This window comes from Anabaena sp. EIM26, assembly GCF_057568715.1.
Genome location: NZ_CM172472.1, coordinates 4,235,343 through 4,293,013, shown reverse-complemented (window position 1 = coordinate 4,293,013; position 57,671 = coordinate 4,235,343). Strand labels below are relative to the sequence as shown.

Genomic DNA, 57,671 nt, shown 5'->3' with positions numbered 1-57,671 from the left:
AGGCTGTAATTACAATTACCCTTCCGGATACAATTACAGATGATCCTCGTTGGCAGCAATTTGCTGATACTGGTTTAATAGAAGCCCGTTGGCAGGGGGAGGAAATAGTATTGCGGGGGTTGTCACAACGAGAACTACTCAACCAGAATAGCGTTGATGCAGACCGTCGTAAGCATCGCTATGCTTTGTCTGATCTAGAATGTTGTGGAACTTGCCGATACCAAAGAGGGCAACGGTGTTGGAATCCCGCCGCCCCGTTATATAACTTCAAAGTTACCCTTGAAGGTTACTGCCCTGCCTTTGAGAGCCTATCTGAATCATGAATCCTGAATCAATCTAAATTATTGATATTCCCCTGACTCTGGATTTAAGTCAGTGTAATGGTTACGGATACGTTCCGCTTCAGGACAATCTTCTGTTGTGAGAGGTTCCACATTACCCCGTGGTACGGAAGCTAATTTTTGCGTTACAGCGCCAATGCTTTCTAGCCGAACCATCTCTTCCCAAGAACAAACTTCGTCTTCTTCGTCTGTTTCATAGCGTAGAGTCACTAAATCACCCTCTATATCGATGATGCGGGCCCGCTCTATCCAGCGTTGCTGATCCCGCAAAAAAACACATACCTCCCGCCCGTCGCAACACAGTTGATAAATCTTGCGGTGTAGCATGTACTGCTTCTGCCTTTTTAAACAACGTAGTTAAACTTTTCAAAATCTGGGTCTTACCCCAGTTACAATACACCCTCAAGAGGTCAATTTCACGGTTCAGAATTATTGTGTTTATTAACCCAATCCAACGACTCGGTTGTAGTAGTTTGGATATAGGGAAATCTTGGGTCATAAACTAATAGTTACTGCATTTAGTTGAACTCAATCTCTTTTGGGCTTATTTTAGACAATGTCTACTTCATAGAAGTCAAACATTTCTGGAGTTGTCCTAACCAGGTGAATATGTGGTGGTGATTCCTTACTACCATCATGTAATAAATAGTACTGCAAAACAAGCGATGATTGCGGTTGTTTGAGTTGCCTACTTGTAGTCATTGGCATTTCTAGGAAGTCTGGGGACTTGGCTTTAGTTTTAACCCTAATGTACTTGATCTTAACTCATTCTCAGGCTGACCTTCATGGTTTTAAACAACAATCACCGAATAGTTTTAAGTTTTTATTTGTAACCTGAAATATTACAGGTGTATTTGGCTTGATAATAACCACTTACAGGGATAAAAAACGATAAATTATTCTGTAGAATAGGCAACCTGTCGGGGCAAAAATATTTGGAATTGGGAGATTTTTTGATTTTTAGATAGCACTAGTCAGTAATTTTAGACTGAATTAACTAGTAAAAATTTTTTCTGACTATACTCAGCAGGAAGTTTCTCACTTTTACAAATAGTCCTACTGCATACTTGTGCATATACGGAAATAGGTGACAATATTGTCACTGTTTAAAAACTTATAGATTTTTATATTAGTAGCTCTCAGGCAGGATTCACGCTTACCCGACACGAAGGGGATTTTCAAATGTTCTATCTGAGTAATAAAGGTCAAAATTTGAGCAAGGAGCAAAACTGGCGTTATGTCCAGTTTGATCGGACATTTACTTAGTTAGATTTGTTGAGAGCGGGCAATTCGATCAGGTTCTTAGAGCAAGCTTCTCGCTTTATTTGACCTGTGTGGATTGCTTCGTATAGGGCAGCAAGAGCTTTTAAATCATCTGACTGATAGCACCTAGTTACCAGCACTTGATGGAGTAAACCCTCTGATTCAACACTAAGATATCCAGTTTGGAAGGCAGATGCGATAAGTGTACGAATCATAAGTAAATAGGGCATAACAAATAATTTGTCATTTATAGTCTGTGACACTTGCTCTCTAAAAGCATTGATATGGGACAGCTTTATTAGTGATTATAGTTACATTTTTATTGTGATCTGAATCACAAATAAAAAACATAAATCTTGTTATGTATGGGTTTCAAACTAAGCACTTAATACAGCAATGTACTTATTAATACGAAACTTATCCAACAAATCAAATATTGGCTTTGTATTTAATAATACTTTAATTGGGTCGTATTTTTTTAAAATCAGTATTTAAAAGCACAAAGTGCTAAAAGATTTAATCAAGGTAAAAACTGGCGAAAATCTTCGTCTTTTTGACTCAATTGCACCCAATCTAAGTTGAGTAACTGGAATTTTTGTACCAAGCGATCGCACGCCGGGCGTTCAGTGGCATAATGCCCAGCATCAATTAAAATCAGTTCCCTATCTCTACTTTCTTGGAATTGATGGAATTTACAATCAGCAGTGAGATATGCCTGGGCCTTGGTTTTCACCACTGCGGAAATAAAACCAGCCCCCGAACCACCCAAAACAGCAACTCGTGAAATCTGCTGTTGCAAGTCAGCCGTAGGGGAAAAAATCAACTTTGGGGGGTGAAGTTGAACTTGAATAGTGCTGAGTAATGCCTGCAATGTTAAAGATGGTTCTAGCATTCCCACACGTCCATATCCTAATCCTGCTTGGGTGGGAACTATGGGAGATACTGCGTGCAGGTGTAGCATTTGTGCTAAAACATCCGCTGTGCCATCATTTACCTGATCAAAATTTGTATGGGCGCTGTAGATACCGATATTGTGAATAAAAGCTAACCTTGCCATTTCTGTCAACCCTTCCCCACTGCGTAGAGATTTAGGGGGATTAAAAATGAGGGGATGATGGGCAAAAATCAGATTAGCATTGCTAGATATTGCCTCTTGCATTACTGCTAAAGTTGGCGTTAAACACACCAACACTCTTGCTTCTTCCTTTAACACACCAGGCTCAATCTGCCAACCACAATTATCCCAATTTTCACACCAAGCAGGATTTGCCCATTCTTCAAACCAGGTGATTAAATCAGCGATTTTCATAGGTATTCTCAGTATTTCTATCAGTAATTATACATAAATTTGATTATATCCTAATTCCTGCCCTTGAAAATACGATGATTAAACCCCGTCCTTGCTGATTAGGTGAGATGATTGTTAATCTTGCGTTGAAATACTTAAAAGCAACTATTTAATACTTTTAATCAATTCTTGTTTAAACTCATCCGCTGTTTGAAAAGTAATTTGCGGCTTCTCCACCAAGGCTAAATCTATTACTTTCGCTAACTTTTGAGGGATACTGTTATTGCGCTTATGAATAGGTACAGGATCATTTTGCAATACTGCCAACCAAGGATCACCAGTAAAATCCCTGGGGAAATAACCTGTTAACATATTATACAAACAAGCAGCTGTTGCCCAAACATCAACTTCTGGTAAGGCGTGCTTAAAATCTAGTACCTGCTGACGTGGTATAAACGCGGGTGTACCCATTTGAGATCCTGTCAAAGTTTGACCACTTAACCCAGCTAAGTCAAAAGCTTTAGCTAAACCATAATCCCCTATTTTTGCTACTATTTTGTCATTGATATTGGTGATCAAAATATTGTTGGGATTTAAATCACGGTGAACCAAACCTTTGCCTTTTACTAGTTTGCCATCAGCTGATTCAACATAAGGAATTTCCGCTTGATGAGCATATATTAAACCATCAAGAACTTGGAGAATTATGTCTACAGCAATATTAACAGGTAAACGCCATCCTAACTTTTGCATGAAATCCCAAATATTCCCACTTTCACAATATTCCATTGTAAAAAAGAAAGTTTGTTCAGCAAAGCCATAATCTAACAATTGTACCACATGGGAATTTTGTAAAAATTTGGTATTTTCTACTTCCTGTAGAAACTTCTGTACACCTCGTTCTTGACTATTAACCGCAGGTAACATTACCTTTAGCGCTACAAATTTTCTAGCCTGGCTATGTTGTGCTAAAAATACTTCACCAAACCGACCTTTACCAAGAGACCTAACTAACTGATAACCGGATATTGCTTGCAGGGTTTGATCACCACTTGCGGCTAATCCTAGTAAGCGTTGAACAATATTTAAATAATTAGGTTTTACTTCTTCTTCAAGTATTTTGGGTGTTTTCGTGATTTCTGATGCTTCTACTTCTACACCGACTTTAAAAAGAGTATCACCCAATTTAATTTCATCACCATCTTGTAAATCATATTCTGGAAAATTTAACGTTAAACCTTCTTGTGCAGTTTGATTACGTTTTCTTTGACCGATTTTTTCATTATTAACAAAAGTGCCATTTAAACTCCCCAAGTCTCGTAATCGAATATCTGGAGGGTTAATATCTAGTAAGCAGTGATAACGGGAAATAGTCATATCAATTTCCTTGGCTAATTGCAGGTTGCAATCATGATTTCTGCCAATGATACAAGTACTGCGAGATTCAAAAATATATTGCTTTCCAGAAAATTTACCTTGGGTGATAGTGAGAGTAACTTTAGGTGACATGGGAAAGATTAGAAATTATGGTTAAATAAATGTGAAGTAACAGTTTTGTTTGTAGTCAGCTATTTATTGCTCTACTGGTATAATCATTGTACGATATGTAGCCAGCAATGAGCTTTTATTAAGTTTAATGAATTAAGGTAAGTGCATAAATATTATAAGTTTATGAGTTTTAAAATGGCCTCTAGTCAGAAATGTGTACTACCAATTCTCTGGTATGATTATGCTGGCGGTGTTCCCAAATATAAATACCTTGCCATGTTCCCAATACTAAATAACCATTATTAATAGGAATGGTTTCAGAAGTATGAGTTAATACTGTGCGGATATGTCCTGGCATATCATCTTTACCTTCGGCATCATGGATATAATGATTGTCTTCTGGTACTAATTTAGTCATGAAATTTGCTAAGTCTATTAGTACATCAGGATCTGCATTTTCTTGAATGACTAAACTGGCTGAAGTGTGACGTAAAAACAATGTGCAGAGTCCAATTTTTACCCCAGATTCTGCAACTATGGCAGCAACTTTTGAGGTAATATTTTGAAAAGATTTGCCAGTTGTGGAAACCCTTAGTAATTTTTGGTGATGTGTCATTGGTAATTGGTAATTAGTAACTGGGTGAGAACATATAGTATACTGCAAACGGGTAGAATCTGGATTTATGTGATGCAGGGCATAAGGTCAGCACAGCGCCGCGCTGTACTCAATTTAAGCACAATCATCAAACCTAGACACCAAAATACTTTCAAATATATTCCCTGTTCCCTGCTATTTAAATTGACTGAAAATAATTAATTACGGCTTTGGCTATAGTTTCATTGCCATCTTTGGCTATTGGTTGCGGTTGCTTTGGTGCTTGGGGTGAGTCATGGAGAAAGTCCCAATTTCCTTTAAAAAACTCTGTTGGTGTGAGAATTTGATGATGGTTATAATTCTTTATTCCTGCTAATAACAAATCAGCTTCTGCAAAATCATCACGGGGTATGGTAACTATAGGTAGTTCTAAACGGGTAGCTTCTGCAAAAGTGCTATAACCAGGTTTAGAAACAACTCGTCCACAAATTGGCATAAAATCTACAGGACGATATTGACGATCTTGAACTTTAATTAAGTTAGGTAAATCTGGTGCTGCGGCATCAAAGGTGATAAATTGCCAATCAGGAAATTGACTGACATTATGATAAGGAATTGCTTGTAAACCCAAACCCCCAAAGGTGAGTAATATAGTTTTTTCTGGTGGTGCAGTTATTCCCCAAGGGGTGCGTATTTCATTGGTAGAGAAGTGGGGAGAACCACCTGTTAAACCTACATCTATTATATTGGGGAATGCTGACATATTTTCATGAAAGGGAAGGCGAAACAAGCGATCGCTTTTAGTATACCAATCGCTAATCCAATCGGCAATTTCTATAAATTCTCCTCCCCAGTCTCGATAAATAAAATCCCAACTAAAGTTACTTGTCATCCAACAGGGGATATTTGCAGCTTTGGCAAACCCAGCAGCGAGAAAAGGAATATCTGCCAAGATGAGATTAACGCGATTTTGACGGATAAAATTAACTTCAGATGCAATTAAAGAATTTTGCTTTTTTTGAATTTCCTGTAATTTTGCTAAGGTTGCTAGTTTATCCATTGTCAAGCTATCAGTTTGCACTACACCTAAGTCAAATGCGCGTTGACGGAGGATAAAATCACCTTTTATATAAGATTCTAATAGCCATCGAGGTGCTGTTGTGACAAGAATTAGTAGCACTTCTGGACATAATTTTTGAATTGTTGCGGCTATTGATGCGGTGCGGGTAGTATGACCAAAGCCGTGATTGGTGATTGGTATATATAAAATTGGGCGTTTCATGGTTTTTTAGATTTCGTTTATCTCACGCAAATGAGTAAGGAAGAGAGGTATTTTATTTGTATTTCTATTACTCCCTTCTAAGAAGAATATGGATTAAATGTACCGCAAAGAACGCAAAGAACGCGTTCGCGTTCGCGTTGCGTAGCAAAGGAAGAAGAAAGAAGAAAGAAGGAAGATTTGTAATTTTACACTTAGAGGGTGTTTGAAAAGTCTCCTTCCATGTCATGCTGAGGAACGAAGCATCTCAGTATGTGGGCTAAACTCCAGATTCTTCGTTGCGTAAGACTCCACATGGCTAACACCACGCTATGCCTACGGCACACTACGTGAACGCGAACAGAATGACAAATTATACGTCCTTAAACTTTTCAAACATGCTCTTACTTGTATGGGAGTCGAAATCTATAGACGTGAAAACATTTCGATAACTTTGATTAATTGGTCAATTTCTGATTCTAAGGTTAAGTAATGAACGCTGACGCGGATACAATTAGGATTGGCAATTACTCTAGTTAATATTTTTTGCGATTCTAAAAATTGCACTAAATTTGCATGAGGCTGATTATTGGTAAGTTGAAAAGACACTAAACCGCTTTCGGGTGGAGTATTTTTTAAACATTTGACATCAGGTAATGCTGTTAAATGTTGCCAAAGATATTCACTATTTCTGCAAATTTGGTGATATCGTTCTTCTGCTGTTCCCCATTCTTGATGAGTTGCGATCGCACTCCTTAAACCCACATACAATGGTGTAGCTAGGGTTGACACTTCATATCTTCTCCCATCTGGTTGCCAATTTATCGGTTGTGCTTGATTATTGGTAATTACCCCATTTAACCCGATAAAGGTCGGTTGTAACCTTTCCCTGGCTTCCTCTCTGACATATAAACCACCAACACCCGCAGGGCCGCATAACCACTTGTGACCAGTGAATGCATAGAAATCTACACCCAATTCTGTTAAATTTAAAGGGAGTACGCCCACTGATTGAGCCGCATCTACCAATAACAGAGAATTGTTATTTCTACATATTTCTGTAATTTTGTCAATAGGTAAAACTTGACCTGTATTCCACAAAACATGACTTAAAACGACAAGCTTTGTATTGGGGCGCAGGTTTTGGGCAATAATACTGGCAGGATCTCCCTCATTTAAAGTTGCCATGAGGGGACAAGTGCTAACTTCTACCGCAAATCTACGGCTAATTTCTTTAGCAGTGGCAATAACTCCAGGGTGTTCGCAGTCTGAAAGCAGCAAATGATCGCCAGCTTGCCAGTCAATTCCCCACATTCCGATATTACAGCCAATTGTGACATTACCTGTGAGGGTTATTGTGTGGTTTGGTACATTTAATAGGGATGCGATCGCTTCTTTGGCAGCATCCATTTGGGGAGAAATCCAGCGATAAGCCTCAGTTCCAAAAGGCCCAATATCCTGAATGTGCGCTTGACTTTGGGTAATAGCATCCATAGCCCCTTGAGGCATTGGCCCTTGTCCGCCATAATTAAAATAAACCTTATTCGCTAAAGCTGGAAATTGTGCGCGATGGTGATGCAACATATCAATTTTGGATTTTGGATTTTAGATTATGTAGCAGAAGTCAAAAGAGTTGTGAGTACCAAGTACCGAGTACCGAGTGCTTGACCCTCCTTCTTACTCGTTACTCATCGCTCTGTACTGGCTTAGGTATGACTTTAAATTTAGATTCTATACCTCATTTATCTGCAATCTGCTGTAAATCCACCATTTAACTTAAAACCCCATATTAATTCTATTCCTATTAATTCTATTCCCCTCTGCTCCCTGCTTCTTGCCCCCTGCCTCTTCTTTTTTGTCCTAAAATCCCCTAATTATTGTTAATTTAAAAGGATGTTAATTAATGCCGAACTCCTATTACAATACCAACGCTGTAAACGACGACCATATTTAGACACTCATGGGGACTATAAGCAGCGAGACGTTCCCCATGAATTGCTGGTGAAGGTGCAACAAGACAAAATCAGCCATCAGCAAAGTGTGCTAGAAAACGTACCTTATCACCAACCAGAGTATCCTCCCAGAGACTGGCCAGCAGGTGCATCTACTACCATAGAATTGATGCAGCAAGGGGTAGATTCCATTTATCGTGGAGTTTTATTAGCTACTTATGCTGACAAATATACCCTGCTGAGTCGTCCAGATTTACTGATCAAACAGCGAGGAAAATCTTGTTTTGGAGACTGGTTTTATGTACCGGTGGATATCCAACTAGGTAAACGTCCTAAACAAGAATATCAAGTTGTTGCTGCTTTTCATGCTGAAATTGCGGGGACAGTACAGGAAGTCCTACTTGAAGAAGCTTGGTTGATATTGCGAAATAAAGACTCAAATTATGTGGTGGACTTAGATAAATGGACACCGCAAATGTTGGAGATTTTGGCGGAATATATTCAAGTAATTGAGTCACCAGAAGCACCAGAAGTATTTATTGCTCGGCAAAAATGCAATCTCTGTCACTGGTATAATCATTGTTATGCGATCGCACAATCTCAGCAACACCTCTCACTCTTACCAGGTGTCACACCCATCCGCTACACTCAACTGCAAGCACTATCTACCACCACCTTAGAAGCACTTGTTAACACCAGTCCCAGCACCTTAGAAAACCTGGTGGGATTTGATGCCGAAGTCGCAGCTAAACTCATAGTCCAAGCAAAATCAGTATTCACAAAACAGCCTTTAATCTTACCCTACACCCTACCCCAAGAAAAACTCACACTTACAGCCCCCATCGAGCTATATTTTGATATTGAGGCACAACCAGACTTAAACTTAAATTACCTGTTAGGGGTTTTGGTCGTTGATAGAGAAACTAATACACAACAGTTTTATTCATTTTTAGCAGAAACACCAGCCCAAGAAGCGCAGATTTGGCAACAATTTTTGGATTTAGTTTGGCAATATCCCCAAGCGCCAATTTATCATTTTTGTGCTTACGAATTTGATACAGTGAAAAAACTAGGGAAACTTTACCGCACACCCTACTCTTCAGTCGGGCCAGTACTAGATCGCTTTGTTGATATTTATGAACAACTCACCCAAAATGTGGCGTTACCAATAGAGAGTTATGCTTTAAAAGCGATCGCACGTTGGCTAGGATTTGAGTGGCGTGATCAAGATGCTAGTGGGGCAAAATGTATTTACTGGTATGATCAATGGTTAGAAACGAGCGATCGTACCTTACTAGAACTAATCCAACGCTACAACGAAGACGACTGTCGTGCCACCCATAAAGTGAAAGATTGGCTAGTCAACTTTATCCAGAACGAATATGTCAAACTATTAACAAGCCAGGAGGAATCACCAACCTAATTACGTATCCCTAACGGGAACCGTAGCCTCAATAATTACAAATTACGAATTATTTTAATTCATGCAACTTATTAAAAAACTTTGCAAACCATCACAAATTATTTACTTGATCATTTCCGTCATCATTATCACACTATTTTTCAGTAATTTTGCCACCGCAGCCGTCAAAATCAAAAATATAGACTTTATTGGTGAAGCCATCTTACCCACAGGATTATCTTTCCAAAATACCGAATTGGGAGGATTATCAGCAATTACTTACGACGCTAAAAATGACCTCTATTATGCCATCTCTGATGATAGAGGACAAAAAGCTCCTGCTCGATTTTATACACTAAAAATCGACCTCAGCCAAGGTAAATTAACAAAAAACGGCGTAGTTCCCGTCAAGATTACCACCCTATTAGATGCTAATAATCAAACATTTAAACCTAATACTACTGACACAGAAGGTATCGCTTTAACTAATCAAGCGGCTCTATTCATCTCATCAGAAGGTGATGTTCAGCGATCAATTAATCCCTTTATTCAAAAATTCTCCCTAGCTTCCGGCCAGATTATTAGCACCCTCCCCATACCAAATAAATTTTTACCAAATCAAAAAGGTCTACAAGGTATACGTAATAACTTAGCTTTTGAAAGTCTCACCATTACACCCGATAACAAAACCCTATTTACAGCCACCGAAAACGCTTTAATTCAAGATGGTGCCGCAGCTAAACCTAGCCTTGGTACTAATTGCCGGATTTTGCAGTACAACCTTGCCAACAACCAACCAGAACAAGAATTCCTCTACCAGACCGAACCAGTCACACCCCTATTCAATTTTACAGGTAGGTTCGACAGCGGATTACCTGATTTACTCTCCCTAGATAATCAAGGACACTTCCTGAGTCTAGAAAGGTCTTTTACCGGCTTGGGACTAGCTATTTCTCTGTTTCAGGTTTCCTTAGAAAATGCTGACAACATTCACAAAATTGATAGTTTGTCAACCATTGACATCACAAAAATAAAACCAGTAAAGAAAAAACTACTCCTAGATTTACAAACCCTAGATGTAGCATTAGACAACATTGAAGGTTTAACCCTTGGTGCTAAATTACCTGACGGACAAACCTCATTAATTCTCGTCAGTGATAATAACTTCAATAAACTACAACGCACCCAAATCCTAGCCTTTAAACTCAAACTCGAATCACCACTGGACAGGTTATTAGACCTGCTGCAAATTCCCAGGAATCAATAGCTGCCAATAAGTATAATTACTGATAAAATTTAATAGCCATTTCAACGTAATTTAAGTACTATTTAAGTAACACAATTATTGCTAAAATATGTTACATAAGATTAGGTAACTAACAAAATTGAAAAAAAGTGAAGTTACAGCATTTTTCAAGTAAATGGAGTAAACGGCTAGGAAGTGAACTCCGCTCGCTGCCAAGATAATTTGTACCTCACTCAGTGACAATCTGCTGTATGTTAATTTTACTGGATTCAATAAATACCCTCTCACAGGATTAAGGCTATTATTGAGATTTATATAGATACAGAGAAACAATAGCTGTAATAATTTTGATAAAGTATCCTGTAGTAAATACCCATACTTATTTTGTGTGTAACATAATAGCCAGGATATGAATGAATACAAAACACCATCAGACATCTATATTGGCAAATTATTAAACAATCGTTATTTAATCAGAGACTTACTTGGTAAAGGGGGAATGGGTAGAGTTTACCTAGCCGAAGATGTTACCAAAGGCTGTATGTTAGTTGCAGTTAAAATGCTCTCCTTAAATATAGTTAACCAGGAATTAGCTGACCGTTTTGGCAGAGAAATTTTTATTGGCTCTCAATTAGGTAAAAAAAGTCCACATATTAGCCGTGTATTGACCTATGGCATTACTAATGAAAGAGTGCCATTTTACGTCATGGAATATCTACAAGGAAGAACCATCAAACAGATTCTTAAAGTCGAAAGTTTAAATACATCAAAATTTATAGAAATCTGTCAACAAATTTGTTTAGGATTACATTGCGCTCACCAAGGTGTCACCCTTCAAGGTAAAATTTATCCAATTCTTCATAGAGATATTAAACCAGAAAACATATTCATTCATAACTATGACAACAGACTAGAAATAGTCAAAATTCTTGACTTTGGTATTGCCAAATTTTTAAGTGAGACAGGTGGGATGACAATGACTGAATCATTTATAGGTAGTTTACCTTACTCATCTCCAGAACATATGCAAGGATACAAAATCTTGGATGTGCGCTCAGATATTTATAGTTTGGGCGTTGTGATGTATGAAATGCTGACAGGTAAACATCCATTTCATACAAAAAGTCACTCTTTTAGTACTTGGTGTAAACTTCATTGTATCCAAGCACCACCTACATTTGAAGAAGTTAATCCCAATGTAAAAATTCCTCAAGAATTGCAGCAATTAGTCATGCATTGTTTAGCAAAAGATGTGAATGATAGACCCGATAGTGCCAGTAAGATATTAGAAGATTTAGCTAAAATTAAGGCACAACTTAACAATACGGGTGTATCCTCTAAAGATTTAAACCTAGTACCTTTCACATCATTCTCTGAGCAAATATGTTGGCAAAAACAGTGGCCCAAGAATAAACCAGTTGCATTAATTTGTTTTCCATATCTTTTAACTACTCCACAAGGTAATATACCAACTTTTTGGGCTATGTTACCGCAAGCAGAAATTCAGAAATTTACAGAAAAAACATATACTATTGACTTTATTAGTAAAATGGATGAGTATCCCATGGTACTGTGGTTGACAATGCTCCATGATGAATCATATTCTCTGCTGAGATGGTTATCTTATTACTTAGATATAAAAAATTCTAAAGAAGAAAAAATCTTGCGTAACTTAGCAGAGATCGGGTATTATCACTTACTATTTTTTGCCCATGAAGATCCTCTTAAATGTACCAATGTTATAACTTTCTTACTGACAGCTAAACAACGTCAATATCTAACTGATGTTATAAATTCAAGTCAAAAGATTGATCCAGTTCTCTCTCCCCAAGAAGCCAAGAATTTGTTAAAAATTGAGTATGAAAAAATCAAAGTAGAAGTTAACAAAAAGCTAAATACGAATTCTAAAAATCCTGCATTCTTTTTTAAGTATTGGCTAGATAAATTTTTAGACTTATTTAAATCTTAATCATATATCTGCCAATCTCAACTATTAAAAAAATTTTATTTACCCCGTTTTAATTAAGAGGTTATTAAAGTGAACACCAGGCCATTTGCGTCTCCAGAAAATCAGGAGTTGCTTGTCAACCGTTATCAACTTAAGCAGTTAATCGGTAAAGGTGGCATGGGTGAAGTTTTTTTAGCACACGATATTTTGCTAGGAGGTACACCAGTTGCCATAAAATTTTTATCCCAGACTGTAGTTAACCCAAAAATTCAAGCCAGCTTTAACCGGGAAGCTCTTTTGAGTGCTGCACTGAGTCAAAAAAGTATACATATTGTGCGGGCTTATGATTACGGTGTCAGTCAAAATGGTAAGCCATTTTATGTAATGGAATATCTATCTGGCAAGATTTTGAAGGAATTAATCCCCATTTCTTTGCCAATGTTTTTCACTTTATTACGCCAGATTTGTTTAGGCTTACAGTGCGCTCATCAAGGAACTAAAATTGACGGCATCAATTATCAACTAGTTCATAGAGATATTAAACCAGCTAATATAATTGTGATTCCTGATCCAATATTGGGGCAATTAGCCAAAATTTTAGACTTTGGGATTGCAAAATTTTTAAATTCTTCAACGGCAATTCACACTAAAGGGTTTCATGGAACCTTACCTTACTGTTCACCAGAACAATTAGATGGGGAAGAATTAGATGGTCGTTCTGATATTTATAGCTTGGGTGTGATGATGTTTGAGATGCTGACAGGACAAAAACCTTGGCAGCCAGAAACTAACTATTTTGGTGCTTGGTATAAAGCGCATCGTTTTGAAGCTCCAAAAGCGATCGCTGATGCAAATCCCTATATTCAAGTGCCTCAGAAGTTAAATGATTTAATTATGGCTTGTCTGGCCAAGAAGCCGGAAAACCGCCCCCAAAATATAGCCCAAATTTTGCAGGTATTGAGTGATGTAGAAAAATCTAGTCAACAAAAAGCAAGCATAAGTTTAGCTCATTCATCCACTTCTAATCGTTCCTTGGTTTCTAAATCTCCCGGAAAAATCACCAATCCCTATGAGCATCTTGTTTGGCCTGAAAATAAACCCATTCAGGAAATTGTTTTTCCTCAAATGATAGATACTGCCAAAGGATATGTAGCGGCTTTGTGGCTAATGTTACCTCAACAGGAAATTAAAAATCACGCCCATACTAACCCCTACAACCAGTTTATCTTTATCACCTCTCCCCATCCGATGCTGCTGTGGTTAACAGTACTTTATCATCGGGAACTAGGCCCTAAATGGTTGCCCTGTTACCTAGATATGCAAAATCCCCAGAATCTTCAGATGATATCAGCATTAGCAGCAAGTAAATCTTACCCTTTGATTTTCTTCACTCTAGAACCAACTCATAAATGTTTTAGCGTTATTAGAAGTGCCATCTCTCCCATAAAAGGCCAAAAATTGACGACTTGGATTCAACAAAGTCAGCAACTACCATCTTCTTCTCAACCCCAAGTCAGCAAGAAGCTGTTGAAGCAACAGTATAAATTAATGCAATCTCAAATATTACAAAAAATAGAATCAAAAACTAAGATAGTTGGATAATTAGTCAGTATATAGCATGAAGCCTAAGCCATTTTCTAGGTCGTTTTAGACGTGCTAATTAATCGTTGCTAATTCTAATTTAAAGTCGCAATTAGATACAGCGGATTTCACTGCTAGGTATGTACCTCCTAGCGGGCAAGATGCCCGCACCACAAGAGTTTCATTATTCAAGTTTGTATCTCATTTAAATGAAATTCGCTGTAGTTCGTGACTTATGTGCCTTAAAAATACGAACAACCAGGCTGTACGTATACATTTTACTACTTTTTCTTCTGGAGAGTAATAATTTCGATGGGAGGATTGCAGACGGAGGGAAGCATCTTTACACCAAGGAAAGTCTCCCAGTTGGGAAACAGGAAAATCCAGTTTCCGTAAAAACCGCCGTCCAAGAGTTAAAAGAGGTAAGTAAGCCACGTAAAAAACCATCTGTTACTTTTTAATATTCGAGCTTTGCTAATACTTTTGCTAAGTCTCTGATTTACTCAGCCCTGCTGAGTCTTTTTTCATTGCTTAGTCTAAACTCCAGTGATTATCTTTTATGTTACTACCTACCTAGATAGCTAATTATCTAACTACTTGATTTTCTCTGAATTGATATGTTACTCTGTATTCATCCTTAATCTACTCTTTGTCGATAGACTTACAGTAATTAAATTATGGAGTGAGCAAACACACTCTTGATAATCTGAATTTTTAGTAACTGGAAATCTTCTTTTATGCCAAAAAATTGGTTAGAATTGCACGATTTTGACAATACTAAACCCAAATTATAGCAGCGTCTAGAAATCGTGCGGTAATATATTTCTTGTAGTTTGGATAACTTCCCAACAGGGAGAATTTGCATAGTGAGTCTTTATGCAGGTGATGGATTCGTGCTAAAGATGTATATAGCGTTTATCGGTTGAGTGAGGTACAACAACCCCACCCCCAACCCCCTCATCGCTTGCGGGGAGGGGGCTATGATGTATCTCATGTGATAAAGAAACGCTATATGCAAAATTAGTTGAAATCAATCCCCAGTTAGCTGCACATAAACGTGCAACTATAAAATCATTAGGTTTAACAAAACAAATTGAGTTTATTAACGATGATGCAAATGCTTTTCGATCATCACGCAGATAAGGTTTTAGCATCTTTTTATTAATTTTGTATTACACAAAGAGAAATAAGAATGAGTGACATAAAAAAAGTTAGTGATGACCTAAGTATTGCTGAACAAATTTCATCTGAGCAAATGAAAGAATTAGCAACAGTCGATTTGAAATCTGTTTTGAATTTAGGTTCGCCAGATGAAAATGATTTTCTGGATCATGAACAGCAACAGGCAGAAAATACAGGATTAGAATTAGAAATGCATCTATCGCGTTCAGTGATAATGATCACCAGATTTATTAATTCATAAAAATTCAGTCCAGCTAATTTAGCGTTCACTAATAAATATGAAAAACATAGAAGATTTAAACAGGGAAATAGAACAGAATCCTAATAATTACAACGCTTATCTACAAAGGGGATTAATCTACATTGAAGACCTAGATGCTGGTATAGTGCCAAATACAGTATTTTCTTTTAAAGACTACAGCAAAGCTATTGAGATTAATCCAGATTACGCTACTGCTTATGTTAATCGCGCAGAGATTTATAAGTTTTGGGGAGAGATTTTAGCTGAGTATCAGTCTTTATCCAAAAATCCCGACTGGCTGGTGAAGGCAACATACCACCTAAAAATTGACTTATCCCAGTGTTATCTAATGGCGATAGCCGATTATACAAAGGCACTCAAAATAAATCCAAATGATGTAGACACACAACAAACTAGAGCAAGATTGATGCAAAAACTATTTTTAATTTAGCAGTTAGTAGCCATACATCCCTGATATACCAAACAAGCTAACTTAACCAATACCAGGGGAAACGCATCTAAATTTTATTGACAAAATACCGTTTTAATGTATAAACGAAGAAATCCAAATTTATCGTTTGATTGATTTTTTTAGAGTCATGGTGATGGGCTAGATTATTATCAATAAGTAGGCATTAATGCGAATATTTTGGTCATTATTGAGATTAAAATGTCCTTATTGCTAAGATGCGTTTCCCCTTCGGTGGGAAAGGTTTCATTTTAATTCTCGCCCTAGTCACAAAGAGTTAGAAGCTATCATATGTGTCATCGGCGACAAATAATTTAGTCACTTTACAAATATGGACGGTATTGGATTCGAACCAACGACCCCATCGATGTCAACGATGTACTCTAACCAACTGAGCTAACCGTCCTTAACTAAGCCTTATCAAATGTAGCATATTTTTTTCTAAAATACAAGAGCAAACCCTAAATAAACAAAAACTCCGTATCCTCAGACCGATTCCACGAAGTTGCCAAAAATTAAACAAAATTAAATTGGTGAATGGACATCAACTCACTGCAATAGTCACACCTATACTCTCATTTCCCAACCTATCTACTGCACACACTGCATAGGTTCCAGGTTGCACAGTCGCAAAATTAGTACCAGTAGATAAAATTCTTTGAATTATCCAACTATCGCCACTTTGACGGTACAGCGTCCAAGAACGTACAGGTTGATTATCACCTGCTTCCCAGTTAAGTCTACCGTTTTGGAATTTTAGTTCTTTAGGGGGAGATGGCGCTATTGTGCTTTGCCATGACATGGTAGGAACTATTGCAGGTCTGGGATAATAGGCATTTTTAAATTGGTCAGCAATGCCTTGACGATTTTCAGTTAAAGAACTCATGCTGAAGAAAATATTGCCTAAGGAAAGTTTACCTGCTAAGTTGCGAGTAATGATAATCTGCTTTCCTATCTCTTCATTTTTCCAGGCTTTACCGTCTAGTTGTCCAATATTGTTACCTACGTAAATGTGTCGCTGTTTGGTATTGGCTTCTGTCCACCATTTGAGTAAGACTTCATAACTCTGTTGTGTTTGATCGGTGCGCCAATAAAGTTGAGGTGCTAAATAATCTATCCAACCTTGCTGTAACCATTTTTTAGAATCGGCATATAGGACATTATAGGCATCTAAGCCCACAATACCTGCTGGTTGTCCGGGGCGATAAATACCAAAGGGACTAATCCCAAATTTAACGTGAGATTTGGTTTTTTTAATTCCCTGGGATAGGCGTAATACCATTTGATTGACGTTTTCCCGTCGCCAGTCTTCTAGGTTAAGTGTCCCACCGCTTGATTTATAAGCTGCGTAGGTTTTGTTATCGGGGAAAGTTTGACCGGATATGGGATAGGGGTAAAAATAGTCATCTAGATGAATGCCATCTAAGTCGTAGCGGCTGACAACATCAATAATGACGTTATAGGCTCTATCTTGAACGATTTTCGCGCCGGGGTCCATCCATAATTGATTTCCCCATTGATAAACGACTTCGGGATTAGTTATGGCTATGTGGGGACTGACATTAGAACCGCTTTTGGTGGTAGTTTTGGCGCGGTAGGGGTTGAACCAAGCATGAAGTTCGATATTGCGTTTATGGCATTCTGCGATCGCATATTCTAAAGGATCATAAAATGGTTCTGGTGCTTTTCCCTGAGTTCCTGTAATCCATGCACTCCAAGGTTCTAACGCAGAAGCATATAAAGCATCTCCCTCTGGTCGCACCTGCAAAACTAATGCATTAAAATTCAGAGATTGTAATTGTTGGATAATTGCCAGAAGTTCAGTTTTCTGCTGGTCTACAGACAATCCCGCTTTGGAAGGCCAATCACTATTCCATACCGTTGTTACCCAAGCACCCCGAAACTCGCGGCTATGACTTACCTTGACTGTATTCGTGGGTGTAGAGACAATATTTGGTGGAACCACAATGTAGTCAGAAGCAATTTTTTCTGCTTTTCCCTGATATACCAAAGCTTGATAGACCATCACAGCCACATCTGCACGAGTAGCAGCTATTTTGGGATTGAGTAATTTGATATTGGGATAACTAGCCACCCAACCGACACGAGATGCGATCGCAATTTGATTTATAGCATAGTTAGGAATAGCATCAGCATCTTGATAAATTTGTGGTAATCCTTTTACCAGATCAGCTTCAACCTTAGCAGCAATTTCCAAACCATTGACCATCGCAACTAAGACATCACCCCTAGAAATCCTTTCACTGATACCAAAACGCTTATCAGGATAACCCACCAAAAAACCTGTTTCGTAGACCTTTTTAATAGCATTAATAGCCCAGTGGTTATTGGGGACATCCACAAAAGGCACATAATCGCGTTTAACCGACTGAGTAAATACCGCGCCAATAATTGCAGCAAACTCAGCACGAGTCACAGAATTATCAGGGCGAAAAGTCCCGTCAGGATAACCATTTAAAATCCGACGTTGCGCCAAAGCCTCAATAAACGGACGCGCCCAATGATTTTGGATATCTGGAAATGTTGTTTTAGTAGATACCATTTTTCCCTACAGCTAGTTAATATTCACATCCTTTGTTAATTTAACAATTTTGCAGCTTGAAATTTGAGCTTGCTTAGTAAAAATGATACTGGGCTTTGATTACAGGTTTTTATGTATCCTTACCCTGTCCGTGTAGAACCAGAAAAGAAAGGGCATAGATGTATAATTCATCAATCAATATTATTTAGAGAATAATCATGTCAGAGTCTTTTACACAGGCTGCTGCACGACATTTACAAGATGCAAAGCTATTACTCAATCAGCAGCGATTGGATAATGCAGTATATCTTGCGGGTTATGTTGTTGAATGCTCATTTAAGGTATTAGTAGAGGTATATATTCCTAAAGATCAAAAAGCAGCCATAAAATATGGTCATGATTTAACGAAACTACAAGGTCTGGCAATGGATAGGCTTCGCTTAATGTATCCTGTGCTTGATATGCAACTTCCAACTTCTAGAACTACAGGAACAGTCTTAGATCAGGATCACCCAGAAAGGCGCTACTCTCAATCTGGTCGCTGGAATGATGTTGAAGCGGAAGAAGCAGTAAATAGAGCAGAACAAATTTATAATGAAGTTATTCCTAGACTTGTTTTAGATGGCAAAATATCAAGTGAGAATATTTAAAAAGTGATGATTACCTTTAGTGATACTTTTGATAAAGTAGAAGAATGCTTTCAAGAATCTGATATAAAATCAACATTGACAGCAAATCTTGAATCAGTAACTATAATTCGTGATGTTTATGGTAGGATAAGACTTTTTCTAGAACCTAAAGAAAATTTTAGTCCGGAAAAAACAGACATAGATAAACTAGGACAATACTTAGAACAAAAGCTGGATTCTTACTATGGCAAAGATATTTGGTTGCCAGAAGGAGAAAAAGATGGTTATAAAGCTTTGATTGCAGAAATTAAACAATGTAGGATTAATGATTATTGGAACGCTAATAATATTGTTCCTAACTTATATATACTAGAACGCCATATTGCTAAACAAGCATGGACTAACAAAAATTCAGGCGAGCCACCTTGGAAAATAGAACTGGTTGATCAAGGACATAAACCAGCAATTATTACTTTTTTTTCATTTAAAGGTGGTGTAGGTAGAACTACAGCCCTGGTTGCAACGGCACTCACGTTAGCTCGTAATGGACATAGGGTAGCCATAGTAGATTTGGATTTAGAAGCTCCTGGCTTATCCACAATCTTTTTTAAAGATAATCCTGTTGATTTTGGCGTTATAGACTATTTATTAGAGAAGAAGATTCAAAAAAATAATTGGTCTTTAAACACTCACATTGCACCAATCAATAAACAATTATTACTGGGAGATTTTGGAGAATCAATACGTTTAATCCCTGCCGGAATTGTAGATAATAACTACTTAGAAAAATTAGCAAGGCTAGATTTTCAGAATCTCATTGATCATGAATTACCTGATAATTTTCAGGATATGATTAATCAATTGGAAAGATTAGCTAAACCTCTTGATTTCATTCTACTAGACTCTAGAGCAGGATTTCATGATATTGGAGGATTAGCATTAACAAATCTGTCCCATGCCGCAGTTATCTTTGGTAGACAATCTCGTCAAAGTTGGGATGGATTAACTCATGTAATTCATCACTTATCTCGACCACTTGCACCAGAAAAAAGATTACCTGTGTGTTTAGTTCACTCTATGGCTCCTAGTTTGAATGATCCAAGAAGAAATGAGGAAGTGAGAGCATTTAGAGAACAGGCATATCAGATTTTTCAACAAAAATATTATGATAATACTGAAGTTGTACCAAATTTTAATGATACTGAAGCATTCTTTACACCTATTATAATTCCTTTGCAAAATGATTTACAAGGAGACATTTCTTTATTCGCTTCTGATGATAGTGAAGAAGAAGAATTACGCTTACAAGGCATTATTAATTTAATGACTAGTCCAGATTATCAAAATCTAGCTGAGAGAATTTGCCGCCTTTTCGGTAAGGAATTTGATAAAAGAAATGAGGTAGGAATATGAGTGGCTTTAATAAACAAAAACTTCTAGAATTAATGCAAAATATAGCTCCGGGAGCAGCAACAGCAGAGCATGAAAGTGATGATCATATAGATTTTCTGAAAAACTTTCTTCCAGTTCCTGATTACCGCCAAGCATTAGAACCAGATACATTTTTAATATTAGGGAGAAGGGGTGTAGGTAAAACAGAACTATTTCGTTTATTAGCTATTCCATCTGGACGAATTATACTCGTAGAAAATTTAAAAATTCGAGCTTTACCTCCCTTAGATAAAACAACATGGATTGCAACTTTTGGTCGTACTCAACAAAGAGGTAAAATATTTCCATCCCAGGAAACCATAGAAACCGTAATGCAAAATGCAAATAATCTTGATTGGCGTGCATTTTGGATTGGTCTGATGTTAGGAATTATTCTGCAACAAAATAATGAAGCATTAATTAGTGATTGGGTTGAGGTAATACCCTCATTAACTCGTCAAGCATTACTCAATAATTTGTCATTGCTATCAAATTGGTTTCCTCTTGTACGTCAAGAATTAGAAACAATTAATCATGCTCTAGATATGTTAGATGAAAAGTTAATTGAAGCTGATGAATGGTTATTTGTTACCTATGATAAATTAGATACATTGGTTAGTTCATATAATGAATTAGCTAAACCAATTCGAGAACTTTTAGCTTTTTGGTTGGATAGATGGGGACGTTGGGAACGAATAAGAGCAAAGATTTTTTTACGTACAGACCTTTTTCGAGAAGAATTTTTAGGTTTTCCTGATGCTTCCAAACTCAAAGCACATCAGATTAATCTAGAATGGAAACATTCATGGTTATATCAATTATTTTTCAAAAGATTAGCAAATTCTGGGCAAGAAATGGCTGATTATTTGCAGATTCTCCCCAATTTCATCAAAGAAACTAACACAGATTTAGGAATTATGATAGCTGGGGATGAATCACTTTTTGAATCTATAATTGAAAAAATCATTGGTAAATTCATGGGTGCTGATGCTAGAAAAGGCTATACATATAGATGGATTCCTAATCATCTCCAAGATGCTGGACGTAGAATTGCTCCTCGTTCATTTTTAAATCTGTTTTCATTAGCAGCAAGTCGTAGATTAGAAAAATTAGACGAACAACCTTTACCAGAAACTACATTGCTACATCCTTCAGACTTACAAGGTGCGCTCATGGAAACTTCTAAAGATAGAATTCGAGAGTTAGCACACGAAGAATATCCTTGGTTAGAATCATTAAAAACTAGCTTAAAAGGTCTAAGCGTTCCAATTGAAAAATCCATATTTTTAGAAGCAATAGCTAACACAGCTTGGAATGAACAAGCAGAAAAACTCCCATTCATTACAAAACCAGAAGAAGTTATAGAATATTTATTACAACTGGGAATTATTGAAAGTCTTTCTGAGGAACGGATTAATATGCCTGAAATTTATCTATATGGATTTGAGGTCAAAAGAAAGGGAGGAATTAAACGACCCAAATAATAGATAGATCACAAATAACTAACCAGAATTTTCCCTTAAATAAACAAACTAATGAATTTATTAGTAAAATCACCTCTCCCTAACTCTGCGTTTTATAAACCCATCACCTGACGATAATGAACCTCCATTTCCCCTACACTCTTCGACAGACGTGTTTTTTCCCATTCACTGCGGTTAAATAATTCTTGCCGCAACTCATCAACATTAATAGTCGTAAATTTACCATCAGCAATAATTTGTTTACCATGCACCCAAGCACTATCAACAGCATTGGTAGGACGACCTAAAACCAATAAACCAATAGGATCAGTACGAGGAAGCAATGATAAATTAGTGAAATCATAAAGAACTAAATCGGCTTGTTTACCAACAGTCAGAGAACCCAGTTGATCATCCATATTGAATCCTTTCGCACCACCTAAAGAAGCCATTTCTAAAGCTTCACGGGGAGTAATCCAATGTTGATAATCTATATCGGTAACATTATGTAAAATAGAACCAATTTTAATAGCCTCTAACAAATCCTGGGAATCATTACTAGAAGCACCATCACAGCCAAAAGTTACATTTACCCCCGCTTGACGATATTTGAGAATAGGGGCGATACCACTACCTAAACGCAGATTACTTAAAGGATTGTGAACAACTGTAGCTTGAGTTTTGGCGAGAATGTTAATATCAGAGTCGGTTAACCAAACGCAATGAGCTAGAGTTGTGCGATCGCTCAAATAACCAATACGCTGCAAATGTTCAACCGCAGTACAACCATATTTTTCCTGGGCTAGTTTTTCCTGGGCTTTAGTTTCCAATAAATGCGAGTGACGACAAAGATTGTAACGATTACTTAACTCAACACACCCCGTAAATAAAGCATCACTACACAACTGTATCCCCGTCGGTGCAACTAAAATATAGATCCCCTCATCTGGACGATGAAACAGCCTCACCGCTTCTTCAATAATTGCTAATGTTTCCGCAGTAGAACGAAAATAAGGTTCATGAATTTGGCTTGATTCCCCTGAAGGTATACCCGCACTGAGAGATTCATCTTGAATCAAAGGGGCAACAAAAGCCCGAATTCCGACTTCTCGATAAGCGCGAACGGCTGTGGCAATAGTTTCTAACTCTTTACCGGGAATTAACACCAAATGATCTACTACACTCGTTCCCCCAGAAAGTAAAGTTTCTACAGCCGTCCCCAAGGCGCTGAGGTAAACCTGTTCCGTATCCAAAGGGGCAAACTCATATAAATGTGCTAACCATAACTCTAACGGTAAAAGTGGAATTACTCCCCGTTGCCACATTTCCGAAGAATGGGTATGGGCATTAAAAAAACCAGACAGTAAAAGTTTATGTTCACCGTTAATTCTTGTACCAATCACATCTAAATTCGAGTCAATAGCGGTGATAATACCATTGACAACTTGCACATCTATAATTGTGTAACCATCTGTAACGGCAATTACAGCATTTTTAATAGTAAAGTTCATGATTTTAACCTTGATAAAGTAATTTAACTCTCAACTGAATTTCAAGTCACAAAGAAAAAAAATTATCTTGGGTGTTGACATTTATGAATCTACCAATTCGGACATTAGGCGTTGCACCAAATGCTTGGGGAGTAAATCAGACTTTTGCAGACATTACCCATCCTCAAAAAACCCCACAACCAGTTATCTTATCAACAGAAACCAAAACCTTGCGCCTTGACTTGGCAAAAGCTGCCATAATTGTTATTGATATGCAAAATGACTTCTGTCATTCTGATGGTTGGTTAGCTCATATTGGTGTAGATATCACCCCAGCACGTCAACCCATTGAACCATTACAAAAATTATTACCAGCACTACGCACTGCTGACGTGCCTATAATTTGGCTAAATTGGGGAAATCGCCCTGATTTACTCAATATAAGTCCTGCTTTACTACACGTCTATAATCCCAGCGGTGACGGTGTGGGATTGGGTGATCCTCTTCCCAAAAACGGTGCTAAAGTACTTGTAAAAGGTAGTTGGGCAGCAGCAGTAGTAGACGAACTCGAACAGCAACCAGATGATATTTGCGTTGATAAATATCGAATGAGTGGTTTTTGGGATACGCCCTTAGATAGTATTCTGCGGAACTTAGGAATAACGACAATATTTTTTACTGGTGTCAACGCTGACCAATGTGTATTAACAACTCTATGTGATGCCAATTTTTTAGGATATGACTGCATTTTAGTCCAAGATTGCACTGCTACCACTTCACCTGAATATTGCTGGCTGGCTACGTTATACAACATCAAACAATGCTTTGGTTTTGTTACAGATTCTTCAGCAATTGCCACAGCGATAAATAATTCATAATTCATAATTCATAATTCGTAATTAACAATCACCAATAACCAAATATTATGTATGCTACTCGTTGTGTCATTCCGGTTATCAAATCTCCCAAAGATTATCAAACATACCGCATTAGTCCCAATGAATCTAATCGGTTAGCAATTATTTTTGATTCGGCAATTGCTAATACTTCCTTAACTTGTTGTGTGGAAATATTTGATGTGGGTGGACAAACACCACCAAATCGTCATCAATGGGCATTGGAAATGTTTTTTATTCTCAAAGGTGAAGGAATTGCTATTTGTGATGGCAAAAGTGTACCTATTAAAGCTGGAGATAGTTTATTAGTACCCCCTACAGGTACTCATTTAATTAAAAATACAGGTGAAACTCGTCTTTATACGCTGACAATTATGGTTCCAAATGAAGACTTTTCTGAACTAATTCGCAGTGGTATACCTGTAGAATTAGATGAGGAAGATATGGCTGTTTTAGGAAGATTAGATCCTTTCAAATTGGTCTAAATTAAGTATTACTGAATCTGGAAAAGCTCTGTTGCTGATCAAAAACCTGCCCAGCAGAACTTGGATAAAATAAACTTTCATGCTTCATTATACCTGTTCTGCTACAAAGATTTTTGTAAGAATTCAGGATTCAGGAGACGCTTCGCAGACCTTTGGTTCAGAATGCTTATGAAATGAAGAATAGAGAAAGGTGATATTTTTAGGACTTACGCAAGATTGGACTCAAAACCTGATTCTTGGGTAGGGGTAATTCATGAATTACCCCTACTTCCATTCTGTTTTGCGTAAGTCCTGATTTTATCAAAATCATCAAATTTGATTAAAAAAGCCTTTATTCTCATGACTTGAACTATTCTTTATCCTGAATACTTACAGATTTTTAACTTAGCATTGCTGAAATAAAGTTTCTAAATAAATACGTGCAGCGCCGCGATCAGTATCTCCATTTTGGAGTAAAAATAGTGATAATGCTGCTGTCAATACTCGGTTTTGATCCCAATCAGGATGAGTTTCTAAGTAGTTGTTTAGGGAATCATGGAGTGTTTCCGGAATTTCTGTAAAGAGACCTACTGTTGCGTTCATTAAATATTTTCCTTGTATAAAGTCTATTAAGAGATTTTGCTTGCAGTGCAAGTTGTATCCAATTCTTCACCGTATCGATCATCTGTACTAATCGTTTCTGGTAACTTTACAAAGTTGATACTAACCAGTGGAACAAACTAAAAATGCAAGCCGAATCATTGTGCGCTAAGAGGGGGTAGGTTTGTCAATGCTGCGAAATGTTAAAAAGTAGCAGGGAGAAAATTACTATTGACGAAATAATAAGCTTTTAAGCCTAGTTTTTGTTACAAAACTCAATAGAATCTCAGTTACTGATTTTTTTTGTGTTGATAGGACAAAATCCCCAGTAACTTAGCAAGAGTCGATCATTTCGTCAAACATCTGTGGAAAACTGATCAAGACCTTGTGGAAAAGCTGTGGAATGAAGGAGGAGAATAGCAGTTAATGATAAGAATTACAAAAAGATTAAGTTTTAATTAAGAATAAGAGTTACTAATTCTTAATTCCCGTCGCAGCGATACCCCGAATAAACTGCCTTTGTCCGAACAGAAACAACACCATGACTGGTACGGTAGAAATTGTCACTGCTGCCATCATCAACGGCCAATTATTGGTAAACTGTTCTTGAAATTCTGCCAGTGCTAATTGCACCGTTCTTAATTCCGGTCTTGTTGTAAAGACCAAGGGCTTAAATAAATCGTTCCATTCTCCAATAAAAGTGAATAAAAACAGCGTTACTAAAGCCGGGCGTGCTAAAGGTAACATGATGCGCCACAAAATTTGCAGTCGGTTCGCGCCATCAATGGCTGCGGCTTCTTCCAATTCTACGGGAATTGTCTGGAAATATTGACGTAACAGAAAAATGCCAAAGCCGTTTACCGCACTTGGTAAAATCAAAGCCCAGTATGTATTGATCATGTGTCCCCACTTCAACACCAAAAAGATGGGAATTACCAATAACTGAAAGGGAATTACCAAAGTTGCCAGTACCACCAACAATAGTGCTTGTCTGCCCCTAAATTTCAGCCTTGCGAGGGCGTAACCTGCCAAAGCAGATGTGATAATTTGAAAAGCCGTAACTGCGATCGCTACCAAGGTAGAATTAGCAAATGCTAGTAAAAACTTGCCTCGTTCCCAAGCTTCGCGGTAATTAGCTAAAGTCCAGTTATTTTTTCCCAAAACTCCTGGAGTTGTACCCGCAGGTGAAAAGGAGGTGAGAAAGACCGCAATCAAAGGCAGTAAAACGATAAATGCTCCTAGTACCAACACTACCAGGCTCAATAAATTCGTATTTTTCAGATTCCAGTTTGGCTTGGACATCGGTTATGCCTCTAGAACAGTCATTTTTTAGTATTAGAGCATCACCTCTGGTAAAAACTCATCTAATTACCATAATTTCTTGTTAAGTTAAATTAAACCACAGTGATTATCATCCTTAATTCCTGGGGTAAGTTAGATTTTAGTATCAAATAATTCAGGGTTACGGAGTAAACATACCATGCAGCAGCTTGTTGAGCAAATTGAAAAAATTGATTTCCAAAGTGAAGAATACAAAGACGCATATAGCCGTATTAATGCAATTGTGATTGAAGGGGAACAAGAAGCCCATGATAATTACATTCAACTGGCGGAACTGCTACCAGAGAGTAAAGCAGACCTAATTCGGTTATCGAAGATGGAAAGCCGCCACAAAAAAGGATTTGAAGCTTGTGGACGCAATTTGCAGGTCACACCAGACATGAAATTTGCCAAAGAGTTTTTCTCAGGACTGCACAAAAATTTTCAAACTGCGGCCGCAGAAGGTAAAGTTGTTACTTGCTTGCTGATTCAAGCTTTAATTATCGAATGTTTTGCGATCGCTGCATACAACATCTACATTCCCGTCGCTGATGATTTTGCCCGCAAAATTACAGAAGGTGTGGTTAAAGAAGAATACAGTCATCTCAATTTTGGCGAAGTTTGGCTTCAAAAAAACTTTGCAGAATCAAAAGCTGAATTAGAAAAAGCTAACCGCCAAAATCTTCCCCTAGTCTGGAAAATGCTCAACCAAGTAGCAGATGATGCCCACGTTTTGGCAATGGAAAAAGAAGCTTTAGTAGAAGATTTCATGATTCAATACGGTGAAGCATTAAGCAATATTGGCTTCACAACTCGTGATATTATGCGTCTCTCAGCTTACGGACTCATACCCGTCTAAAGATCCCCATAGGGGTGACTAATTTGTTACCCCTGATGAAAAAATTAAGGTGTTTAGACAATTTTGGATTTTGCGGAAAGTTGCGTGGGCGGGCTATGCCGACTTGAGCAAACTTTCCAAGACGGATTTTGGATTGACCCCACAGATAAATCTGGTGGATTTTACCATCAAAAAATCATTGGTCATCTATCTTCACCAATCCACATTTCAACAGAGGGGTGTAATTACAAATTACGAATTATTTGGACACTTTGTATAGTATTTTTAAGAGTTAGGTATTATCTCTTACCCACAAATTCCACGCTTTTGACAGCACTCGCCTAATATATCAATACATGTTTGGTCTAATTGGACATCTGACTAGCTTAGAACACGCTCAATCCGTAGCTCAAGAATTGGGATACCCAGAATATGCCGATCAAGGGCTAGACTTTTGGTGTAGCGCCCCGCCGCAAATTGTCGATCACATCACCGTTACCAGCATTACGGGACAAAAAATTGAAGGTCGGTATGTAGAGTCTTGCTTTTTGCCGGAAATGCTGGCAAATCGCCGCATTAAAGCGGCAACGCGCAAAATTCTCAACGCCATGGCTCATGCTCAAAAGCATGGCATTGATATCACGGCTTTAGGTGGGTTTTCTTCCATTATTTTTGAGAACTTCAATTTAGAGCAGTTTAGCCAAGTCCGAAACGTTAAATTAGAATTTGAACGCTTCACAACAGGAAATACCCATACAGCCTACATCATCTGTCGACAGGTGGAAGAAGCTTCTAAGCAATTAGGAATAGAATTGTCAAAAGCAACTGTGGCTGTGTGTGGGGCTACAGGGGATATTGGCAGTGCAGTCACCCGCTGGTTAGATAAAAAAACAGATGTTCAAGAATTACTCCTCATAGCCCGTAACCAAGAACGTCTTCAAGAACTACAAGCAGAACTGGGGCGGGGTAAAATCATGGGTCTACAGGAAGCATTACCCCAAGCCGATATTGTAGTTTGGGTTGCGAGTATGCCTAAAGGTGTAGAAATTGACCCCACCGTATTGAAGCAACCTTGTTTGCTGATTGATGGTGGCTATCCTAAAAACTTAGGAACAAAAATTCAGCATCCTGGCGTGTATGTGTTAAACGGTGGAATTGTCGAGCATTCCCTAGATATTGACTGGAAAATTATGAAAATTGTCAATATGGATGTCCCAGCACGCCAGTTGTTTGCTTGTTTTGCGGAATCAATGCTGCTGGAATTTGAGAAGTTATACACAAACTTTTCTTGGGGTCGCAATCAGATTACCGTAGATAAAATGGAGCAAATTGGTCGGGTGTCAATTAAACACGGTTTTAGACCATTGTTAGTTTAGGGACTGGGAATTGGGGACTGGGGACTGGGCATTGGGCATTGGGCATTGGGCATTGGGCATTGCTATAAATCTTTTTCCCCTGTCCCTACTCCCTGCCTCCTGTCACCTGTCACCTGTCACCTGTCACCTGTCACCTATCACCTGTCACTTAATTTCTAACTATGGCAATTACTGAACGCAAACCACTACTGTTGGATTTTGAAAAGCCGTTAGCAGAACTGGCTACCCGGATTGACCAAATTCGGCAACTTGCAGAAGAAAATGGCGTTGATGTTTCTGGTCAAATTCGCCAACTCGAAACCAGGGCTATGCAATTGCGTGAAGAAATTTTTAGCAGTCTCACCCCATCTCAAAGACTGCAAGTAGCTAGACATCCTCGTCGTCCTAGCACTCTAGATTATATTCAGGCAATCAGTGATGAATGGATGGAGTTACATGGCGATCGCTGTGGAGGTGATGATCCAGCTTTAGTTGGTGGTGTTGGTCGTCTGGGTGGACAACCTGTGGTGATGTTAGGACATCAAAAAGGCCGGGATACTAAAGATAACGTCGCCCGAAATTTTGGCATGGCGGCACCTGGTGGTTATCGTAAAGCCTTGCGGTTAATGGAACACGCCAACAAGTTTGGTATGCCCATTGTCACATTTATCGACACTCCTGGAGCTTGGGCAGGGATAGAAGCCGAACATCAAGGACAAGGAGAAGCGATCGCTTACAACCTCCGGCAAATGTTCTGCTTTGATGTGCCAATCCTTTGTACAGTCATTGGTGAAGGTGGTTCTGGTGGAGCTTTGGGTATTGGCGTAGGCGATCGCTTATTGATGTTTGAACACTCAGTTTACACCGTTGCTACCCCAGAAGCCTGTGCCGCTATTTTATGGAAAGATGCCAGCAAAGCCCCTCAAGCCGCTGTCGCCTTAAAAATTATCTCCCACGACCTGAAAAACCTGGGAATTATCGACCAAATATTATCTGAACCCATCGGTGGCGCTCATTCTGACCCCTTGAGTGCAGCTACAACTCTCAAGCAAGCCTTGTTGGATAACTTGGATGAACTCAATCGCTTAACTGCGAGCGAACGTCGCCAACTCCGCTATGAGAAATTCCGCAAAATTGGTGTCTTTACCGAACTCGCTCACTAAAAATAATAGCTACAATCCCATAGCACTACAGCAGTGCTATAATTGCCTAGGGCTGCTTAAAGATTTTTAACAATCTTATCAGCTATAGGCATTTGTGTTTGTGTGTTCAGCAAATGAACCCCATTTGATGGGTGAGTTTGCTTAGTATTCAATAATCGGCTTTGAGTTTACAACCTGATTTCCCAGAAAGATATTTGTTGTCCTGACGGGGAAAACTAGCTGTAGGCTACATACCCATAATGGCAAGGCATTATAGCACCTGTCATAAAAAACAATCGGATTTTTAGATTTATTTAATTTATGGGAGGCTGGTGTCTCACAGCACTGCCAGAAAATGGGGAGATACCATGAGTTTTGAGCAGAAACGACGCGCTCTGATTACCGGAGCCAGCAGCGGAATTGGGAAAGCAACGGCTTTAGCCTTTGCAAAGGCCGGAATAGATGTCGCCTTGGTCAGCCGTTCTGAGGATAAATTGGCCGCAGTCGCACAAACAGCTATAGAAATCGGAGTGGAAGCAAAAGCCTTCACTATGGATTTAGCTAGTATTTCTCAAGTAAAAACCAAAATCCAAGCGATCGCTCATGAGTTCGGCGATATAGATATTCTCGTCAACAATGCTGGCATGGGATACACCGCCAATTTGAGCGATACCCCCCTAGAAGACTGGCAGCAGGTGATTAACTTAAATCTCACTAGCGCTTTTCAGTGCATGATGGGCATTTTGCCAGAAATGCGGCAACGGGGTACAGGCACAATTATCAATGTCGCTTCCATTGCTGCCAAACAAGCCTTTGCTGGTTGGGGAGCCTACTGTGTTAGCAAAGCTGGCTTACTAGCCCTTTCTCAAACTCTAGCTCAAGAAGAACGAGTCCACGGCATTCGTGTCACTGCGATTTGTCCAGGTTCGGTCAATACTGAAATTTGGGACACAGCAACAGTTAATGCTGACTTTGACCGTACAAAAATGTTAACCCCAGAAATTGTAGCTCAGACAATTCTCCACACTGTCTTACTCCCACAGCAAGCAGTTATTGAAGAATTGACACTCATGTCTAATGCGGGCGTTCTCTAAGTTAGTAATTGAGATAGTGATTTTTTTTCATGACCAATTACCAATTACCAATTACCGTTAGGCTGACGCTCACGGCTGAAGCCAATTATCAATTACCAATTACCATAATTCAATCATGACTATCGCTAGTTCCAACGGTTCCAATAGCTCGACATCTCCTTTGATTCCTGACTTAGAAGAAGCCATTAATCCCAGACCTGACCGTAATACTCATGATGGGCGGCAACCGGATTTGCATCCGCCTACAGAGGAACATATGGATAAAATGATGGATGCAGTGCGAGCAATACTGGTAGGCGTTGGTGAAGATCCAGAACGGGAAGGACTCCTGAAAACACCCAAACGCGTAGCTGAGGCGATGCAATTTCTCACTAGTGGCTACAATCAATCCTTAGAAAAGCTCGTAAATGGTGCCATCTTTGACGAAGGTCATGACGAGATGGTGCTAGTTAGAGATATTAATTTCTTTAGCCTGTGTGAACATCATATGCTGCCCTTTATGGGTAGAGCGCACGTTGCTTATATCCCCAATCAAAAAGTTGTGGGTTTGAGCAAACTAGCCAGAATTGTAGAAATGTATTCACGTCGCTTGCAAGTACAGGAAAGACTAACCAGACAAATCGCTGAAGCAATTCAGACTATTCTTGAACCTAAAGGCGTTGCCGTTGTCATGGAAGCCTCTCATATGTGCATGGTTATGAGAGGTGTACAAAAACCTGGTGCTTGGACAGTCACTAGTTCTATGGTTGGTATATTCCAAGACGAGCAAAAAACCCGCGAAGAATTCTTTAACTTAATTCGTCACCAAGCATCATTCTTTTAGGGATTAGGTATTGCTAGGACTATCGCTCATCCTCAAAATACATTAGGGGGTGAGTGATTTTGCTGCTTTGGTAATATAGAAATCCGGTTTGATATCTGATAGCTTGCGTGGTGTACCCATGACTTATAAGAGAGGCTTTTGTCTGATAGCTTGCGTGGCGTAGCCATATCAGGATGTCCAGGATTAAAGGATTTACAGGATGGGAGAGAAATTAAAAATCCGCGTTTATCTGCGTTTATCTGCGTTTAGTTATATAAATTGTGATGATTTTGATAAAATCTCACTTCTCTCTATTCTTCATTTCATAAGCATTCTGACTCCTGACTCCTGACTCCTGAATTCTTACTTAAATTGTCTCTGGGTCAATATTTAATTCTCTCAATTTTGCTGCTAAACGTGCTGCTTTTTGATCTGCTACTTTTCTTGCTTCTGCTTCCTGTTCTGCTCTTTTAGCTTCCTGTTCTGCGCTTTCTTCCGGTGTAGGAACTAAAATTCCTTCCCGTGTAAAATACCGCAATAAACCATTATAAACACCCAAATATAAACCTAGCTGTTGACTCCAAAGATGTCCTTTTTTATTTAATTCAATTGGCTGATATTTTCCATCTAATAAATGAAAGCCTGCAAATTCTAAAGTATAAGGATCAAACCAAAAATAATCTGGAGTTCGGAATGTATTTTGATAAAGTTGTTTTTTAAATTCTCTATCTGTCTTAGCTGTACTTGGGGAGAGAATTTCTACAATCATATTGGGATATTTACCATCCTCATTCCACACTACCCAACTTTTCCGGGTTTTGCGTTCAGTTTCTAAAACTACAAAGAAATCTGGACCACGAGAATCTTCTGATTTTTTCTGGTTAGGACTATAGTAAATGCTCATGTTTCCAGTAGCATAGAAATCATTTCTATCTTTCCATAACCATTCTAAACATTTGAATAATAAAATTATTTGTCTGAGATGCAGTTCTGTATCTACGGGAGGTTCATTACTATATAAATCACCAGGGGGAAAAATTATATCTGGGAAGATGTTTTCTTGAGTTTCTAGTTCTTGTGCAATGATCATAAATTTGATATAGCATCAAGTTGTAATTTTTTGATTATATCATTCATTTACAGCAGAATTCAGGAGTCAGGAGTCAGGATTCAGGAGTAAAACTGGCTTGGTGTCTAGGTTTAAATTTTGATTCTGTACCTTATTGATCTGAAATCTGCTGTATCAGCTTTTAGTAAGCTAATTACTGATAGCTGAATACTTACACAGATTTTAACCTTGCAAACAACAATGCTACTTTATCCAAATCTTTATTACCTGGTGAATGTTCAACACCGCTTGATAAATCAATACCATTGGGTTTTACCTGACTTAATGCGTCCATAATATTATCTGGTGTTAGTCCTCCAGCTAAAAACCAAGGGCAAGTGGGGCTGAATTCTTGTAACATCTGCCAATTTAAGGTTTGACCTGTACCCCCTAACTGTTGAGGATGATAGGCATCAAGTAGTAAAGTATCTACATACTCAATATAGTTATGTGTTGTTTCTAGTTGTTCCAAACTGCGAACTCTGAAAGCTTTAATTATTTCTACTTGGGGTAAAGATTGACGCAATTTGTGGCAAAATTCTGGTGATTCATCTCCGTGTAGCTGCACACAAGTTAAATTAGATGCAATTACTATTTGCGTGATTTCGGAAATATTGCTATTGGCGAAGACACCTATTCTATCAATTTTGTCAGGTATTTTGGCTACTGCTGCCTGAATTTGCTCTATGGTAACGTAGCGTGGTGAGGTAGGTACACAAATAAATCCTAGTGCTGTTGCACCGAGCGAAGCGATCGCTATAGACTGCTCTGGTTGAGTGATGCCGCAAATTTTTACCCGCATTCAAAGAAAGAGAAATTAAAAATAATCACAAAAGTAACCTAAATTAGGCAAAAAAGTTTTGCTTTGTCCTACGGAATTTTATAATCTTGTAGGTTTACATTCATTTTTTCATTGTAGGAGAATACAACTTGATATCATCTATCTTACTAGCAGCCGCTGCATCAGTTCCTGCCACACCTGTGTGGAGTCCTACAGTAGGTATCATTATTAGCGCCAGCAGTCTAGTAGTACTTTTACTCAGTTTGGCAAGTAAAGCTCCTAAAGTTGGGCCACAAATGCCTTTACTGCCCATTACTGTTCCAGCTTTTATTGGCGCAATGGCTTTTGGTCATGTGATTGGGATTGGCATTGTTTTAGGACTGACTAACATTGGTCGTTTATAAATTCTGGTTGAGATTCTCTTGTCATCAAGGGTAAAAATTGGGCGGTAGGTAAGAATCAAATCCCCTACCGCTTTTTTATACTAAACAGGGACGTATTACCATACGCCCCTATTATTTTGAAAGTTCAATATTTCTAATTAAATTGTCTATTCTAGAAAATAGAGTAGCTCGCACCTGGGATAGCAAGCTGGTAAGAATTCAGGATTCAGGATTCAGGATTCAGGATTCAGGATTCAGGATTCAGGATTCAGGAGAAAGAAGGATATTTTTCTCTTCTGTTCCCTGAATCCTTAGCAAGCTGTGGAAGTGTATTGCAATACGCCCTGACCCTACATAAAATTTTGTCCATAATTAATTTTAGGAAAAAGAGAATGCAGACAAATTGGAAAATTGGCTCTTTATTTGGTATTCCTCTATTTTTAGACCCGTTCTGGTTTGTGATTTTGGGTTTAGCAACCCTGAATTTTGGAGTAGCTTACCAACAATGGGGGACTATCACAGGTTGGAGTGCTGGATTAGTTATGGCGCTATTGCTGTTTGCTTCTGTTCTATTGCATGAGTTGGGGCATAGTTTGGTAGCACAATCGCAAGGGATTAAAGTTAATTCAATTACTTTGTTTTTCTTTGGTGGGATTGCAGCGATAGAGGAGGAATCAAAAACACCTGGTAAAGCGTTTCAAGTAGCGATCGCAGGGCCTGCGGTGAGTATAGTTCTATTTTTATTACTGCGTCTAGGTTCTAATTTCATTCCTGATACCACAGCGTTGAATGTCATGGTGGGAGATTTAGCGAGAATTAACTTGGTTGTCGCTTTATTTAACTTGATTCCTGGTTTACCTCTAGATGGGGGACAGGTACTCAAATCAGCACTATGGAAAATCACAGGCGATCGCTTTCAAGCCGTACATTGGGCAGCAAAAGCTGGGCAGATTTTAGGTTATAGTGCGATCGCACTTGGATTTGCGATCGATTTCCTGACCAGGGAATTATTAACAGGTTTGTGGATTGTGCTATTAGGTTGGTTTGCGATTCGCAATGCTAACAGCTATGACCGTGCAACTACATTACAAGAAACCCTACTCAAACTAGTAGCGGCTGATGCTATGACCCGTGATTTTCGGGTAGTTGATGCCAACCAAACAATACGAGAGTTTGCTGATTTATACCTTTTAGAAACATCTTCTTCTCAGGTTTACTTTGCTGCTGCTGATGGACGTTACCGGGGTATGGTGACACTCGAAGATTTGCGGACAACCGAAAGAAGTCAATGGGAAACTCAAACTTTGGCAAGTATTGTCCATCCTCTCACATCCATACCCACCGTTACCGAGTTCACTTCCTTAGCCGCAGTCATTAACAAGCTAGAAAATGAACAATTAACTCGAATTACCGTACTCTCTCCTGCTGGTGCTGTAGCCGGTATCATCGACCGAGGAGATACGGTCAACTGTTTAGCACAAAAGTTAAATTTGCGAATCACCGAAGCTGAAATCAAGCGTATTAAAGAAGAAAGTAGCTTTCCACCAGGTTTACAACTGGGGGGGATAGCTAAGTCATTAGAAGGCATCAAGGATGAAGATCGTCAAATTCAATCTGTTACTTGACGCAAAACCATTCCTGTTTTCACAACTCCCACACTAGTTGCTTCTCCAACTAAACCCTTCCGGTTGAGTAGCGTTACCTTTCCTGTGCCATTCACCACCTTAAACTCCGTTCCTTGATCAAGTGCAGCTAAATTTGCACCACCCAACCACAAACTAACCCGATGATCGGCAACTGCTGTGATGACAGCATTACCAGTTGGGGCAGGATTATTAACAAAAAACAGCGGTTGTGATTTGTAATTACTACCGGGTTTGATTTCATAACCAGGAGTTTGATTGAAGTTCTTAGGAATTTGGGGCAGGATAGAAGCGATCGCACTATCAACAGTACTATCCTGCTGCCAAAGATATTGGGTTAATAAATAAGTAAAAATACCTGAGCGAAAACCATTAATATTCACTTCTCGTGCAAATTGTTGAGGATTAGTAGCTGCTAAAACCATACCTTTAGCCACCCCTGCACGATAACCCTTCACAAATGCCTCAGGCGACATCTTCAACCGTGACAACCACTTTTCCTGGTAATTTTTTTCATCAGCAGAAACCAACACATTTTTGCCACCAGCACGGGATCTCACTCGTCCGTCTCGTGTTGCACCTCCAGAAAAGCAACTATCTAACACCGCAGTCACGTTTTCTGTTGACAATGCAGACATCAATAAATATAAGGTATGTCCCATAATATCTTTAACTGTCCCCCCACTCTGAGGATATCCAGCAGGTAGAGAACTATCCACAGGCACAAAAGTACCATTAAGACCTTCTTGGTTTTTTGGATTTACCGCAATGGGTTTAGGGTCAAAAATGCGTGAACCATGTCCCGAATAGTGATAAACAACCACATCTCCAGGCTTGGCTTGCTTAATTAAATGTTCTTCAAACGCTTCTAATATACCTTGGCGATTCGCTTTTTCGTCCGACAAAATATAAATGTCTTGAGGATTAAAACCAAAGCGATGGGTGAGGAGATGGCTTTGTAACTCCAGATCGTTAAGACACCCTTCTAAAGGTTGGGATGAATATTTGTTGATACCAACAAGTAAAGCAAGTTTGCGCGGAGTACTTTGAGCGAGGACTTTGCCGTAGCTTTGCGCCTCTTCTAGAAATGATAGCTGGTTTAATCCCAGAGTAGCTAAGGCTGAACCAGCGAAGTATAAGAAATGGCGACGAGAAATAAAAGACATAAGTAGCTAGAATAGGTGTTCTGGGGACTTTGAGGACAGTGGGGAGGATGAAGAGGAGAGTATTTATCTTGCTTCTGCCTTCTGTCACCCATTAGCAATTAATCAACCTGACATTGTAAAAGGTACGAATAGCAACTTCTTTAGAGACGAAAAAGTTTGCAAATGTTTCCCTATTTGTAAATTTGCAGAATTTTTTGATCAAGCTGCGGAAATACTAGCGTTAATACGTTAGTCTGTTGAAAAACAGCAGCAACAGATTTTTTTATAACTCTATGACTACCAAAACTCACCCTATCAATCCGCAGAATTGGTTGCAGAGTGTTAGCATCATTAACCGTGCCAATAAAATTTTAATGGGAATAGTTGCGGCTGTCCCTATAGCTTTAGCCTTACCTGCACAGGCTTTAGAAGTACAGATCATCCCTAACAAACCACGACTGGGAGATACCTTATCGGTAATAATTGACTTAGAGAGTCAAGACAAGCCCAGTATTCCTACAGTAACAGTGGGAGAGAAAACATATCCAGCCTTTGAAATTTCTCCAAATAAATACCGTTCTTTTATTCCTACCACGCCACTGGAAAAATCTGGAGTTAGAACGGTCACAATAGCGGGAGAAGGTCAGCGACAAAGGAACTTAGCCGTGTACGTAGGCGATCGCAAATTCCCCATCCAACGCATCACCTTACCCCCTGGAAAAGCTGGAGTCCAAGCCACAGAACTGGAACTCAACCGTGTTGCCGCTTTCAAAGCCCTGCAAACACCTGAAAAATACTGGAATGGTGTTTTTCTAACACCAAATAAAGGCAGGATGACGACAATCTATGGTGTACGTCGCTACTATAATGGTAAATTTGCAAATGATTACTACCATCGTGGCTTAGACTACGCTGGTGCAGCCGGTTCCGCCGTAATTGCCCCAGCAGCTGGACGGGTTGCTTTAGTAGGTAGAGTATCCGAAGGTTTCCGAGTTCATGGTAACATAGTTGGCATTGACCACGGTCAAGGAGTAACCAGCATTTTTATGCACCTAAGTCGCATTAATGTCAAAGAAGGTGATTTAGTAAAAGCTGGACAACTTATTGGTGGTGTAGGTTCAACAGGTGCTTCTACAGGGCCTCACTTACACTGGGGTTTATACGTTAATGGACAATCCATTGATCCACAATCCTGGAAAACTAAGGTGGTTGACTAGATAATTCGTAATTCATAATTCATAATTCGTAATTAAAATCATAATTATGAATTATGAAGACCGCTTAAATTTAATCGTGATAATTGATAATTATGAGTATTGAAAAAATTGTAGAACAAGCTCTCCTCGACGGTTATCTAACACCAGCAATGGAAGCCGAAGTCGGGCGAATTTGTGACAACGCCTCAGATCTTTCAATTGAAGAGTACATGGCGCTGGATCGACTCATGGGGTCATTGTTGACTGGTGAGGTAGTAGCAGTCCCTCGCAAACAATTTATTAACGTCATGGAAGAATTGGTACTGACTGAGGTGATCGCTAAAGTAGCAGAAATTGAAGCCAGTTGTGAAAGTTCTCTGGATGTGGGGGATATCACAGCTTACGCCCTCAACCGTCTTCCACCCCTGTATGCGACGACAGAAGAAGGCGCAAAGTACCAACGTAAACGCGCTAAGACAGAACTTTATGAATTTATTTCTCAACAAGTAGGGGAAGCAATAGATCGTTACTTAGATCAACCAAATTTCTTCCCAGAACGTCAAGCCCTGAGCAAAAGCACTGGAAATGAAGTTTTGCATCAAGTCAGCACCTTACTTCAAGTTTACGCGCCTAATTTTGAGCAAAAATAACATCATTGGGCATTGGTCATTAGTTCTTGCAGAAAAAACTAATGACTTTGCTCTGTATACTGTTTCAGTTACGCACCAATACTGGTGTGCCTATACTTACTTGGCTATATAACATTTTGACATCAGAATTACGCATTCTTAAGCAACCATGAGACACTGCTGCTCCCACTAAGTCGGTGTTAGGAGTGCCATGAAAGCCAATTTCGTTGCGTCCATCTGACCAAAAACCAATCCATCTGTCCCCCAAAGGACTATCAGTACCTGGTTCAAATACTTTGCCAGTTATGGGATGCCGCCAAATTGGATGGTGTTCCATGTGCATGACTTGAAAATCACCCGTCGGCGTTTCCCAGCCTTTTTTACCTACAGCAATAGGGTAACTAGCTATTACTTGATCATAGCGATAAACATAGACACGGCGATCGCTTAAATTAACTACCACTTGTGTCTGACTAGATCCTAGTCCTTGGACAGATTTAGCTTGAGCCACACCCGGAAAGAAAAAACCTTTGGGACGATTATTTGTCTTCTGATTTTCTTCTTTTCTGGGAACTACCAACTTTGTCTGTTTTGGTGTCACCGCAGTATTAGCTACATCTTTATCTTTGTTTCCTTGTCCCAATATAGCCTTCGGCTTTGCAGGGGCTACAGATTCAGCTAAAGCAGGTTCCCCAATGCCAATGCCTTCAGAGCGATTTTGATTAGAGTCGGTGCGGGGGGTAGAATTTGGCCTTAATGTAGTGGATGCAGACTGATTTAACTGTCCTGTCGTTTTCATAATGCGCCAATGGACAGCCAAAGATAAAATTGCTGTGCCAAAACAGAGGAACATCACCATCCGCGCTACAGATTCATTTCTTGCCATTGCCATCGCTTATTGTTTATCCCTGACATACCTGGCTGACCGAAAAATTTTAGATTTTGGATTTTGGATTTTAGATTTGGGATTGGGAATTGCCAATACTTCCATCATTTGTAAATACTGACTTTTGTCAAGCCCTAGTGGTCATTTGTAAATCTGAACACAATTTTCCCTATTATGGCTAATTCTCAAAAGAATTTGAAACCAGCCTTTTTTCTTCTGCTAGAGACTCTCCTTAGTGCAGAGTGACAGAAATAACTACTCAGTTCTAAAAGCCTCAAAAGCTGATGAAACAAGAAATCTGTCTCTTTGCCTCCTGCCAGACTGTTTGCCTCCATAAATAATAAGGTTGGCTTCTACAAGAAAGGGTATCTTTTCTTATATTTCCGTGTTCCGGTCATAAATCCGTCACCTACCTCAGGAACTTCTGACAAATGATCAAGTCTAATAGAAGGGGATGAATTAACGCCAGTACGATCTATGAGTCAATCGATTACTGTATCCTGGTCAACTGTTGATGCAACTTATTCGGAAGCATCGGTGCAAGTTGACAAACTCTCAAATCACGATCTCATTTTGCGCTGTCAAGCAGGATTGCGTCCAGAGCGTGCTGCCTTTGCAGAACTGTTACGACGCTATCAGACTCAGGTCGATAGGGTGTTATACCATCTAGCTCCTGATTGGTCTGACAGAGCCGATTTAGCCCAAGAAGTTTGGATTCGTGTATATCGGAATATTAACCGATTACAAGAACCTGCCAAATTTCGAGGCTGGTTAAGCCGGATTGCCACCAACTTGTTTTATGACGAGTTGCGTAAACGTAAGCGATTTGTTAGTCCCCTATCACTAGATGCTCCCCGCTCGGTAGAAGACGGTGAGATGGATTGGGAAATTGCTGGCGACACTCCCGGCCCTGAGGAAGAACTGACAACTAGAGAATTTTACGAACAACTGCGAGAAGCGATCGCTGATTTGCCAGAGGTGTTCCGTACTACTATTGTCTTAAGAGAAATTGAAGGGATGGCATATGAAGAAATTGCCGAAATCACCGGAGTTTCCTTAGGAACTGTCAAGTCGAGAATAGCTAGAGCTAGATCCAGATTGCAAACCCAGCTGCAAGTTTATCTAGATAACTAAAATTACAAGATCTTTCCTCAGTTCAAAGACAGAATTTAAGAAATATTAAGAATCTCGGAAAAATACACATTTCTTCCGTCATTTAGGAGCAAAATTGCTTAAATTTCCAGATTTATTCGCTGTGTTTTCCCGTGTATGAATTGGTAAAAACGTTAAAATGAATACTGATTCTCAATTTTACGACCGTTCCCACTCACAACTTCCTCCGGATGTCTCAGATGGAATGGCTAATTCTACCAATGAATCAACGGGTGCTATGGATAGACAGAAGCGAGATAGCCTACGGCACAGCGAAGCTGACCGCTTCGAGTTATTGAGTGCTTACCTTGATGGCGAAGTCACAGCAGTTGAACGTAGGCAAGTAGAAGAATGGCTGGCCAATGATAACTCAGTCAAATGCTTGTATCAGAGACTATTAAAACTGAGGCAAGGCTTAAAGACCATACCACTGCCAGAAGAACAAAATTCAGCAGAGGAAACATTCCAGCAAGTCTGGAAACGCTTACGCTGCCGTTCTCAGTTAATTTGGATGATAGGTAGTGCAGCCGCAGCTGCTTGTGTGATGGGGACTATCTCTGGCTTAATTCCAGGTAGTGGATCAAAAATGCAATTGGCACAACAGCAAATACAACCAATAGCTGCAACCACACAGCCAGCAGTTCCTACTTCACCGCTGATGGTAGCCTTAAACAACCCAGTCATTGAAATTCCCAAAACAGCAATAGCTTCCCCAAAAAAGCCAAGTAATCAGTCCCAGACTCCGGTAAAAGACACAGAGTTAGACATCAACTAATCTAGTTACCCTGAGCGTTAACTACTCCAACAGTCATCTAGTTGGAGAAATTTTTTTATCCATCAAGTATACCCAAGCCCACCTGAGTTCGGAGTTCGGAGTTCGGAGATTGGTGTTTTTCCTTGACTTTTTTCGTGATAGTTACCAAAATTCTGATAATAATATCAATTTCTTGCCTAAGAAATTTGACCTTTTCTGGCTGAATAGCTTCTGATTCAACTAAAACAATCAGCCCATATTCCGTTTCGCGGGCTTCTTTACTTCTACCTCCGAACTCCTACCTCCTACCTCCGACCTCAGATAAGCCCAATTATTTTTCAAGTTCCCGTAGTTACCGAAATATCAATTAACCAGCGCACTGTTTGCGGGAAAATAATCACAATTAACAAGACAATAAACTGTAAAACCATAAAAGGAATAGCACTTTTATGAATATCAAAGGTAGTCACTTCTTTAGGGGAAACACTTTGTAAATAAAACAAAGAAAAGCCCACAGGTGGAGAAATAAAAGCCGTTTGTAAATTAATTGCCATTACCACCCCAAACCAAACCATATCAATATTTAAAGCCTGGGCTGCTGGCACAAATAAAGGCATAGCAATAAAGCAAATTTCAATAAATTCAAGGAAAACACCCAGAGCAAAAATTGCCAAATTGCTAATAATTAAAAATGCCCAATATCCTCCTGGTAAACCAGTTAATAAATTAGTAATGAGAGTTTTGCCACCTAAAGCATCAAACACCAAACTAAACATAGAAGAACAAAATAAAATCATCACCACTAAAGCCGTAATAACTGCTGTAGAATGAGCAGCATCACGAATTAATTGTGGTGTGAGACGTTTATTAAAAGCTGCCAGAACAGAAGCCCCAACTGCACCAACTGCACCTGCTTCTGTGGGAGTAGCCACACCAAAGAAAATACTCCCTAATACTGCAAAAATTAACAGAATAGGAGGAACAACAGCTTTAAAAACTTTCTTAATTAATTGACTACCTTGAGGAATTTCGACATCGGCAGGTATAGGTGGAACTTTTTCCGGTTGAAAAAAAGCTAGTCCTAAAATATATAGCATATAAGAACTAGATAACATTAATCCGGGAATTAATGCCCCTAAAAATAAATCTCCGACAGAAACACCAATTTGATCGCTAAGAATTACTAAGACTAAACTGGGAGGAATTAACTGGGCTAAAGTACCGGAAGCAACTATTACCCCCGCAGCTAACTGTTTATCATAGCCATAACGGATCATTACAGGTAACGATAACATTCCCATGACAATTACTGTGGCGGCAACGACTCCGGTTGTGGCAGCTAAAACAGTTCCCACTAAGACAACTGCTAATGCTAATCCTCCCCGGACACGACTTAAAACAATACCAATAGTTTCTAATAACTCCTCAGCTAATCCTGATTTTTCTAAAACTGCACCCAGAAAGACAAAAAATGGAATAGCGAGTAAAGTAAAATTAGACATTGTGCCAAACCAACTATTAGGTAATAGTAGGAGACGCGCAGGATTAAAAGCCCCTACTGCTGTACCAATTAGTCCAAAAATAATGGCTGTACCTGCAAAGGAAAAAGCGACAGGATAGCCACTCATGAGAATAAAGAAAAAGCCGACAAACATTAAAATTGCTAACCATTCAAAACCCATAATTTACCCTATTCACAATTTATATTTTCTGAAGTTTCTAAGCGAACTTTGTCAGCTACTTCTTGATAGCCTAATAATACAGCTAGATATTTAATTGCTTGAGAAATACTCTGTAAAAGCAGAAATAATAACGCTAAGGGAACCATAGTTTTTATCGGTGCGCGAGGTAAACCATTAGCATCAGAAGATATTTCCCAAGTTCCCCAACTACCATCACTTAACCTTCCCCAAGATTGTAAAACAGGATTTATTGTCACCCAAATGCCAATTATACAAAAGGGAATTAAAAATAAAACTGTTCCTAAAAAATCAACTAAGGCGCGTTTTTTCTCACTCATATTAGTATAGAGAAAATCAACTCGCACATTTTCTCCATGACGTAAAATATAAGAAAAGCCTAGTAAGAAAGTTAGAGAAAATAAATACCATTGCAGTTCTAATAAAGCATTAGAAGATAGTTGCATACCAATAAAACGCCCTAAATAACGGGCTACAACATTAAAAAAACCAACTCCAATGGTGAGTAAAACTAACCAATCAGATAACCATCCTAATTTATCAGCACAATTGTCAATCAACTGCGAAAATTTTAACAGTCTACTGATTAAAGCAAACCTTTTTGACTCACGCATATAATATATAAATTCAAGGAAAGAATTGAGAAAATGAAACCGAGAATTCAGCATAAATAATACTTGTAAAGTCGAGATGAATCAACTTTTAAAATACTTGCTTCTTGATATTCCTGAAATAAGCAAATATTCTGACTCATGAATTCTCGCCATTAAAGCACCTTATTTTACCTGAATTGTTGCCTAATAATGGTATTGTGAGAAAATATTATGGTTAGTAAATAGTATTAATTTTTATGAAACGCCGAGCTATTGTTAACAGATTATCTCAAAGTGCGATCGCAGCTACAGGAGTGGCAATAGTCGGTGGCTGTCAAAAAGCCCAAACTCAAGGCGCAAACGCACAAGCAGACACCAGCAACTTACCCACCATTAAATGGCAAATGGCTACAAGTTGGCCATTATCCTTAGAAACTATTTTTGGCGGAGCGCAGGTTTTAGCAGAGCGTGTTAAAGCCCTGACCAACGGTAAATTTATCATCGAACCCCGTGCAGCGGGAGAAATAGCCCCCGGTTTAGAAGTTCTCAATGTAGTTTCTCAAGGTGCAGTGCAAGCAGGACATACTGCCGCTTATTACTATATTGGTAAAAGTCCCGCCCTCGCTTTTGGTACATCAGTACCTTTTGGACTCAATGGCCAACAACAAAATGCTTGGTTATACGAAGGGGGAGGTTTAGCCAAACTACAGGAAATTTACGCACGCAAATTTAATGTAATTCAATTTCCTGCGGGAAATACTGGCACACAAATGGGTGGATGGTTTCGCAAAGAAGTCAAAACACTTAATGACCTCAAAGGCTTAAAAATGCGAATTCCCGGTTTAGGGGGTCAAGTTATGGCCAAACTAGGCGTAACAGTACAGACACTCCCAGGGGGGGACATCTTCCAGGCTTTACAAACAGGCGCTATTGATGCGGCTGAGTGGGTGGGACCTTATGATGATGAAAAATTAGGCTTAAATAAAGTCGCCAAATTTTACTATTATCCTGGTTGGTGGGAACCAGGCCCCACTCTAGAAGTACAAATTAATTTAGACGAATGGAAAAAGCTACCACCTCAATATCAAGCGGCTTTAGAAACCGCTGCATATCAGTCGAATACGACAATGTTAGCTCGTTATGATGCCCGTAATAGTGAGGCATTAGAGAAACTATTAAAAGCTGGTACTCAAGTTCGTCCTTATAGTCAGGAAATTTTAGAAGCAGCGGAAAAAGCTTCTTTTGCTTTATACGATGAGTTTGCTGCTAAAGACGCTGATTTTAAAGCTGTTTATGAACAGTGGAAACCCTTTAGAGATCGGATGTATGCGTGGAATAATCTCAATGAGGGTAGTTTTAGCCGTTATGCTTACGGGAAACTGAAAGCAGGGAATTAAGAATTAAGCACTAGCGAATAGAATTCGCGGCTATACAAACCAAGCCCGCCTACGTGGACTAAGGTCAAATCAAGGTTTTTAACCTGCGGAGGCAGGTTTTGTTTGTGTAGATGCGGTTTCTAACCGCCCGTTTTTTGTTAAATAGACTTCTTTTGTTATCGTGTTCATAAATGATAAATTGATCCTAATAATTAGGGGATATGAGTATCAAAAATTGCTATAGCTGAATACTTACAGGAATATCCGGTAAGCGTAAAGCAAGCGTGGCTAAAGCCCTGAGAGTGTCAAATTGCTAATTAATAGCTCTTTACCTTTCTCTGCTTTCTTTTGCTTATAATTATTCATGCCATACTGTAACTCAAATTCTATAATTTGGGCAAAATCAAATAAATCTCTAATTTCTGGACAATCATCATAGGTAAGCAACCATTGATGAGGACATTTCTTTAAACATTCAGCAAATCTTTGATGATCAAAACTGGTATGTAAATTACCTTTGACTCCATAAAGTTTTGATTTTGTGGGTTGATAATAAGGAGGATCAAGAAAAATAAAAACATTCTTTCCCTCAGCCATTAAAAGTTTTTCATAATCACCACAGGTAATTTCTACATCTGATAAATACTGACTAAGATTTTCTAATCTAGTAATAGAAGACAAAGTAAATCTTTTTTCAAAAGCCTCCTGAGAATATCCACCAGAATCCATAATACCCGAAAAAGTGATGCGATTCATAATAAAAAACCGCACAGCTATATCAAAATCAGTAGATAAATTATCTGAATTTTTTAAAAAATTATATAATTCCCTACCTTCTGAATAGCTTTCTTTCAGGTAATTAATTTTAGAGACTAAATTATCAATATCATCTTTAGCATATTGCCAGAAAGAATATAAATCAAAATAAAGATCATTAATCCAATATTTATGGATACGTTCTGCAAACAGACTTTTAACAGCTAAAAAAACCGAACCACCACCAATAAAAGGTTCTCGAAATTCACCTACATCTAAAGGAATATGAGGTAATAAAAATTTAACCGCTCTAGATTTTCCTCCAGGATACCTGAGAGGACTTTTGATTAACTTAGTCATTATGAGTAATAATAATTATCCATCTTTATCCGCGTTTATCTGCGTCTATCTGCGTTCAATTATTATTTTCATAGTAATTGTGTATCACGCAAAATATCACACCAGTATGTGTAATCAATCTAAAATTCTTCCACCAAAAAGTTGAATAACTTCAGTGTCAGTCTAGATTATGCCACAATAGCGAAATTAGGTAACAGCATTAGGAGTTTGAGTTGTGGAGTCCCCTCAAAAAACGTCATACCAACCAGCCACAATTGAGGAAAAATGGCAAAAAACATGGTTAGAACTTGGCTTAGATAAAACGCCTCAAGATCAAAACAAGCCAAAATTTTACGCGCTTTCCATGTTTCCTTACCCATCTGGAAGCTTGCACATGGGTCACGTCCGTAACTATACAATTACAGATGTAATTGCCCGCCTCAAACGGATGCAAGGGTATCGGGTATTACATCCAATGGGTTGGGATGCCTTTGGACTACCAGCAGAAAACGCCGCCATTGATAGAGGTGTACCTCCTGCCAAATGGACATATCAAAATATAGACCAGATGCGGCAACAATTACAACGTCTGGGTTTATCTTTAGATTGGGATGCAGAATTAGCTACCTGTTCACCAGATTATTACAAATGGACACAGTGGATTTTTCTGCAATTTTTACAAGCTGGTTTAGCTTATCAAAGAGAAGCAGCAGTTAACTGGGACCCTATTGATCAAACCGTATTAGCCAACGAACAAGTTGATAACGAAGGACGTTCTTGGCGGAGTGGTGCGATAGTTGAACGTAAATTACTACGTCAATGGTTTTTTAAGATTACTGACTACGCCGAAGAATTATTAAATGACCTGGATAAACTCACAGGTTGGCCAGAACGAGTTAAATTAATGCAAGCTAACTGGATTGGAAAATCCACAGGTGCATATTTAGAATTTCCTATTGTTGGTGCAGAGGAAAAAATAGGCGTTTATACTACCCGTCCCGATACCGTTTATGGTGTAAGCTACGTCGTTTTAGCCCCAGAACATCCCTTAACTCAAGTTGTCACCACTTCAGAACAAAAAGCAGCGGTAGAAGCCTTTATTAAGGAAGTATCCAACCAAAGCGAGTTAGAACGGACTGCGGAAGATAAACCAAAACGCGGTATTCCTACAGGTGGAAAAGTCGTGAATCCCTTCACCGGGGAAGAAGTACCCATATGGATTGCAGATTATGTACTCTATGAATATGGTACAGGTGCGGTGATGGGTGTACCTGCACATGATGTGCGAGATTTCAAATTTGCAAAGGAACAGAATTTAGCTATCAAAGTGGTAATTGTCCCGGAAATTGGTGCAGAGGAAACTTTAAAATCAGCTTATACAGAAGCGGGAATTTTAGTTAATTCCGGTGAATTTAATGGCATAAATTCTGTAGACGCGAAAAAAGCAATTATCGAATTTGCAGAAAAACAAAACTTCGGTAAATTAAGAATACAATATCGCCTCAGAGATTGGTTGATTTCTCGCCAACGTTATTGGGGCGCACCTATCCCTGTTATTCATTGTCCTAATTGTGGGATTGTGCCTGTACCTGATAAAGATTTACCTGTACAATTACCGGAAGATATCGAATTAAGTGGACGTGGTGGTTCACCTTTAGCACAATTAGAAAGTTGGGTAAATGTGCCTTGTCCAACTTGCGGTACTCCTGCAAAACGGGAAACCGACACTATGGATACATTTATTGATTCTTCGTGGTATTTCTTGCGTTATCCTGACGCGAAGAATGAAGAAAAGATTTTTGATTCCAGTAAAGTAAATGATTGGATGCCTGTAGATCAATATGTGGGGGGAATTGAACACGCAATTTTACATTTGTTATATTCGCGTTTCTTCACCAAAGTATTGAGAGATAGAGGTTTATTTAACTTTGATGAACCATTTCAACGCCTATTAACTCAGGGAATGGTACAAGGTTTAACTTACATGAACCCGAAAAAAGGTGGTAAGGATAAATGGATTCCTTCTCATCTAGTTGATGCTAATAATCCTGTAGATCCGCAAACTGGAGAACCTTTACAACGTCTCTATGCTACCATGTCTAAATCTAAAGGAAATGGTGTTGCACCGGAAGATGTGATTAATAAATATGGCATTGATACGGCGAGAATGTTCATTTTATTTAAAGCACCTCCAGAAAAAGATTTAGAATGGGATGAGGCTGATGTTGAGGGACAATTCCGCTTTTTAAATCGGGTTTGGCGGTTGGTTACAGATTACGCAGCAGCGGGAGTTTGTAAGCAAAAAGCTGATTTGGAGAAGTTAAGTAAAGAGGAAAAAGATGTACGGAGAGCGATTCATTTAGCAATTCAAGCAATTACGGAAGATGTGGAAGATGAATATCAATTTAATACCGCAATTTCGGAATTGATGAAGTTAAGTAATGCTTTGACTGATGCTAGTTGTAATAATTCGCCAATTTATGCAGAAGGAATTCAAACTTTGGTGATTATGTTAGCGCCTTTCGCACCTCATATTGCTGATGAATTATGGCATTTGTTGGGGAATAAGGGGACAGTGCATACTCAAGTTTGGCCAAGTTTTGATCCTGCGGCTTTGATAGCTGATGAGATTACTTTGGTAATTCAAATTATGGGTAAAACTCGCGGTTCTATTCAAGTTCCTTCGCAAGCTGATAAAGGGGAGTTGGAAGAATATGCGCGGGAGTCTGAGGTTGCACAGCGGTACATTGAAGGGAAGGAAATTAAGAAGGTGATTGTTGTTCCTGGTAAGTTGGTGAATTTCGTTTTGGGTTAGTTTTTGTTTGTAGCGACTGTCTTGATTGTCAAGCGATCGCTACAAATTTATAGCAATAGGTATTGTTGATTTTTACTGTACTGTAATGATTTTGGATATGATATATAATAATTTTGTCAGCAAGTTAGCAGAAAGATTTGAAAGACGGTTTTCAGACATATCTGTTCACTATAACTTTGACAATGGTGATGAGTTTGAAATTGCTCTTTGCGAGTCAATTCGCTCTATTTTACCTCAAAAGTATGGTATATGTCGAGGATTTATTGTAACTAAAGATAATAAATGTGAAGGTGACGATATCATAATTTATGAACGAGACAGATTTCCAACATTCAAATTTCTTGAACAGGACAAATTTGATCGGAAAGAGGACATTCCTATTGAATCAGTCTGTGCTTATATTGAAGCTAAAAATACACTTTATATTGATGATGACGGCGGACAAAGCCTAACTAAAGCCTTGAAACAAATTGAATCAATTAAAAAATTAGAACGTAAAGTAATTAATAGAGGAATAATTGAAATTGATAATCAATATTTTCGACTTTTTGAACCAAATCGAGACGATTGGCCTCAAGCTGCTAACCCTATTTTTACAGCCATATTTGCTAGAAATATCAAGATAAGTAAGAAAAATCATACTGCTCCTATAAGTGTTAAAGAATGTTTAAATACTTTGGATGGCTTATCTAGCAAGACATCAAATAATGATCTGCATCCAGATATTATGATATGGGGAAGAGATATTATTGGTTTCCCATGTATCAGAGAATCAAAAGATGGAAAAACTTATAATGTTTTCTCTTCACCATTTTTTATAAAAGATAAATCGGTTATTTGCTTACACCAAGAACCCCAAAAAGCTTTCGGACTAGGTGTAATTTTATTATTATATGCCTTGAACAATATAAGGCTTGAAAAAATGCAATGGGATGACATTTTAGCATCTGAATTGGGTATGGAATTAGAGTAGTTTGTAGGTTTGGTTAAATGAGATGCAACCCAACCTACTTAATAGTATAATTGATAAATAACAGATATCCTTAATTAGCATTATGACTACAGTTGCTATTGTACCTACATCAAATGCCAGTGGAGAAAGGTCTTATCGCGCCATTGCTGGAGATAAACAGTCTGTTGGTAAAACTGCCGGTCAAGCTTTAGATGCTTTGACTACACAGTTAGGTGAAGTTGAATTTCGGGCATTATTCATTATTGATAACTTTCGTCCTGATCAATTTTTCACCAACGAGCAAAAACAACGTTTATCCGAACTGATGAGTATGTGGAGAACAGCGCGAGATCAAGGACAAATACTTCCCTCAGAAATACAAATTGAATTAGATAATCTTGTTAATGCTGAACTCAATGCTGCTACAGCTAGAACTGCATCTTTAGCACAACAGTTGAGTCAATGAATCCATTTTATCATCTGGTAGCAGATCGCGCTTTTCATCGCTGTGAATATTGTCATGCACCGGAATTAGTATTTAATTTTCCCTTTGAAGTTGAACATTAGATTTACCCAACCAGAAGCAAGAAACTTCTGTAGAAGACAAACAAGCACCTAATGGATACCCAAGAAAAATTATTTCCTCAACAAGTGAGGGTGGGTTACAGAACCGAAATGAGTCATAAAGAAAGCCAGTAATCCTTTCCCTACCTGAATTGGTTAGTGTGATATACGGAAAGTTTGCGTATAATAAATAGTTAGACAGGCAAAAAACTGTCTGTATCACTTTCTACTTGATGGATTTCCAGATTAAGCTGAGTTCAACTCGTGAATACATATTAGAAAGTTATATGCTGATGCAGTTAACTCAGCGTCGTCGTGCCTTGTTTGCTTTATTGATCAGTGTGCCATTTACTAGTATTGGTGCAGTCATGTCACTGCTGATTGCTCCTGGAATCATTGGGCAGACTATACTAGTCATGTGTCAGGCTTGGTTGCTTTTTTTGCCTGTTGCTTGGTTATTATGGGTTGAGCGCAAGCCTTTGAAAGTCTCTAAACCCACGCGATATGATTGGATAATTGGATTAGCCCTTGGGTTACTCATGTTTAGCATTATTCTTGCAACTTATTGGTTCTTTCTGAGACATTGGATCAATGTGAATGATGTGCGAAACAAATTGCAAAAACTTGGCAATATTAATCAACTAGTTTTTAAACTTGGTGGTGCTTATTTCATATTAATTAATGCTCTAATAGAAGAATATTTTTGGCGTTGGTTTGTTTATAGCCGATGTGAGGAATTAGTTTCTGGGAAAACTGCTGTTTTTCTAGCTCCTTTGTTTTTCACAATTCACCATACTATTGGTTTGGCAGTTTTTACTGACTGGCGCATGGTTTTATTAGGAAGTTTATTCGTTTTTGTGGCTGGTGTTGTGTGGTCAGAATGCTATCGGAGATATCGCTCAATTTGGAGTAACTACTTTAGCCATTTAATAGCGGATTTAGCTCTTCATATCGTGGCTTGGCAGATTTTTTTTGGGTAGTTATATGGCAATGGCATATTAGTTTAACGTGAGTTCGGTGTTCGGAGTTTCTCCTTAGGAGACGCTACGCGAACGGAGTTATGATTTTTTCAACGAGAGAATAAGGGTTTGAGACTCCTACTTGTGGCGAGTTTTCCACAAATTATCTTATGTCGAACTCACGTTAGTTTAGTAGCACTTAGGGACTTCCAAATAAAAAAGTCCACAATTTGTAGGGTGTATGAGGATGCTAGTCCGTAACACACCATAAATTTAAGGATAATGGTGGGTTACGCTGTCGCTAACCCACCCTACGGTTTTTGTTTGGGGAATTTATTTTTTGGTGTTCCCTCATTTATGAGTAATGACAAATTAGTACTACTTCATTAAATTAATACTAAACGATGCTGAAATCAAACTTGATAATCACATCGTTGTAATCAAAATCGCCTCCATTTGGTAGATCCTCAAAACCAAAGGTGTTATCTGCTAACAAGCGAATGTGGTCTATTCCATCAGAATTTACTCCCATATAGGGAAAGTAAACTTGAGGATCATTATTGGTGTTGTTATCAGTTAGCTGGGATAAGGTGCCATTGATAATGATCATAGGGGCTAGTATTGAACCGCCTGCAATCATGGCACTGTCTGTGAATTGACCTTGGTTAGAAACAGCGAATTTGATTGTTTCTCCAGTCTCTGCATCTTTAATCAGATTGTTGATTGCTGCTTGTAGGTAATTTGCTCTATTAGCTGAAGTGGCTTGTAATCCGCTAATTTCTCCTTGAGCATTATCTATTTCATAAAAGTAAACTTCGTTATTGTATGCGGCTTCCCGAAAAACAGAAAAATCTGCTTTTACTAGACCTGTGATGTCTGTTAAATCAATTAGTTCTGCTTGGTTTTCCCCTTGTAGTGCTGTCCCTAGAGTTAAGGAGTCATCAGTGGATTCAATCTTAACTTTTAGAGAGTTGAATTCTGTAGTAGTGGTGCTTTCCTTCCAGGAAATAGTGAAACTCTCTTCTTGTTGTGTAATGATTTGGGTTGAGGAATCAGCAAATAAAATGTTGTTGGTTTGAGTGAGTCCGGCTCTGAAGGAGTCAATTGTACCGTCTTTTACTAAAAAGAATTTCAAGTAATTACCAGAATCAAATTCTAGTAGGCGTGCTAAATCGACGGTATTAAAACCATTGGGAATGGTGGTAATTGCAGAGAAAATACTTTTACCTTGGCTTTTAGCTCTTTCTAAAGCTGCTTCGTTGTAACCTTGTTGTCCTGGTGCAAGACCGTTAATTCTGCCGTCGGCATCGTCAACAATAAATACACCTAGTTCGTTAACAAAACTAGAATTGCGTTCTATGAGAGTGGCTTTGAGTCTGACTGTATTACCAGTTCCTTTGATGTTAAAGATGCTGTTGTTGGTGATAACGGCTAGGGAAATATCGTCGTCATTTATAGTTCCCTTGGCTGTGCCATTTGTAGAGCTAATAGTTGCACTGTTTGTAGCATTACTTAAGCTCACGGTGAAAGTTTCATTTTCTTCCAATCGGAAATCTTCAGTGGTTGCTACTGTGAAGGTTTTCTGAGTTTCACCAACAGCAAAGGTGAGAGTTTCGGTTTTAGCAGTGAAGTCAGAAGTACTAGCTGTATCTCCTGTGGCTATAGATGTGGATACAGTGACACTTTGGGAAGCTTGGGCATCTCCTGTACGAGTGATGGTGAAAGCGATCGCATTTCCTTCTAATCCTGAAGCTGATGCGATCGCAAATATCGGCGCTGGATCATCATTGGTAATAGTTCCCTGGGCTGTACTATTGGTAGAACTAATAACGGAACCGTTAGTAGAATTACTCAAGGTGACAGTGAAAGTTTCATTACCTTCAAACAATTGATCCTCATTGGTTTGAACAGTAAAGGTTTTCTGAGTTTCACCCTGGGCAAAAGTTAGAGTTTGAGTATTAGCAGTGAAGTCAGAAGTACTGGCTGTATCTCCTGTGGCTATAGATGTGGATACAGTGACGCTTTGGGAAGCTTGGGCATCTCCTGTACGAGTGATAGTGAAAGCGATCGCATTTCCTTCTAATCCTGAAGCTGATGCGATCGCAAATATAGGGGCTGGATCATCATTGGTAATAGTTCCCTGGGCTGTACCATTGGTAGAACTAATAACGGAACCGTTAGTGGGATTACTTAAGGTGACAGTGAAAGTTTCATTACCTTCAAACAATTGATCCTCATTGGTTTGAACGGTAAAGGTTTTCTGAGTTTCTCCCTGAGTAAAGGTGAACTCCTGGGTTTTAGAAATGAAGTCACTGGAACTGGCTGTATCTGCTGTACCTATAGATGTAGATACAGTAACTGTTTGGTCAATTAAAATATCACCAGTGCGGGTAATGGTGAAAGTAATGGCGTTACCTTCAACTGCGGCAGCACTAGTAATTGAGAAAACAGGAACTATAAAGTCGAAGTCTTCAGCTGTAAGAGTATCTTTATTGACGTTCTTTAAAATACCGAAAGTTCTTTCAGAACCATCGATTAGAGCTTTGACAATTGTGTCATTCCCATCCTGCTCTAGAATGATATCTTCAAAATTCTGGACTTGAGGGATGCCAGCAATGACAACCTTATCTACACTTGTTGTAAAATCTAATACTTCTGCTGGGACATCAGGAACTGAACCATTACCAAAATAAAAGCGGTCTAATCCAGCACCGCCAGTCATTTGAGTTCCTTGTTTACCGGCGTATAGAGAATCATCTCCAGCATCGCCAAATAAGCTATCGCTCGATAAATACCCAATCAGAATATCATGACCTTCACCACCTTCTAGAGTGTTGTTGCCGGTTAGGCTAGATGTCTTCAGAAAATCATCACCAATCCCGCCTTTGAGGGTATTAAAGCTGCCTTCTATGACATAAAGTTTATCATCGCCATCATCACCATTAAGTGTGTTATTGTCTCCCTCTGCTACAAACAGGCGATCATTGTCATTACCACCATTAAGCGTGTTATTGTTACCCTCTACCACGCTCAAAAAATCATCACCTTCTCCTCCATTAAGCGTATTATTGCCCAAAATACCTTCAGCATATAGGGTGTCCTCACCTTCAAAGCCAAAGACTTCATCATCCTGTTGAGCATATAATTCATCGTTATTGGCAGTACCGTTAATGATCATGATTACATTTTTACCTACGTAGGTATTTCAATAAGTACAGTTAATACAATACTCTGGACAGGTCGTCATGTGGGTTGGCATGTCTTAAATAACACACTCAAGCCCAGTATTGTATATATATTTGATTTGTTTTAAACTCAGCCCTGACCAAAACCGGAAAAATACTGTTAAGAGACTAGTATCTAAGGACTGAATAAATCAACACATTCTTAGTCTGTCCAGAATGTTGATAATATAAATCTCATAAATTAATTAATTAATAATTATTAAAAGTTTATCAATCAATTAAGAATTAACTTGATTAGCAGTCAGCAGCCAGCATTCACCTAAAACCCTGTTTTAGAATGAGTTTAAGGGTTTTGAGTTGGGGAGACTGACACCAAAAGCGATAAATAATCAGCTTAAGATAAGTAGGTGAGTGTGAATATTTATCCTGAGGATAGTCCGTTAAGGGGCAAAAGGTTCGCTGGTTAAAAATAAAATGATTAGGAAAAGACTATGGATAGCAACAACTGGTTAGAACAGCTGATGATGCTGGGTATTGGGACAACCTCTTTGGTAGCAGATAAACTACGACAAGTCAGTGATGAACTCGTGAAGGATGGTAAGCTCAATCCTGAACAAGCTAAAGCAGTCATGGACGACATCGTACAGCAGCTAAAGTCAGATCAAGGTAACTGGGAAGTGCAAATGCAAAGACAAATGCGAAATATGATGCAGGATTTAGGGGTTGCACGTCAGTCAGAAGTAGATGAACTGCGAGGAAGAATTGATCGTTTAGAGCGTCAGGTACGTGATTTAGAAAATAAGCTTTGGCGTTAAGATGTCTATTCTGATTTAAACTAAGTGATGTCCTGTTGGTAATAATCAAATTACCGAATTACCTATATAGGGAGGGATGATTTTGAAAGGAATTTTACTGAGCGTGGTGTTCATGCTCGTGTGTGTAGTGGCTTTAGTTTTGGCGCAAGTTGGTGGTAAACAAGATACTGCTATTGCTGCTAAATTAACCCAAACACCTTCAGCAACCACTGTTGTAATTGCAGAAAACAATACTCTGATAGCGAGCAAGATTATGTCTGATGAGAAAGTCGTGACTACTCCCTCTGGGCTGAAGTACGTTGAATTAGCACAGGGAAGTGGCGCAACTCCTGAGAAGGGAAAAACGGTTGTAGTTCACTATACTGGCACTTTGGAAGATGGGACTAAATTTGATAGTTCACGCGATCGCGGCCAACCCTTCAGTTTCAAAATTGGGATTGGACAGGTAATTAAAGGTTGGGATGAAGGACTCAGCACTATGAAAGTAGGCGATCGTCGTAAGTTAATCATCCCCTCAGAGTTAGGTTACGGTTCTCGTGGTGCTGGTAATGTAATTCCACCCTACTCTACTCTGATTTTTGACGTGGAATTGTTGGAGATTAAGTAAAATTTGGTAATTGGTAATTGGTAATTGGTAATTGGTAATTGGTAATTGGTAATGAGAAAGGCAACCACCTATTAAAATTATCCTTTAAATACGGTTAATTATTTAATAAGCTGGCTGGATTCGCTGCTAATTGATTTTCCCAATCACCAATCACCAATGACCAATCACCTATTATTTTAATAATTTGGTCTAGCTAAGTTTTTGAATTTTGTAAATTGTGGATCAAATAAAAGTTTAATAGTCCCAGTCGGTCCGTTGCGGTGTTTAGCTACGATAACTTCTGTAATTCCGCGATCTGGGGTATCTGGAGAATAATATTCATCACGATAAAGCATGATTACTAAATCTGCATCTTGTTCAATAGAATTGTGAACAATAATATTATTAGCAATAAAGTTATGTAATTCAGCAACTGTTAAATCAAATACTTCTTCTTCTCCATCCAATTCAATTGAAATAATTTCATCCCAATAGACATCACTGTGGGCAAGAGCAAGTAGCTCACTCGATTGAACAATATTGGCGACTTTTAATACTCTTTCCCGACTTAAATTAGCCTTGTAAAGCGCAGAACCACAATAGGATGTTCCCAAGTAAGATTGTAGTTCTCGCGTCGTCATACCAATAGATTGAATTTTAGGTATAACGTGTGTTTTCCAAACATCTTTGGGGATGATATCTCTGTTAGTGTTATGAATAGAGTTTTCAAGATGTTCAGCAATTTGTCTCAATGAACTCAGCTTGTACCCTCCTACTGCTCCAACCTTTTGAATAAATAACTCAAGGTCAGGCTTACCAGTAATTGTGACATGATACTGATTTCTACCCTTACCAGGCTGAGGAATCATTTTCAGTCTTGCATTAATGCCCAATCTTAATAAAAGTGTCTGAACATCAAACGCTAGTCTTTCACTGCTACTTGCATAATATGCAATAGGTCTTGGTTTTTTACCAGCGAGCAACTTTATCGAACCATCTGTACACCACAGATGACGCAGAAAGCAAGCTATTAA

53 protein-coding genes and 1 tRNA gene (2 of these 54 cut by a window edge) are annotated in these 57,671 nt (G+C 38.7%); 30 read left to right on the top strand and 24 right to left on the bottom strand.

Annotated features, from left to right (window positions below; translation table 11 throughout):
• Positions 1–323: the final stretch of an MBL fold metallo-hydrolase gene (locus tag AC012T_RS18570; protein ID WP_487060212.1), read on the top strand. 1,363 nt of this gene lie to the left of the window's left edge; 323 of the gene's 1,686 nt are visible here — the last part of the coding sequence; its start codon lies beyond the left edge, outside the window; the stop codon is at positions 321–323.
• Positions 324–341: 18 nt separating this feature from the next.
• Here the strand turns inward: AC012T_RS18570 and AC012T_RS18565 are convergent, their stop codons facing one another.
• The 8 genes from AC012T_RS18565 to AC012T_RS18530 form a co-directional block, all read right to left on the bottom strand.
• Positions 342–668: a DUF6679 family protein gene (locus AC012T_RS18565; protein WP_015215395.1), complete on the bottom strand. Its 327-nt coding sequence runs from the start codon at positions 666–668 to the stop codon at positions 342–344.
• A gap of 222 nt (positions 669–890) precedes the next feature.
• A complete protein-coding gene (locus AC012T_RS18560; protein ID WP_487066780.1) occupies positions 891–1,043 on the bottom strand; it encodes a hypothetical protein in 153 nt (50 codons plus the stop codon).
• Positions 1,044–1,603: 560 nt separating this feature from the next.
• The gene (locus tag AC012T_RS18555; protein WP_487060211.1) at positions 1,604–1,819 is read right to left on the bottom strand and encodes a hypothetical protein; all 216 of its coding nucleotides are present in this window, start codon (positions 1,817–1,819) and stop codon (positions 1,604–1,606) included.
• Positions 1,820–2,124: 305 nt separating this feature from the next.
• On the bottom strand, positions 2,125–2,913 hold the full coding sequence (locus AC012T_RS18550; protein ID WP_487060210.1) for a Nif3-like dinuclear metal center hexameric protein: 789 nt from the start codon (positions 2,911–2,913) through the stop codon (positions 2,125–2,127).
• 144 nt (positions 2,914–3,057) lie between these two features.
• Positions 3,058–4,401 (bottom strand): protein kinase domain-containing protein, encoded by a 1,344-nt coding sequence (locus AC012T_RS18545; RefSeq protein WP_487060209.1) that lies wholly within the window; start codon positions 4,399–4,401, stop codon positions 3,058–3,060.
• 181 nt (positions 4,402–4,582) lie between these two features.
• Positions 4,583–4,996: a secondary thiamine-phosphate synthase enzyme YjbQ gene (locus AC012T_RS18540; RefSeq protein WP_487060208.1), complete on the bottom strand. Its 414-nt coding sequence runs from the start codon at positions 4,994–4,996 to the stop codon at positions 4,583–4,585.
• A gap of 178 nt (positions 4,997–5,174) precedes the next feature.
• The gene (locus AC012T_RS18535) at positions 5,175–6,257 is read right to left on the bottom strand and encodes a glycosyl transferase (protein WP_487060207.1); all 1,083 of its coding nucleotides are present in this window, start codon (positions 6,255–6,257) and stop codon (positions 5,175–5,177) included.
• Between the two features lie 402 nt (positions 6,258–6,659).
• Positions 6,660–7,817: an aminotransferase class V-fold PLP-dependent enzyme gene (locus AC012T_RS18530; protein WP_487060206.1), complete on the bottom strand. Its 1,158-nt coding sequence runs from the start codon at positions 7,815–7,817 to the stop codon at positions 6,660–6,662.
• Positions 7,818–8,126: 309 nt separating this feature from the next.
• Between AC012T_RS18530 and AC012T_RS18525 the strand changes: the two genes are divergently transcribed.
• From AC012T_RS18525 to AC012T_RS18510, 4 genes are all read left to right on the top strand, one after another.
• Positions 8,127–9,608 carry a TM0106 family RecB-like putative nuclease gene (locus AC012T_RS18525; protein WP_487060205.1) on the top strand — a complete coding sequence of 494 codons (1,482 nt, stop codon included), beginning with the start codon at positions 8,127–8,129 and terminating at the stop codon, positions 9,606–9,608.
• A 61-nt stretch (positions 9,609–9,669) separates the two neighbouring features.
• A complete protein-coding gene (locus tag AC012T_RS18520; RefSeq protein ID WP_487060204.1) occupies positions 9,670–10,854 on the top strand; it encodes an esterase-like activity of phytase family protein in 1,185 nt (394 codons plus the stop codon).
• A 388-nt stretch (positions 10,855–11,242) separates the two neighbouring features.
• On the top strand, positions 11,243–12,802 hold the full coding sequence (locus tag AC012T_RS18515; RefSeq protein WP_487060203.1) for a serine/threonine protein kinase: 1,560 nt from the start codon (positions 11,243–11,245) through the stop codon (positions 12,800–12,802).
• 69 nt (positions 12,803–12,871) lie between these two features.
• Positions 12,872–14,383 carry a serine/threonine protein kinase gene (locus AC012T_RS18510; RefSeq protein ID WP_487060202.1) on the top strand — a complete coding sequence of 504 codons (1,512 nt, stop codon included), beginning with the start codon at positions 12,872–12,874 and terminating at the stop codon, positions 14,381–14,383.
• A gap of 875 nt (positions 14,384–15,258) precedes the next feature.
• On the opposite strand, the gene AC012T_RS18505 is transcribed toward AC012T_RS18510, so the two are convergent.
• The gene (locus tag AC012T_RS18505) at positions 15,259–15,516 is read right to left on the bottom strand and encodes a hypothetical protein (protein WP_487060200.1); all 258 of its coding nucleotides are present in this window, start codon (positions 15,514–15,516) and stop codon (positions 15,259–15,261) included.
• Positions 15,517–15,554: 38 nt separating this feature from the next.
• On the opposite strand from AC012T_RS18505, the gene AC012T_RS18500 reads away from it, so the two are divergent.
• Both AC012T_RS18500 and AC012T_RS18495 read left to right on the top strand, forming a co-directional pair.
• The gene (locus tag AC012T_RS18500; protein ID WP_487060199.1) at positions 15,555–15,785 is read left to right on the top strand and encodes a protein-tyrosine phosphatase family protein; all 231 of its coding nucleotides are present in this window, start codon (positions 15,555–15,557) and stop codon (positions 15,783–15,785) included.
• Positions 15,786–15,822: 37 nt separating this feature from the next.
• Complete coding sequence (locus AC012T_RS18495) at positions 15,823–16,236, top strand: tetratricopeptide repeat protein (protein ID WP_487060198.1); 414 nt, start codon at positions 15,823–15,825, stop codon at positions 16,234–16,236.
• A gap of 350 nt (positions 16,237–16,586) precedes the next feature.
• On the opposite strand, the gene AC012T_RS18490 is transcribed toward AC012T_RS18495, so the two are convergent.
• Both AC012T_RS18490 and AC012T_RS18485 read right to left on the bottom strand, forming a co-directional pair.
• A tRNA-Val gene (locus AC012T_RS18490) sits at positions 16,587–16,660 on the bottom strand.
• A gap of 138 nt (positions 16,661–16,798) precedes the next feature.
• On the bottom strand, positions 16,799–18,817 hold the full coding sequence (locus tag AC012T_RS18485; RefSeq protein ID WP_487060197.1) for a glycoside hydrolase family 10-like protein: 2,019 nt from the start codon (positions 18,815–18,817) through the stop codon (positions 16,799–16,801).
• 197 nt (positions 18,818–19,014) lie between these two features.
• On the opposite strand from AC012T_RS18485, the gene AC012T_RS18480 reads away from it, so the two are divergent.
• From AC012T_RS18480 to AC012T_RS18470, 3 genes are read left to right on the top strand one after another with little or no spacing between them, the layout of a single operon-like run.
• Entirely contained in the window at positions 19,015–19,446 is a 432-nt protein-coding gene (locus AC012T_RS18480) for a HEPN domain-containing protein (protein WP_487060196.1), read from the top strand.
• A 6-nt stretch (positions 19,447–19,452) separates the two neighbouring features.
• Complete coding sequence (locus AC012T_RS18475) at positions 19,453–20,838, top strand: tyrosine-protein kinase family protein (protein WP_487060195.1); 1,386 nt, start codon at positions 19,453–19,455, stop codon at positions 20,836–20,838.
• Positions 20,835–22,340 carry a P-loop ATPase, Sll1717 family gene (locus tag AC012T_RS18470; RefSeq protein ID WP_487060194.1) on the top strand — a complete coding sequence of 502 codons (1,506 nt, stop codon included), beginning with the start codon at positions 20,835–20,837 and terminating at the stop codon, positions 22,338–22,340. Before AC012T_RS18475 ends, AC012T_RS18470 begins: the two co-directional genes overlap by 4 nt.
• Before the next feature lie 92 nt (positions 22,341–22,432).
• Here AC012T_RS18470 and AC012T_RS18465 read toward each other — a convergent pair whose 3' ends face one another.
• Positions 22,433–23,830, bottom strand: coding sequence for an amidohydrolase (locus AC012T_RS18465; RefSeq protein WP_487060193.1), 1,398 nt, complete (start codon positions 23,828–23,830; stop codon positions 22,433–22,435).
• Positions 23,831–23,913: 83 nt separating this feature from the next.
• Between AC012T_RS18465 and AC012T_RS18460 the strand changes: the two genes are divergently transcribed.
• Together AC012T_RS18460 and AC012T_RS18455 are read left to right on the top strand one after the other, a co-directional pair.
• Positions 23,914–24,687, top strand: coding sequence for a cysteine hydrolase family protein (locus AC012T_RS18460; RefSeq protein WP_487060192.1), 774 nt, complete (start codon positions 23,914–23,916; stop codon positions 24,685–24,687).
• Positions 24,688–24,734: 47 nt separating this feature from the next.
• Positions 24,735–25,190: a cupin domain-containing protein gene (locus AC012T_RS18455; RefSeq protein ID WP_487060191.1), complete on the top strand. Its 456-nt coding sequence runs from the start codon at positions 24,735–24,737 to the stop codon at positions 25,188–25,190.
• 384 nt (positions 25,191–25,574) lie between these two features.
• Here AC012T_RS18455 and AC012T_RS18450 read toward each other — a convergent pair whose 3' ends face one another.
• Both AC012T_RS18450 and AC012T_RS18445 read right to left on the bottom strand, forming a co-directional pair.
• The gene (locus tag AC012T_RS18450; RefSeq protein ID WP_487060190.1) at positions 25,575–25,772 is read right to left on the bottom strand and encodes a DUF2811 domain-containing protein; all 198 of its coding nucleotides are present in this window, start codon (positions 25,770–25,772) and stop codon (positions 25,575–25,577) included.
• 471 nt (positions 25,773–26,243) lie between these two features.
• Entirely contained in the window at positions 26,244–27,071 is an 828-nt protein-coding gene (locus tag AC012T_RS18445; protein WP_487060189.1) for a carbohydrate ABC transporter permease, read from the bottom strand.
• Positions 27,072–27,249: 178 nt separating this feature from the next.
• Between AC012T_RS18445 and AC012T_RS18440 the strand changes: the two genes are divergently transcribed.
• From AC012T_RS18440 to folE, 5 genes are all read left to right on the top strand, one after another.
• The gene (locus AC012T_RS18440; RefSeq protein WP_487060188.1) at positions 27,250–27,948 is read left to right on the top strand and encodes an aldehyde oxygenase (deformylating); all 699 of its coding nucleotides are present in this window, start codon (positions 27,250–27,252) and stop codon (positions 27,946–27,948) included.
• Positions 27,949–28,283: 335 nt separating this feature from the next.
• On the top strand, positions 28,284–29,303 hold the full coding sequence (locus AC012T_RS18435; protein ID WP_015215419.1) for a long-chain acyl-[acyl-carrier-protein] reductase: 1,020 nt from the start codon (positions 28,284–28,286) through the stop codon (positions 29,301–29,303).
• A gap of 161 nt (positions 29,304–29,464) precedes the next feature.
• Entirely contained in the window at positions 29,465–30,445 is a 981-nt protein-coding gene (locus tag AC012T_RS18430; protein WP_487060187.1) for an acetyl-CoA carboxylase carboxyltransferase subunit alpha, read from the top strand.
• A 347-nt stretch (positions 30,446–30,792) separates the two neighbouring features.
• Entirely contained in the window at positions 30,793–31,518 is a 726-nt protein-coding gene (locus tag AC012T_RS18425; protein ID WP_487060186.1) for an SDR family oxidoreductase, read from the top strand.
• A 115-nt stretch (positions 31,519–31,633) separates the two neighbouring features.
• Complete coding sequence (folE, locus tag AC012T_RS18420) at positions 31,634–32,341, top strand: GTP cyclohydrolase I FolE (RefSeq protein ID WP_487060185.1); 708 nt, start codon at positions 31,634–31,636, stop codon at positions 32,339–32,341.
• A 346-nt stretch (positions 32,342–32,687) separates the two neighbouring features.
• Here the strand turns inward: folE and AC012T_RS18415 are convergent, their stop codons facing one another.
• Both AC012T_RS18415 and AC012T_RS18410 read right to left on the bottom strand, forming a co-directional pair.
• A complete protein-coding gene (locus AC012T_RS18415; protein ID WP_487060184.1) occupies positions 32,688–33,410 on the bottom strand; it encodes a Uma2 family endonuclease in 723 nt (240 codons plus the stop codon).
• A 190-nt stretch (positions 33,411–33,600) separates the two neighbouring features.
• A complete protein-coding gene (locus tag AC012T_RS18410) occupies positions 33,601–34,230 on the bottom strand; it encodes a phosphoribosylanthranilate isomerase (protein ID WP_487060183.1) in 630 nt (209 codons plus the stop codon).
• A 128-nt stretch (positions 34,231–34,358) separates the two neighbouring features.
• Between AC012T_RS18410 and psaK the strand changes: the two genes are divergently transcribed.
• Positions 34,359–34,613, top strand: a complete 255-nt coding sequence (psaK, locus tag AC012T_RS18405) for a photosystem I reaction center subunit PsaK (protein WP_323313193.1) — start codon at positions 34,359–34,361, stop codon at positions 34,611–34,613.
• A 371-nt stretch (positions 34,614–34,984) separates the two neighbouring features.
• Positions 34,985–36,217, top strand: coding sequence for a site-2 protease family protein (locus tag AC012T_RS18400; RefSeq protein WP_487060182.1), 1,233 nt, complete (start codon positions 34,985–34,987; stop codon positions 36,215–36,217).
• Here the strand turns inward: AC012T_RS18400 and AC012T_RS18395 are convergent.
• A complete protein-coding gene (locus AC012T_RS18395; RefSeq protein ID WP_487060181.1) occupies positions 36,202–37,401 on the bottom strand; it encodes a caspase family protein in 1,200 nt (399 codons plus the stop codon). The two genes, AC012T_RS18400 and AC012T_RS18395, sit on opposite strands and share 16 nt — an antisense overlap.
• 272 nt (positions 37,402–37,673) lie before the next feature.
• On the opposite strand from AC012T_RS18395, the gene AC012T_RS18390 reads away from it, so the two are divergent.
• Both AC012T_RS18390 and AC012T_RS18385 read left to right on the top strand, forming a co-directional pair.
• Positions 37,674–38,597, top strand: a complete 924-nt coding sequence (locus AC012T_RS18390; RefSeq protein ID WP_487060180.1) for a M23 family metallopeptidase — start codon at positions 37,674–37,676, stop codon at positions 38,595–38,597.
• 92 nt (positions 38,598–38,689) lie between these two features.
• Positions 38,690–39,226, top strand: coding sequence for a late competence development ComFB family protein (locus AC012T_RS18385; RefSeq protein ID WP_015215431.1), 537 nt, complete (start codon positions 38,690–38,692; stop codon positions 39,224–39,226).
• 64 nt (positions 39,227–39,290) lie between these two features.
• Here AC012T_RS18385 and AC012T_RS18380 read toward each other — a convergent pair whose 3' ends face one another.
• A complete protein-coding gene (locus AC012T_RS18380; protein WP_487060179.1) occupies positions 39,291–40,097 on the bottom strand; it encodes a L,D-transpeptidase in 807 nt (268 codons plus the stop codon).
• A 471-nt stretch (positions 40,098–40,568) separates the two neighbouring features.
• Here AC012T_RS18380 and AC012T_RS18375 point away from each other — a divergent pair, with 471 nt between their 5' ends.
• Together AC012T_RS18375 and AC012T_RS18370 are read left to right on the top strand one after the other, a co-directional pair.
• On the top strand, positions 40,569–41,225 hold the full coding sequence (locus AC012T_RS18375) for a sigma-70 family RNA polymerase sigma factor (protein WP_487060178.1): 657 nt from the start codon (positions 40,569–40,571) through the stop codon (positions 41,223–41,225).
• A gap of 157 nt (positions 41,226–41,382) precedes the next feature.
• On the top strand, positions 41,383–42,018 hold the full coding sequence (locus AC012T_RS18370) for an anti-sigma factor family protein (RefSeq protein ID WP_487060177.1): 636 nt from the start codon (positions 41,383–41,385) through the stop codon (positions 42,016–42,018).
• A 55-nt stretch (positions 42,019–42,073) separates the two neighbouring features.
• On the opposite strand, the gene AC012T_RS18365 is transcribed toward AC012T_RS18370, so the two are convergent.
• The 3 genes from AC012T_RS18365 to AC012T_RS18355 form a co-directional block, all read right to left on the bottom strand.
• Positions 42,074–42,223 (bottom strand): hypothetical protein, encoded by a 150-nt coding sequence (locus AC012T_RS18365; RefSeq protein WP_487066656.1) that lies wholly within the window; start codon positions 42,221–42,223, stop codon positions 42,074–42,076.
• Between the two features lie 112 nt (positions 42,224–42,335).
• Positions 42,336–43,679 carry a TRAP transporter large permease gene (locus AC012T_RS18360; RefSeq protein ID WP_487060176.1) on the bottom strand — a complete coding sequence of 448 codons (1,344 nt, stop codon included), beginning with the start codon at positions 43,677–43,679 and terminating at the stop codon, positions 42,336–42,338.
• 8 nt (positions 43,680–43,687) lie between these two features.
• On the bottom strand, positions 43,688–44,311 hold the full coding sequence (locus AC012T_RS18355) for a TRAP transporter small permease subunit (RefSeq protein ID WP_487060175.1): 624 nt from the start codon (positions 44,309–44,311) through the stop codon (positions 43,688–43,690).
• Between the two features lie 236 nt (positions 44,312–44,547).
• Between AC012T_RS18355 and AC012T_RS18350 the strand changes: the two genes are divergently transcribed.
• On the top strand, positions 44,548–45,687 hold the full coding sequence (locus AC012T_RS18350; RefSeq protein ID WP_487060174.1) for a TRAP transporter substrate-binding protein: 1,140 nt from the start codon (positions 44,548–44,550) through the stop codon (positions 45,685–45,687).
• Between the two features lie 267 nt (positions 45,688–45,954).
• On the opposite strand, the gene AC012T_RS18345 is transcribed toward AC012T_RS18350, so the two are convergent.
• Complete coding sequence (locus tag AC012T_RS18345; RefSeq protein WP_487060173.1) at positions 45,955–46,782, bottom strand: DNA adenine methylase; 828 nt, start codon at positions 46,780–46,782, stop codon at positions 45,955–45,957.
• 214 nt (positions 46,783–46,996) lie between these two features.
• Between AC012T_RS18345 and leuS the strand changes: the two genes are divergently transcribed.
• From leuS to AC012T_RS18325, 4 genes are all read left to right on the top strand, one after another.
• A complete protein-coding gene (leuS, locus tag AC012T_RS18340; protein ID WP_487060172.1) occupies positions 46,997–49,576 on the top strand; it encodes a leucine--tRNA ligase in 2,580 nt (859 codons plus the stop codon).
• A 25-nt stretch (positions 49,577–49,601) separates the two neighbouring features.
• On the top strand, positions 49,602–50,549 hold the full coding sequence (locus tag AC012T_RS18335) for a DUF6602 domain-containing protein (protein WP_487060171.1): 948 nt from the start codon (positions 49,602–49,604) through the stop codon (positions 50,547–50,549).
• 82 nt (positions 50,550–50,631) lie between these two features.
• Entirely contained in the window at positions 50,632–50,994 is a 363-nt protein-coding gene (locus AC012T_RS18330) for a hypothetical protein (protein ID WP_487060170.1), read from the top strand.
• A gap of 331 nt (positions 50,995–51,325) precedes the next feature.
• Positions 51,326–52,072 (top strand): CPBP family intramembrane glutamic endopeptidase, encoded by a 747-nt coding sequence (locus AC012T_RS18325; RefSeq protein ID WP_487060169.1) that lies wholly within the window; start codon positions 51,326–51,328, stop codon positions 52,070–52,072.
• 376 nt (positions 52,073–52,448) lie between these two features.
• Here AC012T_RS18325 and AC012T_RS18320 read toward each other — a convergent pair whose 3' ends face one another.
• Complete coding sequence (locus AC012T_RS18320; protein WP_487060168.1) at positions 52,449–55,229, bottom strand: Calx-beta domain-containing protein; 2,781 nt, start codon at positions 55,227–55,229, stop codon at positions 52,449–52,451.
• 498 nt (positions 55,230–55,727) lie between these two features.
• On the opposite strand from AC012T_RS18320, the gene AC012T_RS18315 reads away from it, so the two are divergent.
• Together AC012T_RS18315 and AC012T_RS18310 are read left to right on the top strand one after the other, a co-directional pair.
• Entirely contained in the window at positions 55,728–56,051 is a 324-nt protein-coding gene (locus tag AC012T_RS18315; RefSeq protein ID WP_015215446.1) for a phasin family protein, read from the top strand.
• A gap of 82 nt (positions 56,052–56,133) precedes the next feature.
• Positions 56,134–56,658, top strand: coding sequence for an FKBP-type peptidyl-prolyl cis-trans isomerase (locus AC012T_RS18310; RefSeq protein ID WP_487060167.1), 525 nt, complete (start codon positions 56,134–56,136; stop codon positions 56,656–56,658).
• Positions 56,659–56,834: 176 nt separating this feature from the next.
• Here the strand turns inward: AC012T_RS18310 and AC012T_RS18305 are convergent, their stop codons facing one another.
• Positions 56,835–57,671: the 3' end of a replicative DNA helicase gene (locus tag AC012T_RS18305; RefSeq protein WP_487060166.1), read on the bottom strand. The gene runs 2,964 nt beyond the window's last position; only the last 837 of its 3,801 coding nucleotides appear in the window; its start codon lies off the right edge, out of view; the stop codon is at positions 56,835–56,837.

What these genes read in the sequence shown, in the direction of transcription:
- AC012T_RS18565 (WP_015215395.1), bottom strand. Translation starts at nt 668, where the DNA reads ATGCTACACCGCAAGATTTATCAACTGTGTTGCGACGGGCGGGAGGTA.
- AC012T_RS18560 (WP_487066780.1), bottom strand. Translation starts at nt 1,043, where the DNA reads ATGACTACAAGTAGGCAACTCAAACAACCGCAATCATCGCTTGTTTTG.
- AC012T_RS18555 (WP_487060211.1), bottom strand. Translation starts at nt 1,819, where the DNA reads ATGATTCGTACACTTATCGCATCTGCCTTCCAAACTGGATATCTTAGT.
- AC012T_RS18550 (WP_487060210.1), bottom strand. Translation starts at nt 2,913, where the DNA reads ATGAAAATCGCTGATTTAATCACCTGGTTTGAAGAATGGGCAAATCCT.
- AC012T_RS18545 (WP_487060209.1), bottom strand. Translation starts at nt 4,401, where the DNA reads ATGTCACCTAAAGTTACTCTCACTATCACCCAAGGTAAATTTTCTGGA.
- AC012T_RS18540 (WP_487060208.1), bottom strand. Translation starts at nt 4,996, where the DNA reads ATGACACATCACCAAAAATTACTAAGGGTTTCCACAACTGGCAAATCT.
- AC012T_RS18535 (WP_487060207.1), bottom strand. Translation starts at nt 6,257, where the DNA reads ATGAAACGCCCAATTTTATATATACCAATCACCAATCACGGCTTTGGT.
- AC012T_RS18530 (WP_487060206.1), bottom strand. Translation starts at nt 7,817, where the DNA reads ATGTTGCATCACCATCGCGCACAATTTCCAGCTTTAGCGAATAAGGTT.
- AC012T_RS18525 (WP_487060205.1), top strand. Translation starts at nt 8,127, where the DNA reads ATGTTAATTAATGCCGAACTCCTATTACAATACCAACGCTGTAAACGA.
- AC012T_RS18520 (WP_487060204.1), top strand. Translation starts at nt 9,670, where the DNA reads ATGCAACTTATTAAAAAACTTTGCAAACCATCACAAATTATTTACTTG.
- AC012T_RS18515 (WP_487060203.1), top strand. Translation starts at nt 11,243, where the DNA reads ATGAATGAATACAAAACACCATCAGACATCTATATTGGCAAATTATTA.
- AC012T_RS18505 (WP_487060200.1), bottom strand. Translation starts at nt 15,516, where the DNA reads ATGCTAAAACCTTATCTGCGTGATGATCGAAAAGCATTTGCATCATCG.
- AC012T_RS18500 (WP_487060199.1), top strand. Translation starts at nt 15,555, where the DNA reads ATGAGTGACATAAAAAAAGTTAGTGATGACCTAAGTATTGCTGAACAA.
- AC012T_RS18495 (WP_487060198.1), top strand. Translation starts at nt 15,823, where the DNA reads ATGAAAAACATAGAAGATTTAAACAGGGAAATAGAACAGAATCCTAAT.
- AC012T_RS18485 (WP_487060197.1), bottom strand. Translation starts at nt 18,817, where the DNA reads ATGGTATCTACTAAAACAACATTTCCAGATATCCAAAATCATTGGGCG.
- AC012T_RS18480 (WP_487060196.1), top strand. Translation starts at nt 19,015, where the DNA reads ATGTCAGAGTCTTTTACACAGGCTGCTGCACGACATTTACAAGATGCA.
- AC012T_RS18475 (WP_487060195.1), top strand. Translation starts at nt 19,453, where the DNA reads ATGATTACCTTTAGTGATACTTTTGATAAAGTAGAAGAATGCTTTCAA.
- AC012T_RS18470 (WP_487060194.1), top strand. Translation starts at nt 20,835, where the DNA reads ATGAGTGGCTTTAATAAACAAAAACTTCTAGAATTAATGCAAAATATA.
- AC012T_RS18465 (WP_487060193.1), bottom strand. Translation starts at nt 23,830, where the DNA reads ATGAACTTTACTATTAAAAATGCTGTAATTGCCGTTACAGATGGTTAC.
- AC012T_RS18460 (WP_487060192.1), top strand. Translation starts at nt 23,914, where the DNA reads ATGAATCTACCAATTCGGACATTAGGCGTTGCACCAAATGCTTGGGGA.
- AC012T_RS18455 (WP_487060191.1), top strand. Translation starts at nt 24,735, where the DNA reads ATGTATGCTACTCGTTGTGTCATTCCGGTTATCAAATCTCCCAAAGAT.
- AC012T_RS18450 (WP_487060190.1), bottom strand. Translation starts at nt 25,772, where the DNA reads ATGAACGCAACAGTAGGTCTCTTTACAGAAATTCCGGAAACACTCCAT.
- AC012T_RS18445 (WP_487060189.1), bottom strand. Translation starts at nt 27,071, where the DNA reads ATGTCCAAGCCAAACTGGAATCTGAAAAATACGAATTTATTGAGCCTG.
- AC012T_RS18440 (WP_487060188.1), top strand. Translation starts at nt 27,250, where the DNA reads ATGCAGCAGCTTGTTGAGCAAATTGAAAAAATTGATTTCCAAAGTGAA.
- AC012T_RS18435 (WP_015215419.1), top strand. Translation starts at nt 28,284, where the DNA reads ATGTTTGGTCTAATTGGACATCTGACTAGCTTAGAACACGCTCAATCC.
- AC012T_RS18430 (WP_487060187.1), top strand. Translation starts at nt 29,465, where the DNA reads ATGGCAATTACTGAACGCAAACCACTACTGTTGGATTTTGAAAAGCCG.
- AC012T_RS18425 (WP_487060186.1), top strand. Translation starts at nt 30,793, where the DNA reads ATGAGTTTTGAGCAGAAACGACGCGCTCTGATTACCGGAGCCAGCAGC.
- folE (WP_487060185.1), top strand. Translation starts at nt 31,634, where the DNA reads ATGACTATCGCTAGTTCCAACGGTTCCAATAGCTCGACATCTCCTTTG.
- AC012T_RS18415 (WP_487060184.1), bottom strand. Translation starts at nt 33,410, where the DNA reads ATGATCATTGCACAAGAACTAGAAACTCAAGAAAACATCTTCCCAGAT.
- AC012T_RS18410 (WP_487060183.1), bottom strand. Translation starts at nt 34,230, where the DNA reads ATGCGGGTAAAAATTTGCGGCATCACTCAACCAGAGCAGTCTATAGCG.
- AC012T_RS18400 (WP_487060182.1), top strand. Translation starts at nt 34,985, where the DNA reads ATGCAGACAAATTGGAAAATTGGCTCTTTATTTGGTATTCCTCTATTT.
- AC012T_RS18395 (WP_487060181.1), bottom strand. Translation starts at nt 37,401, where the DNA reads ATGTCTTTTATTTCTCGTCGCCATTTCTTATACTTCGCTGGTTCAGCC.
- AC012T_RS18390 (WP_487060180.1), top strand. Translation starts at nt 37,674, where the DNA reads ATGACTACCAAAACTCACCCTATCAATCCGCAGAATTGGTTGCAGAGT.
- AC012T_RS18385 (WP_015215431.1), top strand. Translation starts at nt 38,690, where the DNA reads ATGAGTATTGAAAAAATTGTAGAACAAGCTCTCCTCGACGGTTATCTA.
- AC012T_RS18380 (WP_487060179.1), bottom strand. Translation starts at nt 40,097, where the DNA reads ATGGCAATGGCAAGAAATGAATCTGTAGCGCGGATGGTGATGTTCCTC.
- AC012T_RS18375 (WP_487060178.1), top strand. Translation starts at nt 40,569, where the DNA reads ATGAGTCAATCGATTACTGTATCCTGGTCAACTGTTGATGCAACTTAT.
- AC012T_RS18370 (WP_487060177.1), top strand. Translation starts at nt 41,383, where the DNA reads ATGAATACTGATTCTCAATTTTACGACCGTTCCCACTCACAACTTCCT.
- AC012T_RS18360 (WP_487060176.1), bottom strand. Translation starts at nt 43,679, where the DNA reads ATGGGTTTTGAATGGTTAGCAATTTTAATGTTTGTCGGCTTTTTCTTT.
- AC012T_RS18355 (WP_487060175.1), bottom strand. Translation starts at nt 44,311, where the DNA reads ATGCGTGAGTCAAAAAGGTTTGCTTTAATCAGTAGACTGTTAAAATTT.
- AC012T_RS18350 (WP_487060174.1), top strand. Translation starts at nt 44,548, where the DNA reads ATGAAACGCCGAGCTATTGTTAACAGATTATCTCAAAGTGCGATCGCA.
- AC012T_RS18345 (WP_487060173.1), bottom strand. Translation starts at nt 46,782, where the DNA reads ATGACTAAGTTAATCAAAAGTCCTCTCAGGTATCCTGGAGGAAAATCT.
- AC012T_RS18330 (WP_487060170.1), top strand. Translation starts at nt 50,632, where the DNA reads ATGACTACAGTTGCTATTGTACCTACATCAAATGCCAGTGGAGAAAGG.
- AC012T_RS18325 (WP_487060169.1), top strand. Translation starts at nt 51,326, where the DNA reads ATGGATTTCCAGATTAAGCTGAGTTCAACTCGTGAATACATATTAGAA.
- AC012T_RS18320 (WP_487060168.1), bottom strand. Translation starts at nt 55,229, where the DNA reads ATGATCATTAACGGTACTGCCAATAACGATGAATTATATGCTCAACAG.
- AC012T_RS18315 (WP_015215446.1), top strand. Translation starts at nt 55,728, where the DNA reads ATGGATAGCAACAACTGGTTAGAACAGCTGATGATGCTGGGTATTGGG.